Source organism: Streptomyces sp. CC53, assembly GCF_001865245.1.
Taxonomy (GTDB): Bacteria; Actinomycetota; Actinomycetes; order Streptomycetales; family Streptomycetaceae; genus Streptomyces.
This window is the reverse complement of sequence record NZ_MKXB01000227.1, coordinates 1-46,548: the sequence shown is the minus strand read 5'-3', so window position 1 is coordinate 46,548 and position 46,548 is coordinate 1. Positions and strand designations below refer to the sequence as shown.

Genomic DNA, 46,548 nt, shown 5'->3' with positions numbered 1-46,548 from the left:
CGCAGGTCCCCGCCACGCCGCGCCGGCCGCCGCGTCCCCGCCGCCCGGCCCCACCGCCCCCGGTCCGGCGCCCGCCGCCGCGACCCCGCCGGGCATCCCGCACCCGGCGACCGCGCCCGACCGCCGGACACCGCCCCAAGCCGTCCCCTACGAGCCCACCACGTGGCCGGGCGGGAACGTCCAGCCCGCGCCGCGGCCCCTGCAGCCGCACGCGTGGACGGAGGCGCCGGAGCCGTACGCGGCGGACCAGTGGACCGGACGGCCCGCGCCGCACTCGACCGTGGCGGCGGGGCCCCACCCCTCCGGAGGCCACCGGGCCGGGCAACCCGATCCGTGCGGCGCGGACCTCCTGGCGGGGGCAGGGGGGCCGTACCCCCCGGACCACGCCGTCGGCCACGCCTGGCCGCCCCCCGCGGAGGACGGGCCGTACCCCGCGGACGACCACGTCGACGGACCGGAGCACCGCCCGGGCGGCCAGGGGGCCGGACCGCCGCACCCCCGCCACGCACGGAGGGGCGGCAGCGGGCCCGAGGCCCGGCCCCTGCTCCCCAAGCGCCGCGCGCAGGAGCACCTGGCGCCCCAACTGCGCGGCGGCCCCGCCCGGCCTCCGGTGCGAGACCCGGCGCACGGCGACGAGGCCCTGCACGACCCCGGACTCATGGCGGCCTTCCAGCGGGGCATCGCCCTCGCGGAGTCGATGCCCGCCGCCGACCTGCCCGCAGGGCCCGGCGCCCCGCCCGGGACCGGCACCGCGCCGTGGCGACACGACGACACACACGAGGAGTGACGCACCATGACGACCGATGTGCAGACCGGCAACGCCCCCGACCTCGACTGGCTGCTGGACGGACTGGTCCGGCGCGTCCCGCACGCCCGCAGTGCGGTCCTGCTCTCCTCCGACGGCCTCGTCAAGTCGGTCCACGGCCTGGACACCGACAGCGCCGACCACCTGGCGGCCCTCGCCTCCGGGCTCCACTCGCTGGGCCGCAGCGCGGGCAGCCGCTTCGGTGACGGCGAAGACGTCCGCCAGGTCGTCGTGGAACTCGACGCGACCCTGCTGTTCGTCGCCGCCGCCGGCTCCGGTTCCTGCCTCGCCGTCATCGCGGGCCGCGAGACGGACACGGCCATCCTCGGCTACGAGATGACCATGCTGGTCAAGAGCGTCCGGCCCTACCTCACCACCCCGCCGCGGCGGGCCGCCGCCGCGCCGGGCACCCCGGGGCACTGAACGTGCTGCCCCGGCAGGAGGGCCCCTGGCTCGACGACGCGGCCGGCCGCCTCGTGCGCCCCTACACCGTGAGCGCCGGCCGCACCCGGCCCTCGACAGCGCTGGACCTGCTCTCCCTCGTGCGGGCGACCGGGCGGCTGCCGGCTTCGCCCCTCGGGCCCGAGCACGCGACCGCCCTCGGGCTGTGCGGCGGACCGACCTCCGTGGCCGAGGTCGCCGCCCACCTCAGGCTGCCCGCCGTCATCACCAAGGTCCTCCTGTCGGACCTCGTGGACTGCGGCGCCCTGACGGCGCGCGCCCCCCGCCACCACGCCCACCGCACCGACCGTTCCCTGCTGGAGGCAGTGCTCGATGGCCTACGACGACGGCTCTGACCGCCGGGACGACGGCGGCGACGCCTTCCCCACCGCCGTCAAGATCCTCGTCGCGGGCGGCTTCGGCGCGGGCAAGACGACGTTCGTCGGCGCGGTGAGCGAGATCCCGCCGCTCAGCACGGAGGAACTGCTCACCCAGGCCGGCGCCGGCACCGACAGCCTGGACGGTGTCGAGTCCAAGGCGACGACCACCGTCGCCATGGACTTCGGCAGGATCACCCTCGACCGGCGGCACGTGCTGTACCTGTTCGGCACGCCCGGGCAGGAGCGCTTCTGGTTCCTCTGGGACGAGCTCTCCGAAGGGGCGCTCGGCGCGGTCGTCCTCGCCGACACCCGGCGCCTCCAGGACTCCTTCTCCGCCGTCGACTTCTTCGAAGGGCGCGGCATCCGGTTCGCCGTGGCCGTGAACGAGTTCGACGGCTCCCACCACTACGACCCCGACGAGGTGCGCGCCGCCCTCGGCCTCGCCCCGGAGGTCCCCGTCGTGCTGTGCGACGCCAGGAACACCGGGTCAGGCATCCGGACCCTGGTCACCCTGGTCCGGTACCTGCTCGTCACGCACCCCGCCCCCGCCCCGGCACCCAGCTACGGAGCACCGTGATGACCCACCACCCCGCGGCGCACCTGCGCCTGACCCCCTACGACGAGGAGGCACCCCGCCGCGCGCAGCGGCTGCGCCGACTCGGCCTCGGGCAGCGCCCCGACCCGGCCTTCGACGCGTTCGCGCGGCGACTCACCGAGGTCACCCAGGCGCCGTACGGGATGGTCAACTTCATCGACGAGACCCGGCAGTTCTTCGCGGGCCTCCACACCCCGGCCGGCTCCTTCACCGGCACGTACACCGGCCCCCGCTCCGCGACCGCGGGCGGCGGCCTGCCCCGCTCCCTGGCCCGCGACCACGGCTACTGCCCCCACGTGGTGGTCCGCCGCAAGGCGCTCGTCCTGGAGGACGTCTGCGACTACCCGCGGTTCGCCGGGAACCCCGTCGTCGACGAGATCGGCATCCGCTCGTACCTCGGCGCACCGCTGATCGACCGCACGGGCACGGTGCTCGGCACGGTCTGCGTGGCGGACACCCGGCCCCGCCCCTGGGGGCGGGCCGGACTGGACACGATCAAGGCCATGGCGGCGGAGCTGGTGGAGCAGATCCACCGCCACGAGGACGGCACGCCCCCGGCCGTCTGACACGGGACCCGGACCGGCCGGTAAGCGGTTCGTGATCACCACTCGGAGTGCGGTATTGTTCTCGTGCACGCCGGGCCTGGGGAAACCCCAGGTCAGACGGGCAACGGGACGTGGCGCAGCTTGGTAGCGCACTTGACTGGGGGTCAAGGGGTCGCAGGTTCAAATCCTGTCGTCCCGACTCGAAAGAGTCGCAGGTCAGGGGCCGTTTCAGAGGAATCTGGAACGGCCCCTTGACCGTTCTTGCGGGACACGGTCGGGGACCGTCCGGCACGCGTCGGGGGTGGACGACCGCTGACGGCACGGGTGCACCGACCACGCCGAGACGGGATCTCACCCGCACCACGCGTCCGACGGCACCCCGGCGCTCTCCAGCACCGGTGTCCTTCCCTTCACGGACGCGGGCTGCTACGGGATGTCCTTGGCCCGGCACGTGCCCTGCCGCCGCCGCGCCGCTTCGCGCCCTCGGCTGCGACACCTGCGGACCGCATGCCCGCGGCGAAGACCTGAGGGCGCTTCCGCTCCTTGCGGAGGGGCACCGGGCCCGCGCGCAGGAGGATGCCGATGTCCGCTTCGATCGGTGGAGGGCCATGCGCCGGGTCCACGCGCGGGAAGATGCCTGCGGGCGCCCTCGCTCCGCGGTCGACCGACGGCACCGGCACACCGACGCCCCCAGGAGGCACCGTGTCAGGAGAGAAGAACCTCCGTGCCCTGCTCGCTTCGATGAGCCCCCGGCTCAACGACGGGCAGTACGTGTTCACGCTGGCCCCGGCCGGCGCCGTCCCGACGGGCGTGCGACCGGTCGCCACGGTCCTGGAGGACGAGGGACTGACCCTCGTCGTGCCCCGTGAGGACGCCGACCGCGAGGGCCTGGCCTACGACTACGTGGCCGCGTGGATCACCCTGCGGGTGCACTCCGCCCTGGACGCGGTGGGCCTGACCGCGGCCTTCGCCACGGCGCTCGCCACGGCCGGGCTCAGCTGCAACGTCGTCGCCGGTCTCCACCACGACCACCTCTTCGTGCCGTACGACGACGCGCCCCGGGCCCTGGACGTGCTGGCGTCGCTGACCGGCTGACCGGCTGGCCGGGTGACCGGGCCGGCCGGGCGATCACGCCGCTGGCGGAGCAGGTGTCCGCAGGGTCGCCGGGGGAGAGCCGGCGGCGGGGCCCCGCGGGTGCCGGGCCGGGGCGGAGCACCGTGCGGGCAGGGGCCAAGCCCCGTGCCGGTCACTGCCCGAGTCGCCGGCCGCGTCCGGCGTGACGCGCGCTCAGGACGGCCCGGCCCCCGCGCGGGTGCGGGCCAGGTAGACGGTGTTCGCCGACGTGCCGCCCTGGACGGGGTTCGGGAAGTCGACGACTGTGGCCGCCGCCTCCGCGAAGACCCCGGCGAGGGAGGCGGTGAACGCGTCGTCCGGCGGGTCGTTCGACCACAGGGCGAAGACCCCGCCGGGGTGGAGGCGCTCGGTGAGGGCGCGGAGCCCCGCGGGCTCGTACAGCGCGGCGTGCCGGGGGTGCAGCACGTGGCGCGGTGAGTGGTCGACGTCCAGCAGGACGGCGTGGAAGCGGCGGCCCGGCGTCCGCGGGTCGAAGCCGCCGGGTTCCGCCGCCAGGGCGAAGAAGTCACCGTGCACGAACCGGCAGCGGGCGTCGGAGGCCAGGCCCGCCCCGAGCGGGACCAGCCCGCGCCGGTGCCAGTCGATCACCTCGGCGAGCGCCTCCACGACGGTCAGCGAGCGGACCCGGGGGTCGTCCAGCGCGGCGCGGGCGGTGTACCCGAGGCCGAGCCCGCCCACGGCGACGTCCAGCCGGGCGCCGGGCCGCGCGACGGCGGAGTCCCGCCCGGCGGGGCCCGACGCGCCGTCCGGCAGCCACGCCAGGGCGAGTCGGGCGAGCGCCGTCTCGCCGGCCGTGAACAGGCTGGACATCAGGAACGCGTCGCCGAGTTTCACCTCGTGGACGTCGGCCCCGGACGCCGGGTCCCGCCGGCGCCGCAGACTGAGGTCGCCGAGGGGCGTCGGACGCCAGTCGATCTCCTGGAAGCGGCTGCTCATCCGGGTTCCGCCTCTGTCGTGTCGCCGGACGGGCGGGTGCGCGCACCCGGGGCCGCCGTGGTGGGGTGGGGGAGGGGTACGGGCCGATCGGCCCGAGCCGTCAGGCGTCGATGATGACGGGGATGATCAGGGGCTTGCGGCGGTAGGTGCGGAAGGCCCAGTTCGCGACGGACCGCGCGATGAGCTGCTCCAGCTGGTGCGCGTCCCCGATGCCTTCCTCCGCCGCTGCCGCCAGCGTCTTCTCGATGACCGGGACGGCGGACTCGAAGGTGGCCTGGTCGTGGACGAACCCGCGGGCCAGGAAGTCCGGCGGCTCGGCGAGCGCGCCGGTGTCGGCGTCGACGATCGCCACGACCGTGACGACCCCCTCCTCGGAGAGTGTGCGGCGGTCCTTCAGGGACGCCTCGGTGGCGCCGCCCACCGTCATGCCGTCGACGTAGACGTACCCGGCGGGCACCTTGCCGGTGATGGCGGCGCGGCCGTCGACCAGGTCGACGACGACGCCGTCCTCGGCGATGACGACCCGGTCGGGGTCGACGCCGGTCCGGATGGCGAGGTCGGCGTTGGCCCGCAGGTGCTTCCACTCACCGTGCACGGGCATGACGTTGCGGGGCTTGACGATGTTGTAGCAGTAGACGAGCTCACCGGCGCTGGCGTGTCCGGACACGTGGACCTTGGCGTTGCCCTTGTGGACGACGTTGGCGCCCCACCGGGTCAGCCCGTTGATCACCCGGTAGATGGCGCTCTCGTTGCCGGGGATGAGGGAGCTGGCGAGCAGGACGGTGTCGCCCTCGCCGATGCGGATCACGTGGTCCCGGTTCGCCATCCGGGACAGCGCGGCCATCGGCTCGCCCTGGGAGCCGGTGCACACCAGGGCGATCCGGTGGTCGGGGAGCTTCTCCAACTCCTTCGCGTCCACCACGAGGCCGGACGGGACGTTCAGGTAGCCCAGTTCGCGGGCGATGCCCATGTTGCGGACCATCGAGCGGCCCACGAAGGCGACCTTGCGGTCGTACTGGTGGGCGGCGTCGAGGACCTGCTGGATGCGGTGCACGTGACTGGCGAAGCTGGAGACGATGACCCGCCGCGGGGAGGTCCTCATCACCTGCTCGATGGCCGGGTTCAGTTCGCGCTCGGACGTGGTGAAGCCGGGGACCTCCGCGTTGGTGGAGTCCGTGAGGAACAGGTCGACGCCCTCCTCGCCGAGCCGCGCGAAGGCCCGCAGGTCGGTGATGCGGTCGTCGAGCGGGAACTGGTCCATCTTGAAGTCGCCGGTGTGCAGCACCAGGCCGGCCGCCGTGCGGATCGCCACCGCGAGCCCGTCCGGGATCGAGTGGTTGACCGCCACGAACTCGCACTCGAACGGCCCGAACCTCCGCCGGTCGCCTTCCTTCACCCGCACCGACCGCGGCTGGATGCGGTGTTCCTTCAGCTTGGCCTCCAGGAAGGCCAGGGTCAGCTTCGACCCGACGACCGGGATGTCCCGCCGCTCCCGCAGCAGGTACGGCACACCGCCGATGTGGTCCTCGTGCCCGTGGGTCAGCACCACGGCCACGATGTCGTCCAGCCGGTCCCGGATGGAGGTGAAGTCCGGCAGGATCACGTCCACGCCCGGCTGCGTCTCCTCGGGGAACAGCACCCCGCAGTCCACGACGAGCAGCTTGCCGGCATGTTCGAACACCGTCATGTTGCGGCCGATCTCGCCCAGACCGCCCAGGGCGACGACCCTGAGCCCTCCTCGGGGCAGTGGCGGTGCGGGCTTCAGGCCGGGATGTGGATGACTCATACCCTCACGTTAGCGGGGAGCGCGCCGAGGTGATCTCCGACGCCTCCGCCGGCCTTCCCACAGCCCCGGGCGCCGCGGCCTGCCCCCACCGTACCGACCCGCCCACGGCACACGGACGGGAGGCGGTCCGCCACCCCGGGGCGGCGCGGTGACTCGTCCTTCCGCGCCGACGCCGTCCGCCGCTGCGCCGGGCCGTACGGCACGGGGGTGAAGCCGTCGCGCGATCCGCGGCCCGGGCGCCGCCCGACCGGCGGGGAACCGCCGTCAGCGGTGCGGGCGGTGAGGGCGGAAGACGACCGGGGCGGCGGCGGGCCTACGACGCCCCGGGAGGGCTACCTGTGCGGATCATCACAGCACTGCGCCCCTCGGACGGGCCGCCGCCCCCCGGTCGGAGTCCCGCCGCCAGGGAGCGGGCCGGGCTACCCGGCACCGTTCAGACCCCGGCCGGCCCCTCGGCGGGACCCGTGGGTCTCCCAGGAGGAGCGGGGCCCGCGCCACCGGCCGGCACCGGCGGCTTTGCCGTCTCTTTACAACCCGCGCTGCCTTCGCGTCGTCTCTCCGCTCGACCTGTCACCCGGTCCGCCACGGGCCGCCGACGAAGGAGAAGCCACCACCATGCGCCGTACCGTCCTCAGCCTCACGGCCCTCGGCTGCACCGCCCTGCTGGCGGCCGCCGCGCCCGCGTCCGCCCACGAGGCGTCCCCGTCCCCGGTGCCCGGTGCGGCCGCCGCCCCCTCGGTCGCCGCCGTCCCGACACCCCGCGCCGAACCGGTCCCCGACATGGACGCCGCCCCTTCCGCGGCCCCTGCCGCCCGCACCGCGCCGACCGGCGGCCCGTCCCCCGTCCCCTCGGTGCCGTCGGCCGTTCCACCCCGGGCCGCCGACAGCGGCCAGGTATCCGTCGTACCGTCCGGCGCACCGGACACCGGAGTGCCGGCGGCCGTCCCGGCGCCCGGGGCGGACCGGGGCGGGCTCGCCGGCGGTGCGGCCGCGGTGCTCGCCGCCGGCGGAGCGGCGGCCCTCGTCGTACGGCGCCGACGGGCCGGCGGAGCATGACACCGCACTCCAGGCGCGCGTTCTGCGCGGTGGTGGCGGCCCTGGTCCCGACCGGCTGCGCGGCGCACGGCCCCGCCCGGAGGGAACCCGTCGCGCGGCGGGCACCGGAAGGCGCCCACGAGGCGGCGGGGACGGGGCCCGGCGGCACGCCGCTCCCACCGCCGCAGGATGCTGGCCGCCTCCTCGGGCGTTCGTCCCCCGTCCGGCTGCGGATCCCGGCGATCGGCGTCGACACCCCCGTCATGCGGCTCGGCCTCGCGCCCGACGGCACCGTGGAGGTGCCCCCGGTCGCCCCGCACGACCAGGCGGGCTGGTACCGGCACTCGCCACCGCCGGGACTGCCCGGCCCGTCCGTCATCCTCGGCCACGTCACCGTGGGCCCGTACGGGGACGGGGTGTTCCGCCACCTGGGCCGGCTGCGCCCGGGCGACCGGATCACGACGCACGCGGCGGACGGCCGGACGGCAGAGTTCACCGTCGGCGCCGTCCGGACCGTCGCCAAGGCGCGGTTCCCCGCGGACGCCGTGTACGGCGACACCGAAGGGCCGCGGCTCCGGCTCGTCACCTGCGGCGGCCCCCGCACGGGCGACGACTACCGCGACAACGTCATCGTCTTCGCCGCACCGGGCCCCACGGCGGCCCCCTGACGCCCCGCCGCGGCCCGGGCGGGCCTGGGCCGCTCTGACGCGGCCGTGCCGCGCGGCGGGCCTAGCCCGGGCCGTGCGGAACGCGCCGCGCGGCCCGGCAGCCCGAACGTCCCGTACGCGACCCCCACGACCATGGAGAGCGTTGAAAGAGTCCCGAGACGCGGCGGCCTCCGAGCTGTTCGCCGCCCTGTATCCGCGCCTGGCCGGCTGGTGCCGCGGTCTCGTCGACGACGACGGCACCGCCCACGAGATCGCCTCCGAGTCCTTCACCCGCCTCTGGGCCCGCTGGAGCCGCGTGGAGGAGCCGCGCGGGTTCCTCTACGTCACCGCCGCCAACCTCGTACGGGACCACTGGCGCAAGCGGGAACGCGAGCGCCGGGCCATGCGCCGGGTCCGCACGGAAGCCGAGGCGCACGGCCCCCACGAGCAGGCCGACCCGTCGGTGCGCCTGCTCGTCCAGTCCCTGCCGGAGCGACTGCGCGTGCCGATCCTCCTCCACTACTACGCTGACATGCCGATCCGGGAGGTGTCCCTGCTGACCGGGCGCAAGGAAGGAACCGTCAAGGCCGACCTCCACGCGGCCCGCGAACTGCTCCGCACCCACCTGAGGAGAAGCCTTGACCCCACGCCCTGACGACGACGCGCACGTCCCCGGCCCCACGCCCGACGACCCCCTCGCGGTGCTCCTGCGCGCCCCCGCCGGGCACCTGGCACCACCGCCGGGCCGCTACGCGCAGATCCGCCGTGCGGCCTCGCGCCGCCGCACGCTGCGCGCCGCGGCGGGGGTGGCGGCGACCTGCGCGGTCACCGCCGTGATCGCGGTCCCCCTGTACCTCGCGGGGCCCGCGGCGCCGACCTCGCCGGCGCCCCCGCTGTCACCGCCGGCCCCGACCGCTCCGCCGACCACTCCCGTGCCCCCGACGCCGACCTCCAGTGCTCCGCCACGGGCCTCCGCGGTACCGTCCGCCGCCGCGCCACGCGGAGGCGAGGCACCCCGTGCTCCGGGCGGCGCCCTCCCCGACACCTCGGCGAGGCCGAGCCCGGGCCCCGGGGCCGTGGACGGCGCCGGGCGGTGAGGGAGGCGCGTCCGCCCGCAGCGAGCCGACCGCCACACGTCGCGGCCCGCCGCCCCGGCCGGCCCACCCGCCCCGCCGGAGCCGTCGTGCGGCGCCCCGCCGTGCCCAGGAGCGGGCCCGTAAGGTGGTACGGGGTGCCTTCCGGCACCCCGTACCACCCGTAGTGGAGCGCCCATGCACCTCCCGCCCACCGGGCCGGACGACGACTCCGGCGCGCTGTTCGGCCTGGACGCCCTCGACACCGGGGCGCCGCCGACCGCAGCGCGGGACAGACCGCTCTTCCGGGACTCGGCGGCGGCACGCCGGCTGCTGCCCGTGCGGGAGATCCACGCGGAACCCGCCGCGGCGGCCTCCCCGCGGGGCCGGCAGGTCCTGCGCCGCTTCCCGGACGCCCGGCTGGTCACGGTGGACTCCCACTGGCGCATTCCCGGCCTGCACGGCAACGAGGGCAACGTCGACCGCTGGGTCCGGATCAAGGGCGAGACGCTCGTCCTCGGGGAGAGGAAGACCCTCACCACCCGCCCCAACGGCCGGTCCGCCGACTGGATCGCCCCCGGCGCCTCCAACGGCTGCGCGATGGCCTGCGCCTACTGCTACGTGCCCCGCCGCAAGGGCTACGCCAACCCGATCACCGTCTTCACCAACATCGACCGGATCATCGCCCACCTCGCCCGCCACATCGCCCAGCAGGGCCCCAAGCCCGAGCCGAACCAGTGCGACGCCCGGTCCTGGGTGTACGACATCGGCGAGAACGGCGACTGCTCGGTGGACGCCCTGATCTGCGACAACACCGCCGACCTCGTGCGCGCCTTCCGCGGGTGGCCCACCGCCAAGGCGTCCTTCGCCACCAAGTTCGTCAACCCCGACCTGCTCGTGCTCGACCCGCGCGGACGGACGCGGATCCGCTTCTCCCTCATGCCACCGGACGACGCACGCCTCCTCGACGTGCGGACCTCGCCCGTCGCCGAACGCATCGCCGCCGCCGCGGACTTCCTGGACGCCGGCTACGAAGTGCACTTCAACCTCTCGCCCGTGGTCGTCCGCCCCGGCTGGCAGGACGCCTGGGCAGAGCTCCTGCGGCACCTCGACGACGTCCTGCCGGAGCGGGTGAAGCGGCAGGCCGCCGCCGAGGTCATCATGCTGACCCACAACCAGGACCTGCACGCGGTCAACCTCGGCTGGCACCCCCGCGCCGAGGAGGTGCTGTGGCGTCCTGAGCTCCAGCAGGCCAAGCGCTCCGAGAACGGAGCCCTCAACGTCCGCTACCGCAACGGGGTCAAGGCGGAGGCGGTGGCCGCGCTGCGCGCCACGATCCAGCGCCACGCCCCCTGGCTCACCGTCCGGTACGCCTTCTGATCCCGAAGCCCGGCAGGGGCCCCCGCCGGGCCGACTCCCCGGCCGACCCGGCACAGCCCCCGGCGGCAGGCGGCGCGCCCCACTCCTCCACGACCGTGCCCGGCACTGGGCCACCATGCCGGGACGGGCGCCCGGCCACCGCCCGCCCGCCCCGGCGAGCGGGGCCGGGTGTCAGCCCGGGAACCGGCCCGACGACCGCAGCTCCCACCGGCGCTCCGCGTACGCGAGGTCGTCCCGCCAGAGCCGCCCCGCCGCGGTCCGCACCACCGGCCGCAGCAGCGGGGCGGCCCGGCGGACGAAGGCGAACCCCGGCCGGTCCGAGGCCGCCACGACGGCCTCCGTCACCGCCGTGCGCGGACGCCCCCGGTCGTCGGTCCCCATCGGGGTGGCGTGGGTCTCCACCACGGAGCCCACCCCCTCCCCCTCGGTGATGTGCATGACGACGGTCCGCGGCTCGGGAGCGGTGAACACCGCCCGGACCGGGACCACCAGCCGCCCCGCCACCTTGAAGGACACGTCGACGGTGAAGCCGTCACCGTCGTCACCGGGGGCGCCGACCACCGTCAGGTCGACGAACGAGTACGGGTGGTACCAGGCCCCGTGCCACGGGTCCAGGCGGTTCGCCACCACGTCCTCGGGCTCGCAGACCCCGACGCCCCTGTACACGGCCGCCAACCCGCTGCCGGGCGCCGGGCGGACCGGCACGACGGGTGCGTCGAGCGGTTCCTCACCGCCGGCCTCGTCCAGCCGCACCCAGACGAGGACCCCGTCGTCGAAGACGGGCAGCGGCTCCCAACCCGCGAACGGCGAACCGTCCAGGGCGAGCCCGTGCCAGTGGCACACCAGCGTGCCGCACCGGACGGGACTGTCCGCCAGGGGCGCCCCCAGGTGGGGGCAGACCCCGGGACCGGCATGGAGGCGCCCCCCGGCGCCGCGCCACACGACCACTTCGCGGCCCGCCACCGTGCCGGCCAACGGGCGGTCGGGCCGCACCGCGTCGCCGGCGCCGAGGACGTACCAGTTGCCCGACGGGCGGGCCTGGGCCCGTTTCAGCGCGTCCGCGATCACGCCCGGCCTGGCGTCGCGCCAGGTGGGCCGCTGCCGGTCCCACGGGACGGGGCGGCGCCGCAGCGACAGGGGCAGACGGGCGCGGGGCCGGGGGTTCACGCGACCTCCTCGGAGACCGGACGGGCAGGGGCGGCAGGCGGGACGGCGGGCGCGGTACGGGACCGGCGGTGGTGCCGCAGCCGCGCGGCGGCCACCCGGACCAGCCCGTCGGCCGCGACCGCCGCGCGGGTCCGCCGCGGCACCACCGAGCGGCGGTGCAGCACCGCGTAGCCGTCCCGGGCCACGGCGCCGAGGATGCTGCCGTAGAGGACGAACGCGGTGCGGATGCAGGGCCGCGCCACCGGGTCGAGCATCCCCAGACCGGGCTCCGCCTCCCGGTAGACGCGGCGGGTCAACGCCTCGAACTCCCGCAGCGCGGCGGTCACCCGGCGGTCGTCGCGCCCCGAGTCCCGGCACCAGCGCAGCAGCTCCCGGTCCACGCCGTGCCCGGCGAGCAGGTCCGCCGGCACGTACACACGGCCCCGGTCGAGGTCCTCGCCCACGTCCCGCAGGAAGTTCGTCAGCTGGAAGGCCACGCCCAGGGCGGCCGCGTGCGGCGCGGCCTCCTCGCGCGGCACCACCGTGCCCAGCACCGGCAGCATCTGCAGCCCGATGACGGCCGCCGAGCCGTGCATGTAGCCGCGCAGGTCGGCGTACGTCGGGTAGTCCGCCACCACGAGGTCGGAGCGCATCGCCGCCATGAAGTCGCGGAAGTGGTCGTGGTCGATCGCGTACCGGCGTGCGGTGTCGGCGACGGCCAGCACCACCGGCTCGTCGTCCGCGCCGTGCCGCAGCCCCTTGTCCAGCCGCTGCTGGAGCTGCGCCAACCGCGCCTCCCGCGCGGCGTGGTCCGCCCCTGAGTCGAGGGAGTCCACGATGTCGTCGGCCCACCGGGCGAACCCGTACAGCGCGTGCACGGCCGGCCTGCGCTCCGCCGGCAGCAGCCGGGTCGCGAGGAAGTACGTCCTGCCGTGGGCCGCGTTGAGCGCCCGGCACCGGCGGTAGGCGGCCCGCAGGGCCGGGTCGGTGATGCCCGCGGCGTCGAGTTCGCGGCCGGTCATACGGGGGTCCCCTCGGCTCGTGCGGGCGCCGTACGGGCGGCGGAGCGTGCGCCGCCGGTGATGCGGGCCGCCGCCAGCTTCCCCGACACCAGGGTGGTCGGCACCCCGACGCCCGGAGTGGTGCCGCAGCCGGCGAGTACGGCGTTCGCCGTGCCGCGCACCAGGTTCCGTGGCCGGAAGGGGCCCGTCTGCAGGAACGTGTGGGCCGCCGAGAACGGCGTGCCCGCGGCGTGACCCTGCCCGAGCCAGTCGGCCGGGGTGACGAGGCACTCCTCGTCGATGGCCGCCCCGATCCCGTCGAGGCCGCGCCGCTCCAACTCCCGCAGGAGGGCGTCCCGGTAGCGCGGGCCGAGGTCGCCCCACGCGGCGGCTCCCGGCCCGAGGTCCGTGTTGGGGCAGGGGGCGAGGATGTAGTGCAGGTGGCGGCCCGGCGGGGCGAGCGACGGATCGGTCGCCGTGGGCCGGGTGACCAGCAGTGACGGATCGCTCATCAGCCGCCCCTCGCGGGTGAGTTCGTCGAACGTGGACCGCCAGGCCGCGCCGAACGAGATCGTGTGGTGGGCGAGGTGCGGCCAGGTGCGGTCCGTGCCCGCGTGCAGCACGACCGCGGACGGGGAGTGCCGCAGCCGCACCGGCCTGCGGGGGCTCCCGCCGAGGAGCCGGTACGCGACGGGCAGGTCGGGCGTCAGCACGACCGCGTCGCACGGGATGCGGTCCTCGCCCGTCACGACGGCGGTGATCCGGTCACCCGACCGCTCCAGCCGGGCGACCTCCTCGCCGAACCGCAGCTCGGCCCCCGCGTCGGCGGCGGCGTCCGTCATGGCCTGCGGCAGGGCGTGCATGCCGCCGCGCGGGAAGTAGACCCCGGCGACCGTGTCCATGTACGCGATCACCGCGTACGCCGCCAGGGCCCGGGCCGGGGGGACGCCCGCGTACAGGGCCTGGAAGGAGAACACCCGCTGGAGCCGCTCGTCCTTCAGGAACCGGCCGATGCGCCGGTCGAGCCGGCCGAAGCCGCCGAGCGCCGCCAGACGGGCGAGGTCGCCGGTCAGCAGGTCGAGCGGGGAGTCGAAGTTCGCGTCGATGAAGCGGCGCATCTGCGCCCGGTACAGCCGCTCCAGCCAGGTGCGCAGCCGCCGGTACCCCGCCGCCTCGGAGGCCCCGGCGAACCGCTCGACCTCCGCGGCCATCGCGTCGCCGTCGGTGTGCACGTCGAGGGCGGTGCCGTCCGCGAACGACGCCCGGTACGCCGGGTGCAGCGGAATCAGCTCCACCCGGTCGAACAGGCTGTCGCCCACCGCGGCGAACGCCTCGTCGGCGAGCTCGGGCATGGTCAGCACCGTCGGTCCGGTGTCGACCCGGTAGCCGCCGAGGTCCAGGCGGCCGGCCCGTCCGCCGGGCAGCGGGTCCCGCTCGACGACGGTGACCCGCCGCCCGGAGCCGAGGAGGTGCAGGGCGGCCGACAGACCGGCCAGTCCCGCGCCGACGACCACGACGTGGTCCGTGCGGCCCGTCACGGTGCGGGTCATCGCCGCACCTCCGGCGTGCCGGAGCCGGCGGGGGAGGGCGACGGGTCGGGATGCGGGCGGGCCGGTGGCTCACCGGGGGCACGGGACGCCGTCGCGGCCAGCAGCTCCCGCAACCGGTTGCCGGCGGCCGGGACGAGCGGCGCGCCGTCGACGTGGCGGAGCCCCTGCGTGGCCAGGCGGCCGATCCTGGCCTCGACGGCGGCCCGCGCGCCGGTGCGCACCAGCACCTCCCGCACCTCCTCCAGCCCCGCCGGGCTCAGGCCGGGATCGCCGAGCGCCCGGTCCAGCACGTTCAGGGCGTGCCGGTCCGACGCGGCCGCGGCGCGTGCCGTCGCCACGGCGACCAGATACGTCGGCTTGCCCTCGCGGATGTCGCCACCGGCCGGCTTGCCGGTGCGGGCCGGATCTCCGAACACGTCGTCCAGGTCGTCGCGGAGCTGGAAGGCCACGCCCACGCAGCGCCCGGCCGAGCACAGCGCCTGGAGGGTGCGGGCCTCCGCGCCGGCGACGGCGGCGCCCAGGGCGAGGGGCCGCTCCACCGAGTACAGCGCGCTCTTGAGGCAGGCGGCCCGCAGGGCGCGCGCCTGGGAGCGCGACCCGGTGAGCTGGCCCTGCAGGTCGAGGAACTGACCGGCCACCATCTCCGTCCGCATGTCGCTCCACAGGCGGTGCACCACGGTCGCCGTCCACGGGTCCAGGGCCAGTTCGGCCACGACGTCGTCCGCCCACGCCAGCGCGAGGTCCCCGGCCAGGATCGCGGCCGCCTCACCGAAACGGGCGGCGCGGGACGGCGCCGCGGCGCCCGCGTGCCGGTCGCGCACCTCGGTGTGCAGGGCGGGGCGACCGCGGCGCAGCGTCGAGCCGTCCATCACGTCGTCGTGGACCAGCGCGCAGGTCTGCAGCAGTTCGAGGGCCGCGCCGATCCGCAGCGCCGCCGTGGCGGATTCCTCACCGGATCCGCCGCAGGCGCGCATCGCCCACCAGACGAGCTGCGACCGGGTGCGCTTGCCGCCGCCCTGCGTGAACCGGGCGACCTGCCCGGCGAGTTCGTGTGCGAAGCGGCCGTCCAGGGCACGGGCCCGTGCGAGCCGGTCCGCGAGCACCTGTTCCAGCACCCGGCCGACGGCGGCGGGCACGTCCGTGTCGACGGCGTCCACGGCCGCCGTCCCCCCACCCGCGGCGGTCCTGCCCACGGGGTCCGTCTGCGCGCCGGTCACGTCAGCGGCGCCCGGGTCCGCGGGGTGCGCGGCCGCCACACGGCGCAGAGGGGCCGCGAGGTGCAGGGGCGCAGCGCCCTCGGAAGCCCCGCGGGCGTGCGCCCGGCCGGTGGCGGGCCGGTCCGGCCGCTCGTGCCGGGGAGGCTCCGGCGGGGCCACCAGGCGGGGGACGGGCGGCGGGGCGGCCGCAGGATGGTCCTTCGCCTGAGTGGGCCGCATCCCGGTTCCTCTCGTCGTGGTGTCGATGCCTTCTTCATCGTCCTTCGGCCATCCCCCGTGATACGGATGCGGATCGTGCCGGGTCCCCGAAAACCTCGGAAAGCCACCGGGTGGACGCATCCGCCCGGGTGACGGCATCCGATGCGGGCACGGGACGGGAAAGGGCGTCAGACGCACGCACACGCACGAAGGGTGGAAGGAGCCGCGGTGCCGGAGGTGGATGTGGCGGTCATCGGGGCGGGAGCGGCCGGGCTGTCCCTGGCCCACCGCCTGAGCGGACGGGTGCCCGGGGCCCGGACGCCGTCCGTGGTCCTCGTCGACGCGCCTCCCGGTCCGCTGCGGCCCCCGCCGCGGACCTGGTGCTTCTGGGAGTCCGGCGGCGGCCGCTTCGACGCGGCCGTCCGGGCCCGGTGGCGGCACCTGCGGGTACGGCCGCCCGCCGGGCGGCCGATCGACGGCGACATCGCGCCGCTGCGCTACAAGATGATCCGCTCCGACGACTTCGAGGCCCTCGTCGCCCGGGACCTCGCGGACAGCCCTAACGTCCGCCGGGTGGAGGCCGTCGTCGACACCGTGGACGAGTACCCGGGCGGGGCCCGCGTGCGCACGACCGGCCCGGACGGCGCCGAGGGCCTCGTGGACGCCCGCTGGGTGTTCGACTCCCGGCCCCTCGGCAGCCTCCCCGCCGCCCGCACCACCCTGCTCCAGCACTTCCACGGCTGGTTCGTCCGCACCGCGCGCCCCGCCTTCGACCCCGGGACCGCCGAACTCATGGACTTCCGGACGCCCCAGCCCCGCGAAGGGCTCTCCTTCGGCTACGTCCTGCCCACCGGACCGTGCGAAGCCCTCGTGGAGTACACCGAGTTCTCCCCCCGGGTCCTCACCCCCGGCGGCTACACGGCTGCCGTACGGCACTACGTCGACGACGTGCTGCGGCTCGGCGACACGGAGGTCGTCGCCACCGAGACCGGGGTCATCCCCATGACGGACGCCCCCATGCCGCGGCGCACCGGAGCGTCGGTGTTCCGGATCGGCGCCGCCGGGGGCGCGACCCGCCCGTCCACCGGCTACACCTTCGCCGGTCTCCAGCGCCAGACGCGGGCCGTGGCCGCCGCACTGCGGCGGGAGCGGACCCCGGTGCCGCCGGCCGCCCACTCCGTCCGGGCCCGCGCCATGGACGCCGTCCTCCTGAGGGCCCTGGACAGCGGCCGGGTGGACGGGCCCGCGCTGTTCGCGCGGCTGTTCGCCGACGTCCCCATGCGGCGGCTGCTGCGCTTCCTCGACGGCCGCACCCGCCTTCTCGAGGACCTCTCCGTGGGCCTGCACACCCCGATCGGCCCGATGCTCCGCAGCGCCGCCGAACTGCCCCGCCTGCCGCGCCGCCCCTCCGGCTGACCCGATCCGATCCGACCCCGTTCCGCCCCGCCCCTGGAGACCGCATGACCCTGCTGCGCGACGAAGACCTCGCCGCCGCCTTCGACCACGCGTCCCGCAGTTACGACACGCTCGTGGCCGCGAACCCCGGCTACCACGCGCACCTGCGGCGGTCGGTGCGCCGCCTCGGTCTGCCCGGGCACGGCCAGGGACTGCGCGTCCTGGACCTCGGCTGCGGCACCGGGGCGTCGACGGCCGCGCTCCGCTCCGTCCTCCCGGCCGCCGACCTCACGGCCGTGGACGCCTCCGCCGGCATGCTGGAGCGGGCCGCCGCCAAACCGTGGTCCGACGGGGTGCGGTTCGTGCACGCCCCGGCCGAGCGGCTGGCCGCCGCGGGCGTGCGGGGGCCGTTCGACGCGGTGTTCGCCGCCTACCTCTTCCGGAACGTCTCCGACCCCGACGCCGTCCTCACCGCCGTCCGCGGTCTGCTGCGGCCCGGCGGACGGCTCGGCGTCCACGAGTACACCCTCAGCGGCAGCCGCACCGACCGGGCGGTGTGGACCCTGGTGTGCCGCGGAGTCGTCCAACCCGCCGCCACCGTCCTCGGGGACGGGCCGCTCTACCGCCACTTGTGGCGCAGCGTCGTCGACTTCGACACCGCCGGGCGGTTCGCCGCCCGGCTCCGCGACGCCGGCTTCGACCGGGTCCGCGCCCTGCCCCTGCCCGGCTGGCAGACCGGCATCACCCACACCTTCGTCGCCCGCCGCGGGGAGGACCCCCGATGACGCTCCCCGCACCGCGCCGGGCAGCGGCCCGCCGCGGCCGCGACCGGCGGGCCCGCGTCCTGCCCGCCCACCCCGGCGCCGACCACGTCCTGGGCCGGCCGTCGGTCGCCGTCGTCGGCGCCGGGATCGCCGGGCTCGCCGCGGCCACCGCCCTGGCCGAACGGGGCGTCGCCGTGACCCTGTACGAACGCGAGACCTACGTCGGCGGACGCGTCGGGGGCTGGCGGACGCGCCTGAGCGACGGCACCTCCGTCACCATGAGCCGGGGCTTCCACGCCTTCTTCCGCCAGTACTACAACCTGCGGGGCCTGCTGCGCCGCACCGACCCGGGCCTCGACCGGCTGACCGGTCTGCCCGACTACCCGCTGCTGCACGCCGACGGCATGCGGGACGGCTTCCGGCACGTCCCCCGCACCCCGCCGTGGAGCGCGCTGGGCTTCGTCGCGCTCAGCCCGTCCTTCCGGGCGCGGGACCTGCGCACCTTGGACCCGGTCGCGGCCCTGCCCCTGCTCGACGTGCGCGTCCCCGACGTGTACGACCGCTTCGACGGCACCTCCGCGCACGACTTCCTGGACGCCGTCCGCTTCCCGGAACGCGCCCGCCACCTGGCGTTCGAGGTGTTCTCCCGGAGCTTCTTCGCCGACCCGCGGGAGCTGTCGGCGGCCGAGATGGCGCTGATGTTCCACATCTACTTCCTCGGCTCCGCCGAGGGCCTGCTGTTCGACGTGCCCCGCTCACCCTTCCCGCAGGCCCTGTGGGACCCCCTGGTCGGCTACCTGAAGGGCCACGACGTCGAACTGCGCACCGGCACCGCGGTCGAGCACGTCACTCCCGTGCGGGGCGGCGGCCACGACGTCGCCGCGGAGGGCGGCGAGCGCCGCTACGACGCCGTGGTCCTCGCCCTCGACCCGGGCGGCCTGCGGTCCCTCGTCGCCCGCTCCGACCGGCTGGGCGACGCCCCGTGGCGGGAACGGGTCGCCCGCCTGCGCACCGCGCCGCCGTTCCTGGTCACCCGGCTGTGGCTGGACCGCCCGGTGGCCGGTGACCGGCCGGGCTTCCTCGGCACCAGCGGCTTCGGCGGACTGGACAACATCAGCGTCCTCGACCGCTGGGAGGACGAGGCGGCCCGCTGGGCGGCGCGCACCGGGGGGTCCGTCGTCGAACTCCACGCCTACGCGGTCGGCCCGGGCGCGGACCGCGACGCCGAGCAGCGGCGCCTCGTCGAGCAGCTCCACCGCGTGTACCCGGAGACGCGCACGGCCACGGTCGTCGACGTCCGGCACGAGTGGCGGGAGGACTGCCCGCTGTTCCCGGTCGGCGGCTACGCCGACCGGCCCACCGTCCGCACCCCGGACCCCGCCCTCGTGGTGGCCGGGGACACGGTGCGCGCCGATCTGCCCGTGGCGCTGATGGAGCGGGCGGCCACGACCGGCTTCCTCGCCGCGAACGCGCTGCTGGAGCGGTGGGGCGTGCGCGGGCAGACGCTGTGGACCGTACCGGACCGCGGGCGGGGCACGGTGCTGCCGAAGCTCGCCGCGTGGGCGGGCCGCTGAGCCGGCACCGCACCGGAACGGGCAGCCGCCGCCGGCCCGGCGCGGCGGCCGGGCCCCGGGACCCAGGGCTCCGACGGGGAGGGGCGGGACCTCGATGCGCGGTCGTCTCCGCGACGACCGCCGGCGACGGGCGGCAGGGCGGCACCCGGCGCGAGTCGGGGCCGTCCGCCTGCGGTCCGTGGGGGGCGGGCCGCCGCACCGGAACGCAGTGGCCTGCGGCCGGGCGACCCCGGGCACGGAGGGGGCCGCTCGTCCACGGCCTGTGCGGGGCGGGCTGCCGCACCGGAACGCGGCGGCGGCAACCGGCGGCACGCCCCGTCCGTGCTCCGGCCGCGACCGCGGTGCGCGCCGGCCGGCGTGGCCGGCGGCGCGGAGTGGAACACGGGAGCGGGACGGGGACGCCGGCAGGCGCTCCGTGACCGGTACGGCACGAGCGGCGGGCCGCATGGCCCGCACCGACAGGTGGAAGAGGTGGTCATGTGTCCGCAGCGCGGGAAACGACGGACGTGCTGGTGGTCGGGGCCGGGGTCGCCGGGCTGGCCTGTGCCCGCGACCTGCTGGGGGCCGGCGTCGGAGTCCGGGTGCTGGAGGCGTCCGACGGCGTGGGCGGCCGGATGCGCTCCGACCGCGTCGACGGCTTCGTGGTGGACCGCGGGTTCCAGGTGTTCAACACCTCCTACCCGCAGGTCCGCCGCCGCCTGGTCCTCAAGGACCTGCGGCTGCGGCCCTTCACCCCCGGCGTCCTCGTCCACACCCCCGACGGCCGGCTCCGGTTCAGCGATCCCACCCGCCGCCCGCGCACGCTGCCCGACCTGCTGCCGGGCCGCCTCGCCGGCCCCCGCGACCTCGCCGCCGCCGGACTGCTGTCCGCCCGGGACATGCTCGCCCCGCCGCGCCTGCTGAAGCGGCTCCGCGACACCACCACCCGCGCCGCCCTCGCGGACGCCGGGGTGTCGGACGCGTTCGTGGAGACGTTCTTCCGCCCGTTCCTGTCGGGCGTCTTCCTGGAGGACCGGCTGGAGACCTCCAGCCGTGTCTTCCACCTCGTGTGGCGCAGCATGCTCCGGGGCACCCTGTGCCTGCCCGCCGAGGGCATCGGAGCCGTGCCGCGCGCCCTGGCGGCCGCCCTGCCCGAGGGGACCGTGCGGCTGGGCACCCCCGTCGAGCGGCTCACGGCCGACGGCGTCGCCACGGCCGACGGCCGGGAGGTCCCCGCGCGCGCCGTCGTCGTCGCGACCGGCCCCGGGCCCGTCGCCGAGCTGCTGCCCGGCGTGCGGGTGCCCGACTACCGCATGGTGACGACGTATTACCACGTCGCGCCCCGCTCCCCGCTCGGTGAGCCGACGCTGCTCGTGGACACCCGGCGCCGCTTCCTCGACACCTGCGTCCTCAGCGACGTCGTCCCCTCCTACGCCCCGCCCGGACACGCGCTCGTCGCCACCTCCGTCCTGGGCCGTGACGAGGAGCGCCGCGAACACGGGGTGCGGGAGGCGCTCGCCGAGGCGTACGGCACCGGCACGGACGGCTGGGACCTGCTGGCCGTGCGCACCGTGGAGGACGCCCTGCCGGCCATGCCCCCGCCGCAGCCGCTGACCCGCACCGCGCGGGTGTCCCCCGGGCGGTACGTGTGCGGCGACCACCGCGCCACCGGATCCGTTCAGGGGGCCCTCGCCTCCGGGGCGCGGGCCGCGCGCGAGGTGCTCCGCGACCTGCGGCCGTGACGCCCGGGATCACGGGGGGCCGTCGCCGCGCCGCCGCTCCTGGTCCAGCAGGTCGTCCAGGTCCCCGAGCCGGTCCAGGCCCCGGACCGCCTGCGTCGTCCGCGGATTGCGCTCCAGCCGCGCCCGGTGCCGGTGCAGGAACGCCCAGTACCCGGCGGTGTACGGGCAGGCCCGCTCACCGGTCCGGTCCCCGGGCCGGTGGACGCAGCCGCCGCACAGGTCGCTCATCCGGTGCACGTACGCCCCGCCGGACGTGTACGGCTTCGTCGTCATCCGGCCGCCGTCGGCGTACTGCGACATCCCGACGACGTTGGGCACCATCACCCAGTCGTAGCCGTCCACGAAGCAGCGGTGGAACCAGTCCGTCACCGCCTCCGGGTCCCAGCCGCGCTGGAGCGCGTGGCTGCCGAGCAGCATGAGCCGCGGGATGTGGTGCGTCCAGCCCGTGTCGCGGACCTGGGCGAGCGCCGTGGCCAGGCACCGGGCCCGCACGGCGTCGGCGTCCAGTTCCAGGAACCAGTCCGGGAGCGGGGCCCGGTGCCGCAGCTCGTTGCGGTGGCGGTAGTCGTCGCCGAAGTGCCAGTAGAGCTGCCACACGTACTCCCGCCACCCGGCGACCTGGCGGACGAACCCCTCGACGCTGTTGACCGGCGCCCGGCCGGCCCGCCAGGCGTCCTCGGCGTGCTCCACGCACTCGGCCGGGTGCAGCAGACCGAGGTTGAGGGACGACGACAGCAGGCTGTGGCTCATGACCGGGTCCCGCGCCAGCATCGCGTCCTCGTGCGGCCCGAACCCGGCGAGGCGGTGCTCGGCGAACCGGCGCAGGGCGGCCAGCGCCTCCCGCCGCGAGGCGGGGAAGAGACGCGGCCCGTCCCGGCCGACGAAGCGGACCTCGCCGTCCCGCTCCCAGCGGTCGAGGTCCTGGCGCACCTCCGCGTCGATGTCGTCCTCCCGCGGCCGGTACGGCGCCGGCGCCCCGAGGGTGGACGCGCCCCGGGGCGGCGGCTCGCGGTTGTCGTGGTCGTGGTTCCAGCGGCCCCCCGCCGGGCCGTCCCCGTCCATCAGCAGGCCGTGCGTGCGCCGCACCCACCGGTAGAAGTCCTCCTGCCGCAGCCGCTCACCGCCGTGCCCGTCCGCCCAGGCGCGGAAGTCCTCCCGCGCCACGAGGAAACCGCGCGCCGGCAGCACCGTGACGGCGTCGAGGGACCGCACCAGCCGCAGCGCGGCGTACGACGTCGGGTGGTGCACCGTCACCGGGCCGCCCCCGACGGCTTCGCGCAGTCCCTCCCGGTAGGTCTCGGCGCGGACGTAGCGCACCCGGTCGCCGAGCTCCGCGGCGCGGTGCCGCATGGCGGACAGCACCAGGTGCGCCTTCGCCCGGTGGAAGCGCCGGCGGCGGAACACCGAGCGGGTCTCGATCATCACCACGGGTGCGTCCCGTGCCGGCCCGCCCGGTCCCGGGGCCAGGAAGTGCGGCCCGAGCTGGTCGCCGAACAGCCAATGGGGAACCGTCACGACAGGGTCCTCCTCGCTCCCACAACAGGGTCCTCCTCGCTCTGACGGGTCCCCGTCCTCACCGCGGACGCGCGGGTGCCCCGGGCCCTCCGCGTCCGGCGGAGCCGGGGTGACCGGCACTGCCCCGGGGCCCGCGCTGATCGAGCCCGCGCCGTTCCGGTCCGCCCGCAGCCCGTCCGTCCGCGTGCTGTCCGGCCGGCCGCGCTGCCCGTCCGTCCGCCCGTGCGACCGAGCCGACCCCGGCCCGCTCTTCCGCGCGCCTCGCCCGGACCACGCCCCGGGCCGTCCGCCCCGGCTCCACGGCGACGGGACCGGCCCGCGCCGAGGCGTCCCAGGTCTGCTCCGGATGCTCCCCGCACGAGGTGCTTCACCCCGGGGACTCGCCGCGGATGCGTCCGCGGAGCCCCCGAACGGCCCTGCAACCGTTCACCGCGTCCAAGGAGAAAACGGGATGAAAGCGGATGCGGCATCGGCTGCGTCGCGGGGGCGCTTCCGAGCGACCGAGAGGACACGAGATGAGGCTGCGCGAGGAACTGCCCGTGGACCACCGGCTGGCCCAGGTGTACCGGTACGGGGCCGGGCTGTGCGGTGTGATCCTGCTGGTGTTCGGCTGCCTGGGTTTCGCGGACCGGCTGAGCCCCTTCGACACGGACGGGACCCAGATCGCGGGGATGACGACCAACGGCGTGCTCAGCCTGATCTCGGTCGTCGTGGGACTCGTCCTCGTCGGCGGGGCCGTGGTCGGCGGCAACGTCGCGTCGACCCTGAACATGACGGTCGGCACGCTGTTCGTGCTCAGCGGCTTCTACCACGTCTTCACCCTGGACCGCCCGGCCAACGTCCTCGACTTCGGCATGACCAACGTCATGTTCAGCTTCGTCATGGGCCTGGTCATCGCATGCTTCGGCATGTACGGGCGGGTGTCGGGCACGCTGCCGCACGACAACCCCTACTGGCGGCGGCGCCACCCCCGCGAGGCGGCGCGCGAGTCCCTCGCCGCGCGGCGCCAGGCCCGCCAGGAGGCCCTCTCCCGGGCGCCGGAAGCCCTGCCTGCGGACGCCGCGTCAGTCCGGGCCACGGACGCCGCCCGGGCCGTCACCTCGTCAGGCCGGGACTGACCCGTGCCGAGGACGCCGCGCCGGGACGCCCCGCCAGGCCGGCGGGCTCCCGGCTCCGGCCGGACCGAGCCCGCCCCGGCCGGTCGGCCTCCATCGGCCGGGGCGCCCTGCGGCCACGACGCCCGACGATCGCGAGGCCCGCGTCCGGGCCTCCGGCGCACGCCGCCCCGCGGCCCGGACGCGTAGGGCCCGCGGGCACGCCGCGACCGGGCCGCCCGGGGCGGGGACGCTCCGCTACCGGAACACACCGGCGAACAGGACCAGGAAGCAGGAGGCGGACCATGGACGTGAAAGGCGCGCGCATCCTCGTGCCCGGCGCGACGGGAGCCATCGGCGCCGCCCTGGCGCGGCGACTGCACGAGCGTGGGGCCGGCGTCGCGGTGGCGGGCCGCGACCCGGCCTCCCTCGCGCGGGTCGCCGCCGCCTGCGGTGGCGCGCCGGCCCGCCACTTCGACGCCTACGACCTCGACGGCTGCTCCGGCACCGTGCCGTGGGCGGTGCACGAGCTCGGGGGTCTCGACGCGGTCGTGGTCTGCGTGGGTGTGGCCGCCTTCGGCCCGGCCGAGGCGGTCGGCGACACGGTCGCCGAGCACCTGCTGACGGTCAACGCGCTGGCCCCCGTGGCCGTCCTCCGCGCGGCCCTCCCCGCCGTGCCGCCGGGCGGCGCCCTCGCCGCGGTGACCGGCGTCGTGGTGGACGCCGTACCCGCGGGCATGGCGGACTACGCCGCGTCGAAGGCCGCGCTGGCCGCCTGGCTGACCGCGGTGCGCCGGGAGCGGCGGCGCACCGGCCCGGCCGTCCTGGACATCCGGCTGCCGCACGTCGAGTCCGGGTTCGCGGAGCGCGCCGTGGTGGGCGCCCCGCCCGCCCTGCCCCGCGGGCGTACGGTCGACGAGGCGGTGCAGACGATCCTCGACGCCCTCACGGCGGCCGAGGCACCCGCGGGCCGCACGGCGCGGACCGCGGCCGCCTCGCCGTGAGGGCCCGGGCGGCGTCTCGGGGTGCCGGGCGCCGCCCGGCCCGCTCCCTCACTGCTTCGACAGGGTGCAGGTGTACGGGGAGGCACCGGACCCGCTGTACGCCTCGATGTCGACGTGGTAGGTGCCGGTGCCGGAGGCGGTGCGGGTGAAGGTCAGCGACTCGTCCGCGCCCCCGCCGTCGTTCACGGAGCGGGTCAGGGTGCTGCCCGCCGAGTCCAGCCAGTACACGTCCGCGTCGTAGGCGGCGGGAACGGCGCAGGTCAGCGAGGCGGTCTGCCCGGAGGCGAGGGAGACCCGGAAGTAGTCGCGGTCGTCGGTCTACTTCATGTCGCCGGTGAGGGTCGCGGGGGACGGCAGGGCGGTGGCGTCGTCGGCGGTGTCGCGGGTGTCGTTCGATTCGCTCTCCGCCAGCGCGGCGCCGCCGCTCGCGCCGCAGTCCGTGACGGGTGTGCCGTGGTAGAGGTCCGGGTCGGGCACGCCGGCGGTCACGCTGCGCAGGTAGTAGCCGCAGTCGGGGCGGTTCCTGAAGTCGAAGGTGGTCCCCGGGGCGAGGCGCCAGATCTTGAAGCCCTCGTACGTCAGCGGCTTCCGGGCGACGGCCTGTTCGGGCGTGTGGTCGGCGAGCACCACGTAGGCGTCCTTGCCGTACGGGGTGCCGAGGCCGTTGCGGTCGATGTGGAGGGAGCCGCCGCCCTCCTCGACGCCCACGCCCCAGGCCGCGCCTCCCGCGGTGAGGCCGTCCTGCACCGCACGGGCGACGAAGGCCAGGGTCCGGCCCATGCGGTCGCGGGCGACGAAGTGGGAGCCGTTGACGACGCCGCCGTAGTCGGCCCACTCGAACATGCCCGTCGTGAAGCTGATGTCGCGGTGGTACGGGTTGGCGAGCGCCTCGGAGCTGGTGACGCTGCCGCGGCAGGCGTCGTACACCAGGGGGCTGTTGATGTGGTGGCCGGCACTGCCGCCGCCCGCGCCCCCGCCCTTGGCGACGACGGACTCGACGGACGCTTCGAGGGCGGTGCCCTTCCAGGCCGCGTAGCGGCACTGGTCACCGCCTGCGAAGTACACGAACTCGGCGTTGCGGATGTCGGTGTTGACCTCGCTGTCGTCGCCGTCCTGGGGGCTGGTGAGCGTCCACGTCGTACAGGAGTTGACGCCCGCCAGGCCCATGATCGTGTCGCATTCCGGCGTCGGGCTTCCCGAGGTGGGCGCGGAACCGGCGAGGACGACGACGTCGAGGCTTCCCGTGCCGCCGCGGATCTCGTCGACGGCACGGCTCATCGAGGCCGTCACGACGCCCCCGGCACCGTTCATGGTGTACGCGGGACCCTTCCACGAGCTGCGGCTGACGTCGGCTGAGCTGCCGAGTCGGATGCGGTCCGTGGCGGCCTGGGCGGGCTGCGGGACGGCGAGGGGCAGCGCCACGGCGAGAAGCGCGGCGGCTGTGCGGGCGGTCCTGCGGGCAGGGCGTGTCGTCACGGGGGCTCCGAAGGGGGGAGCGGCGCCGTTCCGCCATGCGTCGGCGGTCGCCGCTGACGGAGAGGAGTCGCCTGGGGATTGGTAGCGGAACATACAAGCCGATCCGCTGGCGCGGAAGATGTATGACGTGGTGACCCGGTTCGTCGGTGGTCACGCGGCAGAAGCAGGTCGAATCGACGGTTTCCAACCGATGTGGGCGCCCATGACCGGGGGGAGGCGTTGGCGGCGCGGAAGCGTAACGTGCGATACATCTAGTCAAGTGGATGCGAGATCTGTACCTTCCCTGCTGTGCGCCGACGACAGGATTCCGTCGGCGAAGACTCCGAGAGGCTCCCCACCATGAACGCTCGTCCCGCCCAGCGCGCCGCGGCCGCCGCCGCGGCGGCCCTGGCGCTCACCGCGCTCTCCGCCTGCAGCTCCGGCGACGCCCCCGCCCCCGCGGCGGCCGGCAAGGTCTCCGTCGCCGGAGTGGAGATCGCAAAGGACCAGGCCCTGCACGACCTGCTGCCGGAGAAGATCAAGAGGACCGGCACGGTGCGGGTGGCCACCGACGTGCCCTACCCGCCCTTCGAGATGTTCGTGAAGGAGGGCGGGAGCGAGCTGACCGGCCTCGACTACGACCTCGGCCAGGCCCTGGGCGCGAAGCTCGGCGTGACGTTCGCCTTCACCCCGCAGAAGTTCGACGGGATCGTGCCCGCCATCCAGGCCGGCACGTTCGACGTCGCCATGTCGGCCATCACCGACAACAAGGAGCGCCAGCAGGTCGTCGACTTCGTGGACTACTCGCGGTCCGGCTCCGGCATCCTCGTCGCTGACGGCAACCCGTCCTCGATCGCCGACCTGGACGGACTGTGCGGCCGGAAGGTCGCCGTCCAGGTCGCCACCAACCAGCTCGACCTGCTCAGGAGCCACCAGGCGTCCTGCACGAAGGCCGGTCGGCAGAAGATCGACATCCAGACCTACCCCAAGGACTCCGACGCGCAGCTCGCCCTGCGGTCGGGCAAGGTCGTCGCGCAGGTGCTCACCAAGCCCGCCGCGGGCTGGGTGGCGAAGACCGCCGACGAAGGGAAGGCGTTCGACCTGGTGGAGGACCCCGCCGCCCCCGGCGGCTACGAGGCCTCACCCAACGGCATCGCGGTGAGCAAGCACCTGCCCGCACTCACCGACGCCATCCGGAAGGCGCTCCAGACCCTGATCGACGACGGCACCGTCACCAAGATCTACGACAAGTACGGGGTGGCCTCCATCGCCGTGGAGGAAGCCACCAAGAACGCCGCGGTGGACTGATGGCGACCGACACCGAGGCCGCACTCGCCGCGCCCCCCGCCGGCGCCGCCACCACCGAACCCGACGTGGTGCCCGTACGCCACTACGGGCGCTGGGCCGCCGCCGCGGCCTCCGTCCTGGCCCTGGCCGGCCTCGTCGGCTCGCTCGCGAGGAACGACAACCTGCGCTGGGACGTCGTCGGCGACTACCTGTTCGCGGACCTCGTCTTCGACGGCCTCGCCACCACCCTCTGGCTGACCGCCGCCGCCATGGCGCTCGGCCTGGGGCTGGGGACGCTCATCGCCGTCATGAGGCTGTCCACCAGCCCCGTGCTGTACGGCATCGCCAACGCGTTCGTGTGGGTCTTCCGCGGCACCCCCCTGCTCGTGCAGATCATCTTCTGGGGGTACGCGGGCGCCCTGTACACCCATGTGAAGATCGGCGTCCCCTTCACCGGCATCACGTTCTTCCAGGCCGAGACCAACAGCCTGCTCACCCCCGCGGTCGCCGCGCTGCTCGCCCTCGGCCTCAACGAGGCCGCGTACGCCTCCGAAATCGTCCGCGCCGGCATCCAGTCCGTGGACACCGGCCAGACGGAGGCGGCGCACTCCCTCGGCATGCGCCCGGCACTCACCATGCGCAGGATCGTCCTGCCCCAGGCGATGCGGGTCATCATCCCCCCGATGGGCAACGAGACCATCAACATGCTCAAGATGACCGCCCTCGTCTCGGTGATCTCCGCGCACGACCTGATGTCCAACATCCAGGACGTGTACGCGCAGAACTACCAGGTCATCCCCATGCTGGTGGTCGCCAGCATCTGGTACCTCGCCCTGGTGACCCTGCTCAGCGTCCCCCAGGCGTGGCTGGAGCGCCGCTACGGCCGCGGCTCGGTCCGCGCCGGGCACGTCTCCCCGCTGCGGCGCGCCTTCGGCGCGGCCACCGGGCTGATCGGCACGAAGGACAAGGAGGACCGCCGGTGACCGCCACGATGGTGCGGGCGGAAGGCGTCCGCAAGCGGTTCGGCAGGCTGGAGGTGCTCAAGGGCATCGACCTCACCGTCGAACGCGGCCAGGTGTGCTGCCTGCTGGGCCCGTCCGGCTCCGGCAAGTCGACGTTCCTGCGCTGCATCAACCACCTGGAGAAGGTCGACGGCGGCAGACTCACCGTCGACGGCGCCCTCGTCGGCCACCGCCTGCACGGGGGGAGGCTCCACGAACTGCGGGAGCGTGAGGTCGCCGCACGCCGCCGGGACATCGGCATGGTGTTCCAGCGGTTCAACCTCTTCCCCCACATGACCGCGCTCGACAACATCGCCGAAGCGCCCGTGCGGGTCCGCCGCGTGCCCAAGAGGGAGGCCCGCGAGCAGGCGCAGCTGCTGCTGGAGCAGGTCGGCCTGGGCGACCGGGGCCACCACTACCCGGCGGAACTGTCCGGCGGCCAGCAGCAGCGCGTAGCCATCGCCCGCGCCCTGGCGATGCAACCCACACTGATGCTCTTCGACGAGCCCACGTCCGCACTGGACCCCGAACTCGTCGGCGACGTCCTCGACGTGATGCGGCGGCTCGCCGCCGACGGCATGACCATGGTCGTCGTCACCCACGAGATCGGCTTCGCCCGGGAGGTCGGCGACACCGCCGTCTTCATGGACCAGGGCGTCGTCGTCGAGGCCGGCGACCCCCGCCGGGTGCTCACCGACCCGGAGCAGGAGCGCACCCGCGCGTTCCTGTCCAAGGTCCTGTGAGCGCCCCGCCGCGGCCCCGGCAGCTCACCGCGCGGTTCCTGCACCTCGCCCGCCGGCTCCAGCCCCGCTACCTCGCCGACCTGGAGGCCCTCGTCTCCGTGGACTCCGGCTCCCACGACGCCGAAGGCGTCAACGAGGTCGCCGACCGCGTGCAGGAACACCTGCGCGGCCTCGGCTTCACCGTGCAGCGGGTCACGCCCCCGGCGACCGGGCGGCACCGCACGGGAGACGTCCTGGTCGCCCGCAGGAAGGGCGCGCTCACCGCCGCCGAGGGCGGCCGCAGGATCCTCCTCGCCGGGCACATGGACACCGTCTTCGACCGGGGAACCGCCGCCGCGCGGCCGTTCACCCTCCGCGGTACCGTCGCGACGGGTCCGGGCGTCAGCGACGACAAGGGCGGCCTGCTGGCCGGGGTGTCGGCGCTCCGGGTCCTCGACGCGCACGGCCACCACGCCTACGACGAGCTCGTCTTCCTCGCCACGCCGGACGAGGAGATCGGCTCCCCGGCCAGCCGCGCCGTCACCGAGCGCGCCGCCGACGGCGTCCACTTCGGGCTCGGCCTGGAATGCGCCCGGGAGAACGGCGACCTCGTCATCGCCCGCAAGGGCGTGGCCGACTTCCGGCTCACCGTCACCGGCCGGGCCGCACACGCCGGGATCGAACCCGAACGCGGCGCCAACGCCGCGCTCACGGCCGCCCACCTGATCGTCGACCTCCAGGCTCTGAACGGGCGTTGGGACGGCGTCACCGTCAACGTCGGCACCGTCAGGGGCGGCAGCCGCACCAACATCGTCTGCCCCGAGGCCGAACTGCGCGTCGAGGTGAGGGCGGCCACCACCGTCGACGTCCACCGCGTCGCGCGGGCCATCCGGGAGGCCGCCGACCGGCCCGCCGTCCCCGGCACCGCGGTCGCGGTCGAGCAACTCGACCTGTGCCCGCCCCTGGAGGAGACCGCGGCCTCGCACCGCATGCTGGACCTCGCCCGCGGGGCGGCCCGCTCCGTGGGCCTCGACCTGGGGGCCGCGAGGACCGGCGGAGTCGGCGACGCCAACCTGATCGCAGGGACGGGCGTACCCACCCTGGACGGCCTCGGCCCCGTCGGGGGAGCGGACCACACCCCGCAGGAGTGGCTCGACGTGTCCACCGCCCCCGAGCGCATCGCGGTGCTGGCGGCGCTGATCGCCGAGCTCGGCGGCGCCCCCGCCTGACCCGCCCCCGCGGGCGCCGCGCCGGACGACCGGTGCCGCGCCCGCCCGTGCTCCGGCAGCCCCCTCCCGTCAGCCTGCCGGAACCGGCGGGGCCGCCGCCGACCACGTCCGGCGGCGGCCCCGCCCAGCCTTGTCCGCCCCACCCCGAGGAGACCGCACATGCGCGCCCACCCTGGACCCACCCGCCGCACCGCCCTCGCCGGCGGCCTCGCCCTCGCCCTGCTGGCCACCGCTCCCGCCGCACACGCGGCGACCACCGCGGAGCCCCGACCGAAGCCGGGCTCCCTGGTCCTGGTGGGCGGCGCGCTGAAGGAGGACAACACACGGGTCTACGGCGAGATCATCAGGCGCGCGGGCGGCGCCACCGCCCGCATCGGCGTCATCACCGCCGCCTCCGTGCCGGAGAGCCAGGACCCGTACGCGGACGACCCCGACCGGTGCAGCAACTCCGTCTGCAACGGCGCCTACTACGCCGATGTGCTCACGAGGCACGGCGCGGCCCACGCCGAGTGGCTCCCCCTCGACCTCGACCACGTCTCCCACGCCGACTCCGACGCGCTCGTCGCCCGGATCGAGTCCATGACGGGCTTCTTCTTCGGCGGCGGCGACCAGTACCGGTACGTGAGGACCCTGCTGCGCGGCGAGCGGCAGACCGACTCCAAGGTGCTCGCCGCCATCCGCGCCCGACTGGCCCGGGGCGCCGTCGTCGCCGGCACCTCCGCCGGCGCCCAGATCGCCTCGGGACCCCACATGGTGACCGGCGGCGAATCGTACGAAGGGCTGCGGGACGGCAGCGCCCCGGGGTACTTCGACGACCCCACCCGGCTCGGCCACCTGCCGCTCGGCGGCTTCGGCTTCCTGCGTTCCGGCCTCGTCGACACGCACACCGGGGCCGACGGCCGGGAGGGCAGGGCCTACCGCCTGGCTGCCGACACCGGGCACGACCGGGTCTACGGCCTTGAGGAGGACACCGCCGTCGTCGTCGACGACCCCGGCACCGCGCACGAGCGCCTCACCGTCCTCGGCTCCCAGGGCGTGGCCGTGCTGGACCTGCGCGGCGCCCGCGCCCGCACCTCCGCCGCCGGGTGGTCCCTGCACGGCGCGCGGTACAGCTACCTCACCGACGGGGACCGGTACGACGCCCGCACCCGGCAGGCCCGTCCCGCCGCGGACAAGCACCGGCTGCGGCCCGCCGAGACGGCCGCCGTACCGGTCAACACCGACGTCTTCTTCTCCACCGCGAACCCGGACGGCGTGCCCTACTCCTTCCGCACCACGGCCCGCGCGCTCGCCGCGACCCGGGCGCAGAGGTCCGCGACCGCCACCACCTTCGAGTCCGGGCCCCGCTTCCAGGTCACCTTCACCAAGCCCGCGGGCTTCGCCGCCTGGACCGGTGACGGCACCACCCCCCACACGTTCGTCGGTCTGCGCATCGCGATCGCGCCCCGCTGAGCGGCGGCCCCGCGGCCCCGCCCCGGGTCGTCCGCGTCGGCCCGTTCGCCTCGGGCGGTCCGCGTCGGGCCGTCGCCGCGGCCGCTCCCGGCGCCCGCCCGGTGGGTGAACCGCTCAGCGGGCGGGCCCGGCCCGGCGGTTCACAGCAGACCGGTCCGGCGGGCGATGCTCTCGCCGTCCTTCATGCGGGCGTGCGCGTCCGGCCCCAGCCGGTCGAGCACCGCGGAGACCAGCGCCTCGATGAGGGCGAGCGTCGGCGTGAGGCTGTCGTAGGGCGAGCCGGAGGAGACCTGGCTGGTCAGGACCACGTCGGCGTGCGCCGCCGCGGGCGACAGCCACGGGTCTGTGAAGACGACGACCTTCCCGCCGCGTTCACGCGCCAGTTCGGCGACGAGGGTCATGTCCTCCTCGTAGCGCCGGTAGTCGAACAGCACCGTCACGTCGCGCCGCGCGAGCTGGGTGAGGAACGAGGTCCGCTCGACGTCCCTGTCCGGCAGGAAGGAGACCTGGTCGCGGACCTGCATCAGATGCAGCCCCAGGTACCGCGCCAGCAGGTGCGTGAAGCGGCCGCCGGCCAGGTGGACCCGGCGGCGGGGGTCGCTCAGCAGTTCGGCCGCGGTCGCGAAGTCGTGCGGGGACACCTCCCGGAAGGTCCGGGACAGGGCCTGGTGCACCAGCGCCGGCTGAAGTTCCAGCGCCTCGTCCGCGCCGGACCCCTCCTGCCGCGGGGGCTCGGCGGACTCGTAGAGCGTGATGGGGGAGGCGTTGCGGGCGTCGAGTTCGGCGCGCAGTGCGGCCTGGAGGTCGGGGAACCCCCGGTACCCGAGCCGGGACGCGCAGCGCAGCACGGTCGGCGTGGAGACCGCCGCGCGCTCCGCGATCGTCGCGACCGTCTCGAACACCGCCGCCGGGTAGCCTGCCAGCAGTACCCGGGCGACCTTGCGTTCGGCCGGGCTGAGATCGCCCAGGCGGCTGCGGATCTCGTCGGCCAACGTGCCGCTCATGGCGCGGTCCCTCCGGGTGGTGCGGTGCGGATCCACGGGCTCGGGTCGCACGCCACGGCGGCACGGCCCTTCCGGGCGGTGGCGCCCCGAAGACCCGGCAGTACACATGGCGCCCGTGTCGAGCCCGAATGTACCGTCCGTTACGGGTGCGGGGAACCCGCCTCCGGCACGAGGAACCGCCGTCGACACGAGGAACGCCGGCGACACGCGGACGTGCCGCAGCGCGCCGCAGGCAGCCACCCGCGGCGCGCCCCGCCCCCGCGGTGCGTGCGCCCGCCCGGTCGGCCCCGACCGGGCGGGCGCACCGGTCCGTGCCGCTTCAGGCCCCGTCGGCGGCGGGGGGCGAGGAGCGGGCGACGAGCCGGGCGCAGACGAGGGCCGCGAGGGTCACCCCGCCCAGCGCCGCCGCAGCGCCCGCGAACCCGCCGAGGGCCAGGCCGACGCCGCCCAGCCCGGCACCGGCGAAGACGCCGAAGCTCATCCCGGCGGCGTTCACGCTCAGCGCCGTGCCGCGCAGGGACCCGCAGCGCCGTACCAGCAGGGTGGTGACGCAGGCCGCGACCGTGGCGTGTCCGGCGCCGACGAGCGCGGTCAGCGGCAGCGCCAGCCAGAGGGTGTGGGTGAAGAACACCCCGGCCAGCGCGGCCAGGGCGAGCAGCAGCGCCAGCGTCATCAGCGCCTCGGCGGGGAGCTTCGCCCGCTCGGCGCTCAGCAGCCGCCCCGCGAAGAGGTTGCCGAGGAAGAAGGACGTGCCGCTCAGCGTCCACACCAGCGCGAACGGCTCCGGCGCGAGCCCGAACCGCTCGTCGTAGAAGGCCGCCAGGTACGCGAGGTAGCCCATGAACGCCGCCGTGCGCAGCAGGGCGACCAGCAGGAGCGGCACCACCCCCGGCAGGCCCGCCAGGAGCCGGAACGACTCCAGGTAGCCGGGCTTGGCCGCGTCTCCGGACGTCTCCGCGGCGGGCCCCGCCGTGCGGCGGCCGCGCAGCAGGAAGTACAGGGCGAGCACGGAGCAGAGCGCCGCCACGGCCCACAGGTCGCCCTGCCACCCCCAGACCAGGGCCGGCAGGGCGACCAGGGGTGCCGCGAGGAGCGCGGTCAGCGACTGGGTCGCCGTGATCAGGGTCGCGGCCCGGCCCGCCGCCGCGTCGTCGTCGAACCGGTCGGCCGCCGCGGCCGTCAGCGCCGGGTTCAGCACGGCCGTCCCCGCCCCCACCAGCAGGCAGAACGCCGCCAGCAGCAGGAATCCGCCGCTCGCACCGAGCGCCGCCGACACCGCGAGCACGGCGAGGCCGCCCGCGGCCGCCCACTCCCGGCGGACGCGGTCGATCAGCGGCGCCAGCGCGGTGCCCACCGCGAGGGCGGCCAGCCCGCCGAGGCCGCGCAGCTGGCCCAGCGCCGCCACGCTTCCGCCGGAGGCGTCGGCGATGGGCACGAGGAACGTGCTGTAGACGGTGAAGGGCACCAGCCCCGCGGCGGAGGCCAGCATGAACGGCCACAAGGTGCGGGTCATCGCCAGGTCGCCGGGCACGGCGCCCGGCTTCCGGTCCGCCGCCCCGGTCTGCTCCGGCCCGGCACCGGAGGTCTGCGGGGCCGCGGCGGCCCCCTTGGTCTCGCTGCTCACACCCGCTCCGCCCGGTACCGGTACAGCGCGGTCGCGTCGGCGCTGAACTGGGAGAACGGGAACGGCTCCGCGGACAGGGCGGTCACTCCGGAGCCGAGGAAGGCCCGGGCGACGGCACTGCCGGTCTGGGCGTACACGACGAGGGGGATCTGCTGCTTGCGGCAGTGCTCCAGGATGTGGTCGAAGCTGCCGTTGGTGAGGGTCATGCCGGTGGCGACGACCGCGTCGGCCTGGGCGAGCACGTCCGCCATGTTGTCGGTGACGGGGTCGCCCCAGTTCGTCGTGCGCAGGTTGAAGTCGCAGGGCAGCGGGTGGCCGCCCTGCTCGCGTATCGCCGCGACCAGCGGGTTCACCACTCCGATCAGGGCGACCTTCGCGCCGGGCGCGATGTCGAGGAGACCGGCGACGGCCGTGTCCCTCGCCTGGGCACGGTCCTCCGGCGCACCGGTCGGCAGGACGACCGTCTCGGCGTCCGCCGCCTCCCGGTGCGGGCGCACACGGGCGAGGTAGGCGTCGAGGGCGGCGACGCGCACCGGCGCGGCCTCGTGGCGGATCAGGGTGTCGAGGGTGTGTCCGGAGGCGTCGGCGCAGAAGCCGGGGTCCAACTCCCCGGCTTCGAAGGCGCACGCGCCGAAGGCGTCGCCTGAGCGGAGCAGCACGTACTGGTTGTGGTACGTGACCTGGCTGCCGGCCAGGCGGGTGGTGTGGTGCAGCCAGAAGGCGCTGGTGACGGCCAGCTTGCTCGGGAGCGGACCGTGGGCGCCTTCCAGGACGGCCTGCTGGAGGTCCGGCACGGACTGCGGCGGGGCAGGAGACATGGGCGTACTTTCTCGGACGGGTACCGGCGCGGGATGCGCGGTACGAGGCGGGGGTGGGAAGCGAGGGGGTCAGGGGAGGTCGGCCAGGCGCTCGTGCCGGTAGGGCAGCCCGGCCAGCTCGGGCCGCCCCGCCGGCTGGAAGCACAGCAGCAGGGAACGCCGGTCGTGGGCCGTCCGGTTGGGGCCGGACCGGTGCACGACGAGCCCGGGGAACATCAGCACCGAGCCGGCGGGGGCCTCGACGGTCACCGCACCGCGCACGTCGGTGCGCGCGGTGTCGACGAGCAGGCCGGTCGGCTCGGCCCGGTCCCGTGGGGCGGGCCCCGCGAGGTGGCTGCCGGGCACGATCTGGAGGGCGCCGTTGGCGGCGGTGACGTCGTCGAGGAAGACCATCGCGGTGGCGACGTCCCGGGCGCCGGGGCCCGCGCAGCAGTACCAGTACGGGTAGTCCTGGTGCCAGCGGAACTCCGAGCCGACCCCGGCCCGTTTGAAGTTCAGCTTCGACGTGAACCTGCCCAGGTCCTCGCGGCCCAGGACCCGGCGCATGGGGGCGGTGATCCGCTCGTCGGTCCACAGGGCGTCCAGGACCGGGTCCAGATGGGTGACGGGGGCCAGGCTGCGCACGGCGGGCGGACGGGCGTCCGGCTCCCAGTGGACGGTGGTGCCGTCCACCTTCTCCAGCCGGTGCCCGTCCGGCCACACGGTCGCGTCGTCCGGTCCGGCCAGTGCCTTCCGCGTCACACGGGCGAGGACGGTCTCCGCGGCACGGGCCGCGGCCGCCGTCTCGGCGGGGCCGAGGAGGCGGGGGAGGAGCACGAAGCCCCGGGCGGTCTGCGCGTCGAGGGGCATGGGGGCGCCTTCCGGTCGGACGGGGGTGAGCGGTGCGGCGGTGTACGCCGCGGCGGAGGCTAGGCCGATTCGGCCACCAGCGCGGGACGGCCGCGCAGCGGCGTGTCGGCGGTCGGGGGCCAGTCCATTGCGGACCACGGGTGCCGCAGCTCGTCCTGCCCGGCCACCTCGTGGGGCCGCATGGAGCCGAGGCCCCGGGCGTCGGCGTGGTGGGCGTAGGCGCTGTCGACGTAGCGGTGCCCGGTGTCGGCGGCGAGGAAGACGTACGTGCGGTCCGCCTCGCGTTCCCGCTCCCACAGCGTCGCCAGGTAGGCGGCCCCGGCCGACAGTCCGGCGAAGATGCCGCTGACGCGGAGGAGTTCGACGGCGCCGGACATGGCGTAGTCGAAGTTCACCCAGTGGATCCGGTCGTACAGGTCGTGCCGCACGTTGCGGAACGGGATGGAACTGCCGATCCCCGCGATGATCATGTCGGGGTCGGAGACGTGCTCGGCGCCGAAGGTGACGCTGCCGAAGGGCTGCACCCCGACGAGCGTCACGTCGCGGCCCGCGTCGCGCAGGTACGTGGCGATGGCGCCGGTGGACGCGCCGGTGCCGACGCCCCCGACCAGGGACAGCGGCCCTTCCGGGACCTCCTTGCGGATGAGGTCGGCGACGTCCCGGTAGCCGAGGTAGTGGATGGCGTCGTGGTACTGGCGCATCCAGTGGTAGTGGGGGTTCTCCTGCAGCAGCTCGCCGATCCGCTGGACGCGCAGGTTCTGGTCGAGGCGCAGGTTCTTCGAGGGCCGGACCTGCTCCAGGGTCGCGCCCAGGATCTCCAACTGGACGCGCAGGGTGCGGTCCACCGTGGTGGAGCCGACGATGTGGCAGTTCAGGCCGTAGCGGTGGCAGGCCAGGGCCAGGGCGTGGGCGTAGATGCCGCTGGAGCTGTCGACGAGGGTGTCCCCGGGCTCGACCTGCCCGGTCTCCAGCAGGTGGCGCACGGCGCCGAGCGCCGAGTACAGCTTCATCGTCTCGAACCGCAGGCAGACCGCGCCCGGCGGGACGGTGACGACGTCGGGTTCCTTGACGGCCTCGGCTATGTGCTCGTGCATGTCGTCGTCCTCCCGGTCAGGCGGCGTCGTGCCGGGTGAGCTTGAACAGGTACGCCTGGCAGTTGTCGCCCTCCCAGGTCTGGCGGTGCAGCACGGCCGGCCGGAAACCGGCGTCCGTCCCGTAGGCCACGATCCGCTTGAGTTCCGCGGTGTTGGACACGACCAGGTGGATCTCGCCGTCCGGGGCGAGCAGGTCGCGGGTGGTGATCTGGTCGAAGAAGCGCAGCACGATCTCGGCGCCGACGCAGACGTTCCGCACCACCGTGGGGTCGTCGCTGGTCCGGGCGCTGACGGCGGGCGGGTTGAAGGTGACGACGTCCAGCCGCGCGGAGTCCGGGAACTCCTCGAAGAGGTTGGACACCAGGGGCCGGAAGACGGTGTCCGGGCGGTCCCCGACGATGCGCTCGTAATGGGCGGCGGCCGCGGCGACGCTGTCCGGGTGCACGTCGGCCGCGTAGACCTCCTTCGCCCCGAGGGTGCCGGCGATGACGGCCTCGACACCGAGGCCGACGCCCATCGCCGCGTACGAGCGGCCCTTGACGGGGATCGTGCCGTCCAGGAGCCGGTCGTGGATGATGCGGCTGGTGTCGCCCGGCTTGAACACGCCCGGCGGCAGGGTGAAGGCCCAGCCGTTGTAGTCGTACGTCCGCTCGGTGTGGATGTCGGACTTGGAACCGCTGTTGATGGCGAGGATCTCGTCCCGGGGCAGCGTGTCCGGCAGTGAGTCCAGCAGGGCGCGCAGGTCGTGCTGGGACGCGGCGGTACCGCCGGCGGTCCGGTCGGTCATGGGTCCTCCGTGGTCGGATACGGGAAGGGAAAGCTGAGGTTCAGGAGCCGGACGGGGCCGGCGCGGTCAGGTCCGCCGCCGCCCGGCGCGCACCGAGGTCCACGGCGTCGACGAGCCGCCGGGCCGACGCTGCTCGGGGCGCGCGCAGCACCTCGTCGGGCGCCCCGGTCTCGACGACGCGGCCGTCGTCGACGACGACGACGTGGTGGGCCACGGCCGCGAGCAGTGCGAGGTCGTGACTGACCCACAGGAGCGCCGTGCCGTGCTCCTCGCGCAGCCGGGCCAGTTCGGCGAGGACGGCGGCGGTGGCGGCGGGGTCCAGGGCCGTGGTGATCTCGTCGCAGACCAGCACGTCGGGGAGCGCGACGGCCGCCCGGGCGAGGGCCGCCCGCTGCAGTTCGCCGCCGGACAGCCCACCGGGGCGCCGGGCGGCGGTCGCCGCGTCGAGACCCAGGCGCTCCAGCAGCCCCAGCGCCTCGGCGCGGGCGTCGTCCGCCGCCAGTCCGCGGAGCCGCACGGCGGTGCGGGCCACCTGCTCGCCGACCGCGTGCCGCTCGTCGAAGGAGCCGCGCACCTCCTGCCACACGTACTGCACGCGCCGCTTCTGCTCGCGGGTCCGCTTCCGCAGGACGGGCAGCGCCGCGCCGTCCAGCAGCACCTGGCCGCGGTGGCGTTCGTGCAGGCCGGCGACGCAGCGCGCCAGGGTCGTCTTGCCGCTGCCGGACAGCCCGGCGACGCCGACGCACGCCCCCGCGGGCAGCCGCAGGTCCACGGCGTGCAGCACGGGACCGCGGCCCCGGCTGCGCAGGTGCGCGGACAGCCCGCGCACCTCCAGCACCGGCGGGCGGCCGGCATCGGAGGGGCCGTGCCGCGCGGTCTTCGGCGGGGAGCGGCGGGGGAGGGCCCCGGCCGCGCTGCCCGAGGCGGTGACCCTGCCGCCGCTCATGACGACCACGTGGTCGGCGAGCGCCCTGACGAGGTCGTGGTCGTGGCTGAGCAGCAGGATGCCGAGGCCCCGCCCGGCGAGCGAGGCCAGTTCGTCCGCCAGGCGCATGCGGGCCACGGTGTCCAGCCCGGTGCTGGGCTCGTCGAGGACGAGCACCCGGGGCCGGCACACCAGGGTCTGGGCGAGGGCGACCCGCTGGCGCTGGCCGCCGGAGAACTGGTGGGGGAAGCGCCGCTCGACGTCCCGCCCGGAGGGGAGCTGGGCGGCCTCCAGCGCCTGCGCCGCCGCGTCCCGCGGGACGGCCCGCGGGTGGTGCAGCCGGGCCAGTTCGGCGAGCACGGAGCCGGTGCGGCGCGCCGGGTTCAGCGTGCTCCCGGGGTGCTGGGGCATGTAGGCGACGACGCGCCCGAGGAGCGCGGCGGCCTGAGCGGTGGGGCCCCGGTCGTCGACGACGGGGGTGCCGCCGACGGTGACCCGCCCGGTCAGCCGCACCCCGGGGCCGGCCTCGCCGAGGAGCGACAGGGCGGCGGTGGTCTTGCCGCTTCCCGACGGGCCGACGAGGGCGGTGACGCGGCCCTCTTCCAGGTCGAAGTCCACCGCGTCGAGGAGCACGGCGTCCCCGGCGCGCGCGGTCAGCCCGCGGACGGTGACGAGCGCGGTCATCGGGCTGCCTCCTGCGTACGGGTGCGGGAACGGGCCAGCACGCGGTCGGCGAGCAGGTTCAGCCCCACGGTGAACATGACGAGCATCAGGGCGGGCGCCAGCGCCGCCCACGGCTGCAGCAGCAGCCCCTCGCGGCCGCGCGCGATGCTGACGGCCCAGTCCGGCGCCGTCGGACTCAGCCCGAGGCCGAGGAAGTTCGCCGAGCCGACCAGGAACACGGCGAGGGTGACGCGCGTCCCGACGTCGGCGGCGACCGGGCCGAGCGCCGAGCGCGCGACGAGGCCCAGCTGGATGCGCGCCCAGGACTCGCCCTGGAGCCGCAGGGCCTCCGCGACGGGACCGCTCGCCGCGTCGAGCGCGGCCGCCCTGACCAGCCGCGCCACCGGCGGGACGTTGACGGCCGCGACGGCGAGCGCGATGGCGAGCGGCGAGCCGCGCCACCCGACCGCGACCACACTGATGACCAGCAGCGTCGGCAGCGGCAGCAGCACGTCCAGCGGCCGGATCAGCAGTTCGTCCAGCCACCGCCTGCGGGCCGACGCCGCCACCAGGCCGACGATCCCGCCGACCGCGTACGCGAGGAGGACCGCGCCCACGGCCATGCCGAGCGCGCTGCGGCCGCCGTGCAGCAGCAGGGCCAGCACGTCGCGGCCGAGCGCGTCGGTGCCCAGCGGGTGCGCGCCGCCGCTCGCCGCGTACGGGGCGGCCAGCCCCGCGGCGGGGGCGTCGGCGAACAGCGGCCCGAGCACGGCCGCACCGCAGGGCACGGCGACCAGGAGCGCGCTGAGCGGCGCCCGCAGGACGCCGGCGGCCGCGGAGCGCTTCGGGGGCGTCACCGGAGGACCTCCGTCCGTGGTACGAGTCGGTGGCACAGCAGGTCCGCCGCGAGGCTGAACAGCAGCGCTGCGACGGCCACCACCAGGGCGAGGCCCTGCACGGTGGGCACGTCCCGCGCCTCGACGGCGCGGACGAGGGCGGTGGCCACCCCGGGCACGGCGAACACCGCCTCGACGATCAGGACGCCGCCGACGAGGTTGTCGCCGACGCGCGCCAGCTCCTGCAGGCCGGGGACGGCTGCGTTGGGCAGGACGTGGCGCAGCAGCAGCGTCCGGCGCGGCACGCCCAGCCGCCGCGCCTGGACGACGTACGGCGTGCCGAGCACGGCCACCACGCCCGCCCGCACCTGCCGGGACAGCAGGCACACCACACGGGCGGCCACCACCGTGACGGGCAGGACCAGCAGCGCGGGCTCCGCGAGCAGGTCGGCCGCCTCCACGCCCACCCAGGTGGCCGGGAGCAGTCCCAGCCTGAGGGACAGCCCGGCGACGAGCAGCAGGGCCAGCACGAAGTCGGGTACGGCGTTCAGCGCCAGGGTGGCTGAGGTGACGGCCCGGTCCAGGCGGCCGCCCTCGCGCAGCCCGGACACCACGCCGAGCAGCAGGGCGAGCGGCAGCACCAGGGCGAGGGTCACCGCGCCGAGCACCAGCGTCGTGCCGACCGAGTCGGCGAGGACGTCGCGCACCGGCCCGCCGCTGACCAGGGAGGTGCCGAGGTCTCCGGTCGCCAGGCCCGCCGCCCAGTCGGTGAACCGCTCCACGGCGGGCCGGTCCAGGCCGAGTTGCTCGCGCAGCGCCGCCACCTGGGCGTCGGTGGCGTCCTCGTTGTTGCGGACGTCGGCGGCGTCGCCCGGCAGGAGCGAGGTCAGGACGAAGACCAGCAGCGCCAGCAGGGCGAGCTGCGCGACGCCGAGCGTGAGGCGCTGGAGGGCGTACCCGCGCATCGTCAGGCCAGCCACACCTTGTCGAAGCGGGCGGAGTTCATGGTGTTGGGCGGGGCCGCCTCCATGCCGCGGACGCGGGACGAGACGGCGTTGAGCCAGTCCGGGTGGCCCCAGACGAGCAGCCCGCCCTCGTCGTGCACGGTGCGCTGCAACCCGCGGTAGAGCTCTGTGCGCTCGGCCTCGTCGGTGGTCGCCTGCGCCTTGGCGAAGGCCGCGTCGAAGTCCTTTCGGCGCCAGGCGGAGGCGTTGAACGGGGAGGTGCTGAGCAGCCGGTCGTTGAGGTAGTTGGGGATGGTCATCGCGCCGGAGCGGTGGCTGCCCATGACGCCCTTGGTGAGCTGGTCCTTGAAGTAGGTCTCGGCGGCGCCGGTGGTCACCTTGATCCTGAGACCGGCGTCGGCCGCCTGCTCGGCGAAGAGGGTCGCGGCCTCCACGAAGCCGTTGGCGACGGACGACGTGTAGATGGACAGCGTCTTGTTCAGCACGCCGGCCTTCTTCAGCAGGGCCCGCGCCTCCGCGACGTCCCGCGTCCGCTGCGGCACGTCCTCCGGGTAGTACTGGTAGCCCTTGCCGAACATGTCGTTGCCGACGACGCCCTGCCCGGCCAGCACCACCTGGACGAGCTTCTCGCGGTCGGCGAGCAGCTTGAACGCCAGGGTGACGTCGGGGTCGTCGAAGGGCTCCTGGTCGCACTTCATGACGAGGGCGTGGGCGGTGCTGCCCTTGGCGGCCAGGATCCGTACGGACGCGTCGGACTGGGCGGTCCGGGCGAAGGTCGGCGTCATCTCGTAGCCGAACTCGGCCTCCCCGGCCCGCAGGGCGTTGCCGCGGGCGTCGGCGTCGGCGGACAGGATCCGCAGCTCGTCGACGTACGCGCCGCCGTCCCAGTGATCGTCGAAGCGCTCGGCGACGAAGGAGCGGCCGGCCTGGAAGGACGTGAGGCGGAACGCCCCCGTGCCCACGGGCTTGGCCGGGTCGGCGTACCGGGAGCTGACGACGGCCGTGCCGAGCGTGCCGAGCAGGGCGGGGAACTCGGCGCCGGGCCGCTTCAGTGCGACCTCGACGACGTTCCCGCCGACGGCGCGGCTCTTCTTCAGGTCGATGACGGAGAGCAGGCCCTGCGCGAAGTGGCTGGTCGCCTTCGGGTCGAGGATGCGGGCGAAGGTGAAGAGCACGTCCTCGGGGGTGAGGGGCTTGCCGTCGTGGAAGATGGCCTTGCGGAGGGTGAAGCGCCACACCGTGGCGTCGGCGTTCGCCTCCCACTTCTCGGCGAGGCGCGGCACGGGCGCCATGCCCGCGTCGAGCTCCACCAGGCGGTCGAACAGCGCCTTGGTCCGCGCCATGTCGATGGCGAGGGACTCGGCGTGCGGGTCGAGGGTCTCCTGCTCGCCGCCGCCGGTGAAGAGTGCCCGGAACCGGCCGCCGCGGCGCGGCTGTCCGCCCTTGTCCCCGCCGGCGGACCGCTCGTCGCCGCCCGCTCCGCCACCGCCGCACGCGGTCAGGGCTATGGCGCCTGCGGCGGCGCCGGTCAGGGCGAGGAATTCTCGACGGTTACGGAAGATCGACATGCTGCTCCCAGGGCTCACGTGGCGGACCCCGCACCACGACCGCAGGACGGGGCGGAGGGATGCGGGGCGCTGAGCAGCATGGCCGAAATGAAAATGATTGTCAATCTCGTCTGATGATCAGTTAAGTGATGCCGCTGTGGTAGGTTGCGCAGGCCAGTCGCACTCCCTACGCCCCCGGGCGCGGGCGAGTCAGGGAATCCGGTGCGAATCCGGAACTGACGCGCAGCGGTGAGGGCGACGGGCGGGGCACGAAGCCACTGGGACGCACCACCGCCCGGGAAGGCGCCCCGCCCGGACGACCCCGAGTCCGAAGACCTGCTGGCGCACCCCGTACGGAAGGGCCCCGCGCCTGGGCCCGCGACGCCGAGGACCACGCCGTGAACGCCACGCGCTCCACCCTGCCCCTGCCCGCGCTCCTGTGCGGGGCGCTCCTCCTCACCGGCTGCGGCGCCTCCCCCTCCGACGCACCGGCCGAGACCGCGGCACGCACACTCGACAACTGCGGCCGCACGGTGCAGATCACGGGCGACGGCCCGCGCAGGGCCGTGTCGCTCAACCAGGGGACCACCGAGATCCTGCTGTCCCTCGGCCTCGCCGACCGCATGGCGGGAACGGCCACCTGGACCGACCCGGTCATGAAGGGCCTGGAGAAGCCCGCCGCCGACGTGCCGCGCCTCGCCGAGAACAACCCGTCCTTCGAGAAGGTCCTCTCCGTCGAACCCGACTTCGTCACCGCCTCCTTCGCCTCCACGCTCGGCAAGGGCGGCGTCGCCACGCGCGAGCAGTTCGAGAAGCTGGGCGTGCCCACCTACCTCTCCCCGTCCGACTGCGTCGGCAAGGACAACAGCGGCGACGGCGACGGAGTCCGCACGAAGCCCCTCACGATGGACACCGTCTACGGCGAAGTCCGGGACCTCGCGCAGGTCTTCGGCGTCGAGGCACGCGGCGAGGAGCTCACGGCCCGCCTCCAGGCCCGCGTCGCCAAGGCCAAGACCGGGCTGGACGCTTCCGACGTCACCCTCCTCTACTGGTTCTCCGACGCCGAGTCCCCCTACATGGCGGGCTGCTGCGGGGCACCGGGCGTCATCACCCGCGAACTCGGCGCGAAGAACGTCTTCGACGACACCACCGAGGAATGGCCCCAGATCAACTGGGAGACGGTGGCCGACCGGAACCCGGACGTACTGGTCATCGGCGACCTCACCCGCAAGGCGCAGAGCGGGGAGAGCGCCGAGAAGAAGATCGAGTTCCTGGAGTCCCACCCCGTCACCCGGAACATGGACGCCGTGCGCCACAAGCGGTACGTCCTCGTCAGCGGCCAGTCCATGAACCCCACCATCCGCACGGTGGAGGGCATCGAGCAGGTCGCCGCCGGCCTGCGCGCCTTCGGCCTCGCCGGATGACCACGGCCCTGCTGCGCACGGCGGCGGGGCTCGGCGTCCTCGCGCTCTCCGTCGCCCTCGCGATCACCGTCGGCCCCGCGGACATCGGCGTCACCGACGTCTGGTCCGTCGTGGCCGCCCACCTCGGCGGCGAACCCTCCGGGCTCACCCCGATCCGCGACGGCATCGTGTGGAACCTGCGGCTCCCGCGCACCCTGCTGGCCGCCGTGTGCGGCGCCGGGCTCGCGGTGTGCGGCGCGGTGCTCCAGTCCCTGCTGCGCAACCCGCTCGCCGACCCGTTCGTCCTCGGCGTCTCCTCCGGCGCCTCCACCGGCGCCGTGGCCGTGGTGGTCCTCGGCGCGGGCAGCGGCGTGCTGTCGCTGTCCGGCGGCGCGTTCGCCGGCGCCGTGTGCTCGTTCGCCGCGATGCTCCTGCTGAGCCACACCCTCGGCGGCACCACCGACCGCGTGGTTCTCTCCGGGGTCGCCGCGATGCAGCTGTTCTCCGCGCTGACCTCCTTCATCGTGGTGACGTCCGCCGACGCGGAGACCACCCGCGGCGTGCTGTTCTGGCTGCTCGGCTCGCTCGGCGGCGCCGGCTGGACCGACGTGTGGCTCTGCTCCGCCGTCCTGGTGGTGGCCCTCGGGATCTGCCTCGGCCACGCCAGGACGCTGGACGCGTTCGCCTTCGGCCAGGACGCGGCGGCGACCCTCGGCGTCGACACCGGCCGCGCCCGGCTGGTCCTGCTCTGCGCGACGGCCCTGCTGACCGCCGCCCTCGTCGCCGCCGCGGGCGCCATCGGCTTCGTCGGCCTGGTGCTGCCGCACGCCGCCCGCGCCCTGGTGGGACCCGGCCACGGCAGGCTGCTGCCCGCCTCCGCGCTCGGCGGAGCCGTCTTCCTGGTGTGGATCGACACCGCCGCGCGGACCGTCATCGACCCCCAGGAGGTCCCGGTCGGCGTCATGACCTCGCTCGTCGGTGTGCCGGCCTTCGTCCTCGTGCTGTACCGGACCAGGAGGAGCCGCCGATGACCCTCGCCGCCGACCGCGTCACCCGCACCGCCGACGGCCGGCTCGTCCTCGACGGCGTCGGCATCAGCCCGCCGCCGGGCGCCATGACCGGACTCCTCGGGCCCAACGGCTCCGGCAAGTCCACCCTGCTGCGCATCCTGTGCGGCGTCCTCGCCCCCGCCTCCGGCGTGGTCACCCTCGACGGGACACCGCTCGGCGCGCTGCGCCGCCGGGACGTCGCCCGGCGCGTGGCCGTCGTGGAGCAGCAGGCCGACACCCTCGTCGAGCTGACCGTCGCCGACGTCGTACGGCTCGGCCGCACCCCGCACCGGCGCGCCTGGGCACCGCCGTCGGCGGCCGACGAGCAGGCCGTACGCCACGCACTGGAGCGCACCGGTCTCGCCGACCGGGCCGACCGCGCCTGGCACACCCTCTCGGGCGGCGAACGCCAGCGGGTCCAGATCGCCCGCGCCCTCGCCCAGGAACCGCGTGAACTGCTGCTGGACGAGCCGACGAACCACCTCGACATCCAGCACCAGCACGACCTGCTGCACCTCGTCGGGACCCTGGACGTCACCAGCGTGGTCGCCCTGCACGACCTCAACCTCGCCGCCCGGTACTGCGACCACCTCGTGGTCCTGCGGCAGGGCCGCGTCGTGGCCGCGGGAACCCCCGCCGAGGTCCTGACCGGGGAACTGATCGCCGCCGTCTACGGGGTGCGCGTCACCGTCACCGACCCGGACGCCGACGGCCGCCCGCACATCCGGGTGCTGGGCACCCTCACGCACGACCGCGCCACCCCGGTCCGCTGAGCCCGGCGCGGCCCCGGCGGGGCCGGGCCGGCGGACCCGGCGGGACCGCGTCCCCCGTCCCGGGCCGGCCCCGCGGCAGCCCGCCGCCCGGAGCCGCGGGGGGCCGAACCACCGTCAGCCGCCCCGCAC

Annotated in this window: 42 protein-coding genes, 1 tRNA gene, 2 pseudogenes and 1 riboswitch; of the genes and pseudogenes, 26 read left to right on the top strand and 19 right to left on the bottom strand. The window is 75.5% G+C overall.

Annotated features, from left to right (window positions below; genetic code table 11):
• The 7 genes and pseudogenes from BJP40_RS29850 to BJP40_RS29820 all read left to right on the top strand — a co-directional run.
• Positions 1-787 (top strand): annotated as a pseudogene (locus tag BJP40_RS29850) (hypothetical protein); the annotation flags it as partial.
• A 6-nt stretch (positions 788-793) separates the two neighbouring features.
• A complete protein-coding gene (locus tag BJP40_RS29845; RefSeq protein ID WP_071283779.1) occupies positions 794-1,228 on the top strand; it encodes a roadblock/LC7 domain-containing protein in 435 nt (144 codons plus the stop codon).
• Positions 1,225-1,602, top strand: a complete 378-nt coding sequence (locus tag BJP40_RS29840) for a DUF742 domain-containing protein (RefSeq protein WP_107416898.1) — start codon at positions 1,225-1,227, stop codon at positions 1,600-1,602. Before BJP40_RS29845 ends, BJP40_RS29840 begins: the two co-directional genes overlap by 4 nt.
• Entirely contained in the window at positions 1,580-2,203 is a 624-nt protein-coding gene (locus tag BJP40_RS29835; RefSeq protein ID WP_071283776.1) for an ATP/GTP-binding protein, read from the top strand. Before BJP40_RS29840 ends, BJP40_RS29835 begins: the two co-directional genes overlap by 23 nt.
• A complete protein-coding gene (locus BJP40_RS29830) occupies positions 2,203-2,787 on the top strand; it encodes a GAF domain-containing protein (RefSeq protein WP_071268653.1) in 585 nt (194 codons plus the stop codon). The genes BJP40_RS29835 and BJP40_RS29830 overlap by 1 nt, the downstream gene beginning before the upstream one ends.
• 104 nt (positions 2,788-2,891) lie before the next feature.
• A tRNA-Pro gene (locus BJP40_RS29825) sits at positions 2,892-2,965 on the top strand.
• Positions 2,966-3,468: 503 nt separating this feature from the next.
• Positions 3,469-3,861: an ACT domain-containing protein gene (locus BJP40_RS29820; RefSeq protein ID WP_071268654.1), complete on the top strand. Its 393-nt coding sequence runs from the start codon at positions 3,469-3,471 to the stop codon at positions 3,859-3,861.
• Between the two features lie 192 nt (positions 3,862-4,053).
• Here BJP40_RS29820 and BJP40_RS29815 read toward each other — a convergent pair whose 3' ends face one another.
• Together BJP40_RS29815 and BJP40_RS29810 are read right to left on the bottom strand one after the other, a co-directional pair.
• Positions 4,054-4,836 (bottom strand): spermidine synthase, encoded by a 783-nt coding sequence (locus tag BJP40_RS29815; protein WP_071283773.1) that lies wholly within the window; start codon positions 4,834-4,836, stop codon positions 4,054-4,056.
• Positions 4,837-4,936: 100 nt separating this feature from the next.
• Positions 4,937-6,622, bottom strand: coding sequence for a ribonuclease J (locus BJP40_RS29810; protein WP_071268656.1), 1,686 nt, complete (start codon positions 6,620-6,622; stop codon positions 4,937-4,939).
• A gap of 615 nt (positions 6,623-7,237) precedes the next feature.
• Here BJP40_RS29810 and BJP40_RS29805 point away from each other — a divergent pair.
• The 5 genes from BJP40_RS29805 (at position 7,238) to BJP40_RS29785 (ending at position 10,757) form a co-directional block, all read left to right on the top strand.
• Complete coding sequence (locus tag BJP40_RS29805; RefSeq protein ID WP_071283770.1) at positions 7,238-7,678, top strand: hypothetical protein; 441 nt, start codon at positions 7,238-7,240, stop codon at positions 7,676-7,678.
• Entirely contained in the window at positions 7,675-8,325 is a 651-nt protein-coding gene (locus BJP40_RS29800) for a class F sortase (protein ID WP_071283767.1), read from the top strand. Before BJP40_RS29805 ends, BJP40_RS29800 begins: the two co-directional genes overlap by 4 nt.
• 142 nt (positions 8,326-8,467) lie before the next feature.
• Positions 8,468-8,959 carry an RNA polymerase sigma factor gene (locus BJP40_RS29795; protein WP_071283764.1) on the top strand — a complete coding sequence of 164 codons (492 nt, stop codon included), beginning with the start codon at positions 8,468-8,470 and terminating at the stop codon, positions 8,957-8,959.
• The gene (locus tag BJP40_RS33405) at positions 8,943-9,401 is read left to right on the top strand and encodes a hypothetical protein (protein WP_107416897.1); all 459 of its coding nucleotides are present in this window, start codon (positions 8,943-8,945) and stop codon (positions 9,399-9,401) included. The genes BJP40_RS29795 and BJP40_RS33405 overlap by 17 nt, the downstream gene beginning before the upstream one ends.
• 174 nt (positions 9,402-9,575) lie before the next feature.
• Complete coding sequence (locus tag BJP40_RS29785) at positions 9,576-10,757, top strand: spore photoproduct lyase family protein (RefSeq protein WP_071283762.1); 1,182 nt, start codon at positions 9,576-9,578, stop codon at positions 10,755-10,757.
• A 171-nt stretch (positions 10,758-10,928) separates the two neighbouring features.
• Here BJP40_RS29785 and BJP40_RS29780 read toward each other — a convergent pair whose 3' ends face one another.
• The 4 genes from BJP40_RS29780 to BJP40_RS29765 are packed head-to-tail and all read right to left on the bottom strand — an operon-like array spanning position 10,929 to position 15,890.
• Positions 10,929-11,924 carry a DUF5914 domain-containing protein gene (locus BJP40_RS29780; RefSeq protein WP_071283759.1) on the bottom strand — a complete coding sequence of 332 codons (996 nt, stop codon included), beginning with the start codon at positions 11,922-11,924 and terminating at the stop codon, positions 10,929-10,931.
• On the bottom strand, positions 11,921-12,925 hold the full coding sequence (locus BJP40_RS29775; protein WP_071283756.1) for a phytoene/squalene synthase family protein: 1,005 nt from the start codon (positions 12,923-12,925) through the stop codon (positions 11,921-11,923). Before BJP40_RS29775 ends, BJP40_RS29780 begins: the two co-directional genes overlap by 4 nt.
• Complete coding sequence (locus tag BJP40_RS29770) at positions 12,922-14,454, bottom strand: phytoene desaturase (RefSeq protein ID WP_071283753.1); 1,533 nt, start codon at positions 14,452-14,454, stop codon at positions 12,922-12,924. Before BJP40_RS29770 ends, BJP40_RS29775 begins: the two co-directional genes overlap by 4 nt.
• On the bottom strand, positions 14,451-15,890 hold the full coding sequence (locus tag BJP40_RS29765) for a polyprenyl synthetase family protein (RefSeq protein ID WP_079171568.1): 1,440 nt from the start codon (positions 15,888-15,890) through the stop codon (positions 14,451-14,453). Before BJP40_RS29765 ends, BJP40_RS29770 begins: the two co-directional genes overlap by 4 nt.
• Positions 15,891-16,097: 207 nt before the next feature.
• On the opposite strand from BJP40_RS29765, the gene BJP40_RS29760 reads away from it, so the two are divergent.
• The 4 genes from BJP40_RS29760 to BJP40_RS29745 all read left to right on the top strand — a co-directional run bounded on the left by BJP40_RS29760 (position 16,098) and on the right by BJP40_RS29745 (position 21,323).
• Complete coding sequence (locus BJP40_RS29760) at positions 16,098-17,285, top strand: lycopene cyclase family protein (RefSeq protein WP_071283751.1); 1,188 nt, start codon at positions 16,098-16,100, stop codon at positions 17,283-17,285.
• Positions 17,286-17,329: 44 nt separating this feature from the next.
• Positions 17,330-18,049 (top strand): class I SAM-dependent methyltransferase, encoded by a 720-nt coding sequence (locus BJP40_RS29755; protein WP_071283748.1) that lies wholly within the window; start codon positions 17,330-17,332, stop codon positions 18,047-18,049.
• A complete protein-coding gene (locus tag BJP40_RS29750; RefSeq protein WP_079171567.1) occupies positions 18,046-19,602 on the top strand; it encodes an FAD-dependent oxidoreductase in 1,557 nt (518 codons plus the stop codon). The genes BJP40_RS29755 and BJP40_RS29750 overlap by 4 nt, the downstream gene beginning before the upstream one ends.
• A 479-nt stretch (positions 19,603-20,081) precedes the next feature.
• Positions 20,082-21,323, top strand: coding sequence for an NAD(P)/FAD-dependent oxidoreductase (locus BJP40_RS29745; protein ID WP_071283745.1), 1,242 nt, complete (start codon positions 20,082-20,084; stop codon positions 21,321-21,323).
• Between the two features lie 9 nt (positions 21,324-21,332).
• Here BJP40_RS29745 and BJP40_RS29740 read toward each other — a convergent pair whose 3' ends face one another.
• Positions 21,333-22,838, bottom strand: coding sequence for a cryptochrome/photolyase family protein (locus BJP40_RS29740; protein ID WP_071283744.1), 1,506 nt, complete (start codon positions 22,836-22,838; stop codon positions 21,333-21,335).
• 515 nt (positions 22,839-23,353) lie between these two features.
• Here BJP40_RS29740 and BJP40_RS29735 point away from each other — a divergent pair.
• The gene (locus tag BJP40_RS29735) at positions 23,354-23,956 is read left to right on the top strand and encodes a DUF4383 domain-containing protein (RefSeq protein ID WP_079171566.1); all 603 of its coding nucleotides are present in this window, start codon (positions 23,354-23,356) and stop codon (positions 23,954-23,956) included.
• Between the two features lie 281 nt (positions 23,957-24,237).
• The gene (locus BJP40_RS29730; protein WP_071283741.1) at positions 24,238-24,936 is read left to right on the top strand and encodes an SDR family oxidoreductase; all 699 of its coding nucleotides are present in this window, start codon (positions 24,238-24,240) and stop codon (positions 24,934-24,936) included.
• A 48-nt stretch (positions 24,937-24,984) separates the two neighbouring features.
• On the opposite strand, the pseudogene BJP40_RS35055 reads toward BJP40_RS29730, so the two are convergent.
• Both BJP40_RS35055 and BJP40_RS29725 read right to left on the bottom strand, forming a co-directional pair.
• Positions 24,985-25,236 (bottom strand): annotated as a pseudogene (locus tag BJP40_RS35055) (hypothetical protein); the annotation flags it as partial.
• Positions 25,237-25,254: 18 nt separating this feature from the next.
• Positions 25,255-26,412, bottom strand: coding sequence for a hypothetical protein (locus BJP40_RS29725; RefSeq protein ID WP_218153244.1), 1,158 nt, complete (start codon positions 26,410-26,412; stop codon positions 25,255-25,257).
• 339 nt (positions 26,413-26,751) lie between these two features.
• Here BJP40_RS29725 and BJP40_RS29720 point away from each other — a divergent pair, with 339 nt between their 5' ends.
• From BJP40_RS29720 to BJP40_RS29700, 5 genes are all read left to right on the top strand, one after another.
• Positions 26,752-27,699 carry an ABC transporter substrate-binding protein gene (locus BJP40_RS29720; RefSeq protein WP_071283738.1) on the top strand — a complete coding sequence of 316 codons (948 nt, stop codon included), beginning with the start codon at positions 26,752-26,754 and terminating at the stop codon, positions 27,697-27,699.
• On the top strand, positions 27,699-28,661 hold the full coding sequence (locus BJP40_RS29715; RefSeq protein WP_071283735.1) for an amino acid ABC transporter permease: 963 nt from the start codon (positions 27,699-27,701) through the stop codon (positions 28,659-28,661). The genes BJP40_RS29720 and BJP40_RS29715 overlap by 1 nt, the downstream gene beginning before the upstream one ends.
• Positions 28,662-28,669: 8 nt before the next feature.
• The gene (locus BJP40_RS29710; RefSeq protein ID WP_071283788.1) at positions 28,670-29,422 is read left to right on the top strand and encodes an amino acid ABC transporter ATP-binding protein; all 753 of its coding nucleotides are present in this window, start codon (positions 28,670-28,672) and stop codon (positions 29,420-29,422) included.
• Positions 29,419-30,630 (top strand): M20 family metallopeptidase, encoded by a 1,212-nt coding sequence (locus BJP40_RS29705; protein ID WP_071283733.1) that lies wholly within the window; start codon positions 29,419-29,421, stop codon positions 30,628-30,630. The genes BJP40_RS29710 and BJP40_RS29705 overlap by 4 nt, the downstream gene beginning before the upstream one ends.
• 159 nt (positions 30,631-30,789) lie before the next feature.
• Positions 30,790-32,082 (top strand): cyanophycinase, encoded by a 1,293-nt coding sequence (locus tag BJP40_RS29700; protein WP_071283732.1) that lies wholly within the window; start codon positions 30,790-30,792, stop codon positions 32,080-32,082.
• Between the two features lie 140 nt (positions 32,083-32,222).
• Here BJP40_RS29700 and BJP40_RS29695 read toward each other — a convergent pair whose 3' ends face one another.
• From BJP40_RS29695 to BJP40_RS29650, 10 genes are all read right to left on the bottom strand, one after another.
• A complete protein-coding gene (locus BJP40_RS29695; protein WP_071272375.1) occupies positions 32,223-33,086 on the bottom strand; it encodes a MurR/RpiR family transcriptional regulator in 864 nt (287 codons plus the stop codon).
• Positions 33,087-33,405: 319 nt separating this feature from the next.
• Positions 33,406-34,710: an MFS transporter gene (locus BJP40_RS29690; RefSeq protein WP_226962349.1), complete on the bottom strand. Its 1,305-nt coding sequence runs from the start codon at positions 34,708-34,710 to the stop codon at positions 33,406-33,408.
• Positions 34,707-35,528 (bottom strand): Rossmann-like domain-containing protein, encoded by an 822-nt coding sequence (locus BJP40_RS29685; RefSeq protein ID WP_071283731.1) that lies wholly within the window; start codon positions 35,526-35,528, stop codon positions 34,707-34,709. Before BJP40_RS29685 ends, BJP40_RS29690 begins: the two co-directional genes overlap by 4 nt.
• Positions 35,529-35,597: 69 nt before the next feature.
• A complete protein-coding gene (locus BJP40_RS29680; protein WP_071283728.1) occupies positions 35,598-36,377 on the bottom strand; it encodes a phytanoyl-CoA dioxygenase family protein in 780 nt (259 codons plus the stop codon).
• 59 nt (positions 36,378-36,436) lie between these two features.
• The gene (locus tag BJP40_RS29675; RefSeq protein ID WP_071283726.1) at positions 36,437-37,471 is read right to left on the bottom strand and encodes a pyridoxal-phosphate dependent enzyme; all 1,035 of its coding nucleotides are present in this window, start codon (positions 37,469-37,471) and stop codon (positions 36,437-36,439) included.
• 16 nt (positions 37,472-37,487) lie between these two features.
• Positions 37,488-38,258, bottom strand: coding sequence for a methyltransferase (locus tag BJP40_RS29670; RefSeq protein WP_071283723.1), 771 nt, complete (start codon positions 38,256-38,258; stop codon positions 37,488-37,490).
• 40 nt (positions 38,259-38,298) lie between these two features.
• On the bottom strand, positions 38,299-39,867 hold the full coding sequence (locus tag BJP40_RS29665; protein WP_071283721.1) for an ABC transporter ATP-binding protein: 1,569 nt from the start codon (positions 39,865-39,867) through the stop codon (positions 38,299-38,301).
• On the bottom strand, positions 39,864-40,703 hold the full coding sequence (locus BJP40_RS29660; RefSeq protein ID WP_218153243.1) for an ABC transporter permease: 840 nt from the start codon (positions 40,701-40,703) through the stop codon (positions 39,864-39,866). Before BJP40_RS29660 ends, BJP40_RS29665 begins: the two co-directional genes overlap by 4 nt.
• Positions 40,700-41,647 carry an ABC transporter permease gene (locus BJP40_RS29655; protein WP_071264723.1) on the bottom strand — a complete coding sequence of 316 codons (948 nt, stop codon included), beginning with the start codon at positions 41,645-41,647 and terminating at the stop codon, positions 40,700-40,702. Before BJP40_RS29655 ends, BJP40_RS29660 begins: the two co-directional genes overlap by 4 nt.
• Positions 41,648-41,649: 2 nt before the next feature.
• Positions 41,650-43,215 (bottom strand): ABC transporter substrate-binding protein, encoded by a 1,566-nt coding sequence (locus tag BJP40_RS29650; RefSeq protein ID WP_071283717.1) that lies wholly within the window; start codon positions 43,213-43,215, stop codon positions 41,650-41,652.
• Between the two features lie 191 nt (positions 43,216-43,406).
• Positions 43,407-43,532, top strand: a riboswitch (cobalamin riboswitch).
• Between the two features lie 60 nt (positions 43,533-43,592).
• On the opposite strand from BJP40_RS29650, the gene BJP40_RS29645 reads away from it, so the two are divergent.
• From BJP40_RS29645 to BJP40_RS29635, 3 genes are read left to right on the top strand one after another with little or no spacing between them, the layout of a single operon-like run.
• A complete protein-coding gene (locus BJP40_RS29645; RefSeq protein WP_071264719.1) occupies positions 43,593-44,618 on the top strand; it encodes an ABC transporter substrate-binding protein in 1,026 nt (341 codons plus the stop codon).
• Complete coding sequence (locus tag BJP40_RS29640; RefSeq protein WP_071283714.1) at positions 44,615-45,628, top strand: iron ABC transporter permease; 1,014 nt, start codon at positions 44,615-44,617, stop codon at positions 45,626-45,628. The genes BJP40_RS29645 and BJP40_RS29640 overlap by 4 nt, the downstream gene beginning before the upstream one ends.
• Positions 45,625-46,419 carry an ABC transporter ATP-binding protein gene (locus BJP40_RS29635; protein WP_071283711.1) on the top strand — a complete coding sequence of 265 codons (795 nt, stop codon included), beginning with the start codon at positions 45,625-45,627 and terminating at the stop codon, positions 46,417-46,419. Before BJP40_RS29640 ends, BJP40_RS29635 begins: the two co-directional genes overlap by 4 nt.
• Positions 46,420-46,548: the final 129 nt, after the last annotated feature.

Coding starts and splice junctions, on each gene's coding strand:
- BJP40_RS29810 (WP_071268656.1), bottom strand. CDS start 6,622: ATGAGTCATCCACATCCCGGCCTGAAGCCCGCACCGCCACTGCCCCGA.
- BJP40_RS29750 (WP_079171567.1), top strand. CDS start 18,046: ATGACGCTCCCCGCACCGCGCCGGGCAGCGGCCCGCCGCGGCCGCGAC.
- BJP40_RS29785 (WP_071283762.1), top strand. CDS start 9,576: ATGCACCTCCCGCCCACCGGGCCGGACGACGACTCCGGCGCGCTGTTC.
- BJP40_RS29695 (WP_071272375.1), bottom strand. CDS start 33,086: ATGAGCGGCACGTTGGCCGACGAGATCCGCAGCCGCCTGGGCGATCTC.
- BJP40_RS29655 (WP_071264723.1), bottom strand. CDS start 41,647: ATGCGCGGGTACGCCCTCCAGCGCCTCACGCTCGGCGTCGCGCAGCTC.
- BJP40_RS29675 (WP_071283726.1), bottom strand. CDS start 37,471: ATGCACGAGCACATAGCCGAGGCCGTCAAGGAACCCGACGTCGTCACC.
- BJP40_RS29755 (WP_071283748.1), top strand. CDS start 17,330: ATGACCCTGCTGCGCGACGAAGACCTCGCCGCCGCCTTCGACCACGCG.
- BJP40_RS29775 (WP_071283756.1), bottom strand. CDS start 12,925: ATGACCGGCCGCGAACTCGACGCCGCGGGCATCACCGACCCGGCCCTG.
- BJP40_RS29800 (WP_071283767.1), top strand. CDS start 7,675: ATGACACCGCACTCCAGGCGCGCGTTCTGCGCGGTGGTGGCGGCCCTG.
- BJP40_RS29685 (WP_071283731.1), bottom strand. CDS start 35,528: ATGTCTCCTGCCCCGCCGCAGTCCGTGCCGGACCTCCAGCAGGCCGTC.
- BJP40_RS29815 (WP_071283773.1), bottom strand. CDS start 4,836: ATGAGCAGCCGCTTCCAGGAGATCGACTGGCGTCCGACGCCCCTCGGC.
- BJP40_RS29805 (WP_071283770.1), top strand. CDS start 7,238: ATGCGCCGTACCGTCCTCAGCCTCACGGCCCTCGGCTGCACCGCCCTG.
- BJP40_RS29765 (WP_079171568.1), bottom strand. CDS start 15,890: ATGCGGCCCACTCAGGCGAAGGACCATCCTGCGGCCGCCCCGCCGCCC.
- BJP40_RS29830 (WP_071268653.1), top strand. CDS start 2,203: ATGACCCACCACCCCGCGGCGCACCTGCGCCTGACCCCCTACGACGAG.
- BJP40_RS29700 (WP_071283732.1), top strand. CDS start 30,790: ATGCGCGCCCACCCTGGACCCACCCGCCGCACCGCCCTCGCCGGCGGC.
- BJP40_RS29735 (WP_079171566.1), top strand. CDS start 23,354: ATGAGGCTGCGCGAGGAACTGCCCGTGGACCACCGGCTGGCCCAGGTG.
- BJP40_RS29770 (WP_071283753.1), bottom strand. CDS start 14,454: ATGACCCGCACCGTGACGGGCCGCACGGACCACGTCGTGGTCGTCGGC.
- BJP40_RS29680 (WP_071283728.1), bottom strand. CDS start 36,377: ATGCCCCTCGACGCGCAGACCGCCCGGGGCTTCGTGCTCCTCCCCCGC.
- BJP40_RS29835 (WP_071283776.1), top strand. CDS start 1,580: ATGGCCTACGACGACGGCTCTGACCGCCGGGACGACGGCGGCGACGCC.
- BJP40_RS29715 (WP_071283735.1), top strand. CDS start 27,699: ATGGCGACCGACACCGAGGCCGCACTCGCCGCGCCCCCCGCCGGCGCC.
- BJP40_RS29665 (WP_071283721.1), bottom strand. CDS start 39,867: ATGACCGCGCTCGTCACCGTCCGCGGGCTGACCGCGCGCGCCGGGGAC.
- BJP40_RS29730 (WP_071283741.1), top strand. CDS start 24,238: ATGGACGTGAAAGGCGCGCGCATCCTCGTGCCCGGCGCGACGGGAGCC.
- BJP40_RS29845 (WP_071283779.1), top strand. CDS start 794: ATGACGACCGATGTGCAGACCGGCAACGCCCCCGACCTCGACTGGCTG.
- BJP40_RS29635 (WP_071283711.1), top strand. CDS start 45,625: ATGACCCTCGCCGCCGACCGCGTCACCCGCACCGCCGACGGCCGGCTC.
- BJP40_RS29720 (WP_071283738.1), top strand. CDS start 26,752: ATGAACGCTCGTCCCGCCCAGCGCGCCGCGGCCGCCGCCGCGGCGGCC.
- BJP40_RS29670 (WP_071283723.1), bottom strand. CDS start 38,258: ATGACCGACCGGACCGCCGGCGGTACCGCCGCGTCCCAGCACGACCTG.
- BJP40_RS29640 (WP_071283714.1), top strand. CDS start 44,615: ATGACCACGGCCCTGCTGCGCACGGCGGCGGGGCTCGGCGTCCTCGCG.
- BJP40_RS29710 (WP_071283788.1), top strand. CDS start 28,670: ATGGTGCGGGCGGAAGGCGTCCGCAAGCGGTTCGGCAGGCTGGAGGTG.
- BJP40_RS29650 (WP_071283717.1), bottom strand. CDS start 43,215: ATGTCGATCTTCCGTAACCGTCGAGAATTCCTCGCCCTGACCGGCGCC.